The 41,532-nt window shown below is 55.7% G+C and carries 28 protein-coding genes; 13 read left to right on the top strand and 15 right to left on the bottom strand.

What is annotated here, in order from left to right:
* Window positions 1-395 precede the first annotated feature (395 nt).
* Window positions 396-1,628, top strand: a complete 1,233-nt coding sequence (locus tag B2R17_RS13780) for a DUF1559 domain-containing protein (protein WP_286764436.1) — start codon at window positions 396-398, stop codon at window positions 1,626-1,628.
* Window positions 1,629-1,713: 85 nt separating this feature from the next.
* Here B2R17_RS13780 and B2R17_RS13775 read toward each other — a convergent pair whose 3' ends face one another.
* The 7 genes from B2R17_RS13775 to B2R17_RS13745 all read right to left on the bottom strand — a co-directional run bounded on the left by B2R17_RS13775 (window position 1,714) and on the right by B2R17_RS13745 (window position 13,016).
* The gene (locus B2R17_RS13775; RefSeq protein WP_037226076.1) at window positions 1,714-1,908 is read right to left on the bottom strand and encodes a hypothetical protein; all 195 of its coding nucleotides are present in this window, start codon (window positions 1,906-1,908) and stop codon (window positions 1,714-1,716) included.
* Window positions 1,909-2,113: 205 nt separating this feature from the next.
* Complete coding sequence (locus B2R17_RS13770) at window positions 2,114-3,436, bottom strand: sulfatase family protein (protein ID WP_037249943.1); 1,323 nt, start codon at window positions 3,434-3,436, stop codon at window positions 2,114-2,116.
* Window positions 3,437-3,500: 64 nt separating this feature from the next.
* Window positions 3,501-4,895 (bottom strand): sulfatase family protein, encoded by a 1,395-nt coding sequence (locus tag B2R17_RS13765; protein WP_008664235.1) that lies wholly within the window; start codon window positions 4,893-4,895, stop codon window positions 3,501-3,503.
* A gap of 2 nt (window positions 4,896-4,897) precedes the next feature.
* Window positions 4,898-8,746, bottom strand: coding sequence for a family 16 glycoside hydrolase (locus B2R17_RS13760; protein ID WP_286764435.1), 3,849 nt, complete (start codon window positions 8,744-8,746; stop codon window positions 4,898-4,900).
* A 234-nt stretch (window positions 8,747-8,980) separates the two neighbouring features.
* Window positions 8,981-11,455 (bottom strand): family 78 glycoside hydrolase catalytic domain, encoded by a 2,475-nt coding sequence (locus B2R17_RS13755; protein WP_286764434.1) that lies wholly within the window; start codon window positions 11,453-11,455, stop codon window positions 8,981-8,983.
* Between the two features lie 45 nt (window positions 11,456-11,500).
* Complete coding sequence (locus B2R17_RS13750; protein WP_286764433.1) at window positions 11,501-11,767, bottom strand: hypothetical protein; 267 nt, start codon at window positions 11,765-11,767, stop codon at window positions 11,501-11,503.
* A 13-nt stretch (window positions 11,768-11,780) separates the two neighbouring features.
* Window positions 11,781-13,016, bottom strand: a complete 1,236-nt coding sequence (locus B2R17_RS13745; protein ID WP_286764432.1) for a DUF1559 domain-containing protein — start codon at window positions 13,014-13,016, stop codon at window positions 11,781-11,783.
* 643 nt (window positions 13,017-13,659) lie between these two features.
* On the opposite strand from B2R17_RS13745, the gene B2R17_RS13740 reads away from it, so the two are divergent.
* Window positions 13,660-14,205, top strand: coding sequence for a sigma-70 family RNA polymerase sigma factor (locus tag B2R17_RS13740; protein WP_286764431.1), 546 nt, complete (start codon window positions 13,660-13,662; stop codon window positions 14,203-14,205).
* Window positions 14,202-15,965, top strand: a complete 1,764-nt coding sequence (locus B2R17_RS13735; RefSeq protein ID WP_286764430.1) for a LamG domain-containing protein — start codon at window positions 14,202-14,204, stop codon at window positions 15,963-15,965. Before B2R17_RS13740 ends, B2R17_RS13735 begins: the two co-directional genes overlap by 4 nt.
* Before the next feature lie 84 nt (window positions 15,966-16,049).
* Here the strand turns inward: B2R17_RS13735 and B2R17_RS13730 are convergent, their stop codons facing one another.
* Both B2R17_RS13730 and B2R17_RS13725 read right to left on the bottom strand, forming a co-directional pair.
* On the bottom strand, window positions 16,050-16,940 hold the full coding sequence (locus tag B2R17_RS13730) for a dienelactone hydrolase family protein (protein WP_286764429.1): 891 nt from the start codon (window positions 16,938-16,940) through the stop codon (window positions 16,050-16,052).
* Window positions 16,941-17,166: 226 nt separating this feature from the next.
* The gene (locus B2R17_RS13725; RefSeq protein WP_286764428.1) at window positions 17,167-18,753 is read right to left on the bottom strand and encodes a PQQ-binding-like beta-propeller repeat protein; all 1,587 of its coding nucleotides are present in this window, start codon (window positions 18,751-18,753) and stop codon (window positions 17,167-17,169) included.
* A gap of 524 nt (window positions 18,754-19,277) precedes the next feature.
* Here B2R17_RS13725 and B2R17_RS13720 point away from each other — a divergent pair.
* Both B2R17_RS13720 and B2R17_RS13715 read left to right on the top strand, forming a co-directional pair.
* Window positions 19,278-22,301: an AsmA-like C-terminal region-containing protein gene (locus B2R17_RS13720; protein WP_339888031.1), complete on the top strand. Its 3,024-nt coding sequence runs from the start codon at window positions 19,278-19,280 to the stop codon at window positions 22,299-22,301.
* Between the two features lie 164 nt (window positions 22,302-22,465).
* The gene (locus tag B2R17_RS13715; RefSeq protein ID WP_008664249.1) at window positions 22,466-23,587 is read left to right on the top strand and encodes a polysaccharide biosynthesis/export family protein; all 1,122 of its coding nucleotides are present in this window, start codon (window positions 22,466-22,468) and stop codon (window positions 23,585-23,587) included.
* 32 nt (window positions 23,588-23,619) lie between these two features.
* Here B2R17_RS13715 and B2R17_RS13710 read toward each other — a convergent pair whose 3' ends face one another.
* The 4 genes from B2R17_RS13710 to tnpA form a co-directional block, all read right to left on the bottom strand.
* On the bottom strand, window positions 23,620-25,782 hold the full coding sequence (locus B2R17_RS13710) for a M56 family metallopeptidase (RefSeq protein WP_286764426.1): 2,163 nt from the start codon (window positions 25,780-25,782) through the stop codon (window positions 23,620-23,622).
* Window positions 25,775-26,167: a BlaI/MecI/CopY family transcriptional regulator gene (locus B2R17_RS13705; protein ID WP_286764425.1), complete on the bottom strand. Its 393-nt coding sequence runs from the start codon at window positions 26,165-26,167 to the stop codon at window positions 25,775-25,777. The genes B2R17_RS13710 and B2R17_RS13705 overlap by 8 nt, the downstream gene beginning before the upstream one ends.
* A gap of 266 nt (window positions 26,168-26,433) precedes the next feature.
* Window positions 26,434-26,580, bottom strand: coding sequence for a hypothetical protein (locus B2R17_RS13700; RefSeq protein ID WP_286764424.1), 147 nt, complete (start codon window positions 26,578-26,580; stop codon window positions 26,434-26,436).
* A 114-nt stretch (window positions 26,581-26,694) separates the two neighbouring features.
* Window positions 26,695-27,159 (bottom strand): IS200/IS605 family transposase, encoded by a 465-nt coding sequence (gene tnpA / locus B2R17_RS13695; RefSeq protein ID WP_008666656.1) that lies wholly within the window; start codon window positions 27,157-27,159, stop codon window positions 26,695-26,697.
* A gap of 813 nt (window positions 27,160-27,972) precedes the next feature.
* Between tnpA and B2R17_RS13690 the strand changes: the two genes are divergently transcribed.
* The 5 genes from B2R17_RS13690 (at window position 27,973) to B2R17_RS13670 (ending at window position 33,885) form a co-directional block, all read left to right on the top strand.
* A complete protein-coding gene (locus B2R17_RS13690; protein WP_286764423.1) occupies window positions 27,973-28,923 on the top strand; it encodes a hypothetical protein in 951 nt (316 codons plus the stop codon).
* Window positions 28,924-29,042: 119 nt separating this feature from the next.
* A complete protein-coding gene (locus B2R17_RS13685) occupies window positions 29,043-30,515 on the top strand; it encodes a sulfatase family protein (protein ID WP_286764422.1) in 1,473 nt (490 codons plus the stop codon).
* A gap of 55 nt (window positions 30,516-30,570) precedes the next feature.
* A complete protein-coding gene (locus B2R17_RS13680; RefSeq protein WP_008666650.1) occupies window positions 30,571-31,980 on the top strand; it encodes a sulfatase family protein in 1,410 nt (469 codons plus the stop codon).
* 52 nt (window positions 31,981-32,032) lie between these two features.
* Window positions 32,033-32,776, top strand: coding sequence for a 3-keto-disaccharide hydrolase (locus tag B2R17_RS13675; protein ID WP_051073349.1), 744 nt, complete (start codon window positions 32,033-32,035; stop codon window positions 32,774-32,776).
* A 215-nt stretch (window positions 32,777-32,991) separates the two neighbouring features.
* Window positions 32,992-33,885 carry a hypothetical protein gene (locus B2R17_RS13670; protein ID WP_286764421.1) on the top strand — a complete coding sequence of 298 codons (894 nt, stop codon included), beginning with the start codon at window positions 32,992-32,994 and terminating at the stop codon, window positions 33,883-33,885.
* A 198-nt stretch (window positions 33,886-34,083) separates the two neighbouring features.
* Here the strand turns inward: B2R17_RS13670 and B2R17_RS13665 are convergent, their stop codons facing one another.
* Window positions 34,084-35,325, bottom strand: a complete 1,242-nt coding sequence (locus tag B2R17_RS13665; protein WP_037251243.1) for a DUF1559 domain-containing protein — start codon at window positions 35,323-35,325, stop codon at window positions 34,084-34,086.
* Window positions 35,326-35,912: 587 nt separating this feature from the next.
* Window positions 35,913-37,157 carry an ACR3 family arsenite efflux transporter gene (arsB, locus tag B2R17_RS13660; RefSeq protein ID WP_008666637.1) on the bottom strand — a complete coding sequence of 415 codons (1,245 nt, stop codon included), beginning with the start codon at window positions 37,155-37,157 and terminating at the stop codon, window positions 35,913-35,915.
* A gap of 475 nt (window positions 37,158-37,632) precedes the next feature.
* Between arsB and B2R17_RS13655 the strand changes: the two genes are divergently transcribed.
* The 3 genes from B2R17_RS13655 (at window position 37,633) to B2R17_RS13645 (ending at window position 41,473) form a co-directional block, all read left to right on the top strand.
* Entirely contained in the window at window positions 37,633-38,157 is a 525-nt protein-coding gene (locus B2R17_RS13655) for a sigma-70 family RNA polymerase sigma factor (protein WP_099260728.1), read from the top strand.
* Window positions 38,157-39,758, top strand: a complete 1,602-nt coding sequence (locus B2R17_RS13650) for a LamG-like jellyroll fold domain-containing protein (RefSeq protein WP_286764420.1) — start codon at window positions 38,157-38,159, stop codon at window positions 39,756-39,758. The genes B2R17_RS13655 and B2R17_RS13650 overlap by 1 nt, the downstream gene beginning before the upstream one ends.
* Before the next feature lie 131 nt (window positions 39,759-39,889).
* The gene (locus B2R17_RS13645) at window positions 39,890-41,473 is read left to right on the top strand and encodes a sulfatase (RefSeq protein ID WP_286764419.1); all 1,584 of its coding nucleotides are present in this window, start codon (window positions 39,890-39,892) and stop codon (window positions 41,471-41,473) included.
* Window positions 41,474-41,532 lie beyond the last annotated feature (59 nt).

Below are 41,532 nucleotides of genomic sequence, written 5' to 3'. Positions count from 1 at the left end.
TTGAGGGAGAGGTCGAGCAGTTTTGAAGTGCCGTGCTCGCAAGGGTGAAATCACCCTCCTGAACGCAGTTGGGGAGGGTCGGAATGCGAGCGTTCAGCGAGAATTCCGGGGAGGGAGTGCGCCCCGTTTCCCATACCCGACCCTCAACCTCTCCCCAAACTTCGTTTCGGGAGAGGTGCGCTACGTGGAAATCTGCCGAAAAGCGGTATCAGCATGCTGCTCGGCTTCGCGGGAGCGTGATAGCATCAATGATTTCTGGAAAAACCATTCAATTCAGACGAATTTGCGCAAATTGTGTGAACATTCTCAGGAATGAATTCGGTGACGATTTCCTCGCTGTCTTTCGAGCGAGCATTGGCATCACCGTTTTCTTATCGCACTCTTGAGAATCTTCAATGGAATCCACTTCCCAACACCCGCACCGCGGGACTCGCTTGGGGTTCACGCTGGTTGAGCTCCTCGTTGTCATCGCCATCATCGGAGTTCTGGTCGGCTTGCTTCTGCCCGCTGTCCAAGCCGCCCGCGAAGCCGCTCGACGGATGAGCTGCAGCAACAACTTCAAGCAACTCGGTCTGGCCCTGCACAACTACCATTCCGCCTACAACAAACTGCCAATGCATGGCGGCGGAACCCACCCCACGGTTGCCACTCATCCTTGGGTCAACACAACGACCGGTAACAACATGCGACTGAGCATGCTGGTTGGATTGATGCCATTTGTCGAGCAACAGGGACTTTGGGAGTTGATTGCCAACCCGAACGACTTCGACAGCGACGGCACAATTGATTTCCCTGCCATGGGACCAACACCTGAAAACATCGACTACGTTCCGTGGGCAACCGACATCCCCACGCTGCGTTGCCCAAGCGATCCTGGCAAGGGGTTGCCATCATTGGGACGGACCAATTACGCCGCCAACCTGGGCGACTCAACCGACTACATGCGTGATGGATTCGTGTATGTGCGGAATAATTCACCGGTTCTGCCATACGCAGCCACCTCGGCCACTTCCCAGCGAACCAACGCCGCCCATCGTGGCATTTTCGTTGTTCACAAGTTGACTCAATTTCGTGATGTGCTCGACGGATTGTCCAACACCATTGCCATGGGCGAACTGACCACGGACTTGGGTGACAAAGACGCTCGAACCAGCCTGACTGCCGGTGGCACGTACAGCACCAACAACAACCACTGGACCATCGTCGTGACACCAAACTGGTGCGAACAACACCTTGATCCCGAACGGCCTCAATTCTGGCGTCCAGAAGCTCCTGTAGTCGGGGCCACGTCCGGACGCGGCTACCGATGGGCGAGCTTCAATCCAACATTCACGATGGTGCACACGGTTCGGCCGCCGAATTCGGAGATTTGTTCCGCCGGTGCCGTCAACCGCAACAACCTGATGTCGGTGTCCAGTCGTCACCAAGGTGGTGCTCATATCCTGATGGGTGATGGTGCGGTCAAGTTTGTTACCGATTCGATCGAAGCCGGAAATCAAACGAACCGCATGGTTTATCAGTGGGGAACCGCGGCGTTCAACAACGCTCCTGGATCCGAAAGCCCTTATGGCTTGTGGGGAGCCTTGGGAACTCGCGCGTCACGCGAAGTTGTTGACGGGGAATTCTAATTCGCCTCATCAGCACATAAGAGAAAACGCCCGGTCAGCAATTGCTGACCAGGCGTTTTTTGTATCACCGAGCTGGTTGCCCGACTCACTCTTTGGGTGGCTTCACGCCGTTCTTTTCCGAGCCAGCGTTCGCGGCTTCTTCTGCCGCGACCATTTCCTTGTACTCTTCGATGCTTTGTTCATCTGCGCTGTCTTTCACATTGACAGGCTGTGATCCGCCACACCCCAAGCAACTCATCATCAGTGCCAGGCAGCTGACTTTCTTTACACTCAACTTCATCGTATTACTCTGCGGAAAAGCGAATTATCAAACCAAAGGTTTCATAAAGAAAAGGGGATGATTGATCGCTTGAATCCTAGCATCACGATGCGATCCTGCGAACTCTTATTGCTGAAGTAGCGAAAGCGAAACGCAAAATTCTTGAGGCTCAAAACAATCAGGAATACGATGCACCATGAACCATCTGGAGCCGTGTTCGCGGAGATCATTTTCCGATGACGGGCGTGCTCTCGAGCCACTCGTCGATGATGTTTGACAGACGCTCGACTTTATCAGCGTCCTGTGCGGCGAGATCGTTTCTGTCATCTGGATCCTCCTGGAGATCGTAGAGTTCTTTGCCGCTTGGTCGGACGATCAACTTGTCCCATCCGTCGATGACGACACGAGCTTGCAAGCCGTTGTCGATGTCATCGAGTTGTTCAAGATCACTGTCGTGGTCGTAGACGTCCACGAAGATTCGGTTTCGCTGACGCAGTGCCTTGGGATCACGCAGGTCCAAACCGGACATTTCCTTGGGAGGCTCAATCCCGCAGGCTTTCAGAATGGTGGGAGCGACATCAATGTTGCTGGCAAGCGTCGATGAATCTCGCTGAGGTTTCACGGCCCCGGGATGCGTGATGATGATCGGCGTCCGAATCCCTGCTTCCACGGGCTCACGCTTGGAACGAATGCTCGTGTTCATCCGGTTGGGATTTTGCACCCAGCCGTTGTCGCAGGTGTAGACAAAAATCGTGTCTTCGTAGAGTCCCTTGTCTTTCAAGTACTGAATGATCTGCCCGCAACCTTCGTCCAACCATTCCACATTGGCCCAGTAACGAGCGGTTGGTTCATTGGGAGCGATGTCTTTGTACTTGTTGAACAAACGGTCGGGAGCGTTGTGCGGTGCGTGCGGCAGGAAGACTCCGTACCAGATGAAGAATGGTTTTTCGTCCTCCACGGCGGAATCGACGAAGTCGTACACCGGTTTCATCGTGGTTCGCCCGATCTGCAAACCCACATCGCCGTGACGTCCGCCTCGCGAAACGTCGCCGTGGGTCATGGCATCGGTGAAACCATGATCCAGCGGGTTTTCTTCCCACCACTTTCCCGTTTGCAAAGTTGCGTAGCCGTTGTCCTTGAGCGACCGGATGAACGAGGGCTGCTGGTGCAACGGTGCGGTCATTTGCTTCCGCAGTGATGCAAAGACCTGCTTGTTCGTTTTGCGGTTCAGGCCGGTCGGCATCACGGGATCGTTGCCGCGAATTCCGGTTTGATGCGGATACAAACCTGTCGCGAGACTTGCCAAGGAAGGCCGGCAAAGCGGCGCTGTGACATAACCTCGCTCATACACCAATCCAGACTTCGCCAATTGGTCGATGTTGGGTGTCTGGATATGCGGATGCCCCATGAACCCGTAATCGGTCCACGATTGGTCATCGCTCAACAAGAACACAACGTTGGGTTGTTTGGCCTGCGTTTGGTCAGCCGGCCAAGCTCCGGCGATCAAGACCAAACACGCGGCGATGAGGGAGATTCGGATACAGTTCATGCTTTCAAACTTCATTCTTTCAGGTGCAGTGATTTTCGATCGCGACTGAATCTGCCGCGAGGGTTTATGGTTTGCGAGGAACCCATGTTTCGGGAGCGTCCAGCATGAGCGGTTTGTGAAAGACCGTCAGTTCGTCGCCTTGAGTTCGCATCCAATCTTTCAGTTCCGCCAGCAGACGCGATCGAACGTTGGCCAATTTGGGATCGTCTGCCAAGTTCTTGGTTTCGTTCGGGTCGCCCGTAAGGTCGAACAGTTCAAACTCAGGTCGTCCGTGATGCCTTGCGACAACCTCCGCGGCATGAGGATCACTCTTGGCCGCCTCGGTCCATTCCTTGAAGTAGTCCCCTGATGTGGCACGCAGCAACAAATCGATGTGCGTCGTGAACGCAAACTCGGGGTGCGGGTTCCAGATCAATTTGTACTGGTCGGTGCGAATGCTGCGGCTCAGGTAGACGTTCATCATCTTGTCGCCGCTGTGCGTCGTGAAGATTCGCTCGCGATGACGTTTGGATGGATCCTGCAACACTCCGGCGAATGACTTCCCGTCGATTTCTTGGGGCACTTCGCCACCACCGACTTCGATCAAGGTTGGCAAGATGTCGACCCAACTGACCATCGCGTCAGTGCGTGAACCAGGTTCAATCATTCCTTCGCGAGAAACGATGAGCGGGATGCGAATGCCTTCGTCGTAGAGCGTCCATTTTCCGAAGGGGAACTGAGCCCCGTGGTCACTTGAAAAGAGAAACAAACGATCTTCGGCCAGGTGTTCGTCAACCAATTGCCGCAGTTCACCGAGGTAGGCGTCCAAGTCCTTGACCTCTTGCAGGTAGCGAGATCGCTGGACTCGAGTTTGTGGCGTGTCGTGCAGCTTCACCGGCAGCGACATGGATTCCGGATCCACGGTGGATTCACTGGGCCATGGAACGTGCGGGTTGGAAACTCCAACGAACAACGCCAGCGGTCGCGAATCGGTTCGGCTTTCGAGAAACGCCTGGACGTTCTTTCGCACCGCGGGAATGTCCTGTGCTCGGTCGTGTGTATCGAACTGATAGTCCGGTGCACTTCGCAAGTGAGCCACCTTTCCGAACGCCACCGTCTGGTAGCCCAATTCATTCAAGACGACCGGAAGTTTCAACACATCCTCGTGTGGGTACGAGTGGTTTTCCTCCGCGCCATTTCGTGCGGGCATCAACCCCGTCAACAACGCGGCCCGACTCGGGGCACACGATGGGCTGGCCACGAAGGCACGATCGAACGTCATGCCTTCCTGAGCCAAATGATCGATGGCGGGCGTTTCGATATTGGTGCCGCCATACAGTGCCAAGTCCGAGGCGGACAAATCGTCCGCCAGATAGACCACAATGTCGGGCTGGCGTTCGGTGTCCTTCGCCGTTGCAATTGCAGCGCCGAAGAAAACCGTGATCGCCAGTCCAGTCAAACAGTTCTTGAGTTTGTTCATCACTATCGCCCATACACCTTGGCTTTGGGGTCACCACCGGACAGCAAGTACGCGATCAAATCACGAACTTCCTCGGCGTTCAAAGAATTCAACATGTCCGTCGGCATCTGCGAAATCGGCGAGTCTTTGGCTGAGATGACTTCGTCCGGTTCCACGACGACTGGTTTCACCGTCTCGCCAGCCTTGCTGACGGGATGGATTTCGATTCGGTCCTCATTTTCGACCATCAACCCGGTCAGCACGCGACCGTCTTCCAGCAACACCACCTTGGATCCATATTGATCACTGATGACTTTGCTGGGTTCGATGATGGATTCGAGCAAGTAGTTGGCGTTGAATTTATTCTTCACCGTTGTCAGGTCGGGGCCGATGTCGCCCCCGAGTCCATCGAACCGGTGACAAGAGGCACACTGTGCGGCGTGGAATAGGTTGCGGCCGCTTTCATAGTTGGCCTGACGCAAGGCACCGCCGGTGTGCTTGCTCGCTTCTGCCAAAGTCCATTTTTTGCCTGGTCCCTTGGGAGCGGTGATCTCAAAGTCGGGGACAGGGTTGAAGTCTTCGCCGCTGATGTCGGAAAGTTCTTCCCGCTGCGCGTTACTGAGATGCCCCAACACTTCGTCTCGCAGGTTCGCGAGGAACTTGCCGTAGCTGTTGCCACCGCTGTATTTCGCGGCTTGGTTGATGAACTGGATGTACGCCCGAAGATTGTCCATCGTCCAACCATCACGCAGGTTTCGCAGCATGAACGCGTAGTTGATTTCGTGAGACGGCGGCTGGTTCTCCAGCATTTTGACGACTCGCGAACCGTAACGTTGGTTGCGTTGAAAATCAACGTTTTCTACCCAAGCCGGAGGCGTCGGTTTCGCGTCCGTCATCATGGCGATTGCTTTATCGATCACCGTGGGTGATTCCAGATAGACCAGCAAGCGAACCAGTTCGGTGTTCACGTCTTTGCTTTTGTTGGGAAGCAAGGCATCGAGCTCTTCAATGACCCGTTCACGTTCTTCCGCGGTTGGTTCACCAAGCCGAATGAAGGTCAACGCGTAGGCTCGCAGCAGTCCGAGCAGTTGCGGTTCGGGCAATTCGCTGGGTTTCATTTCCAACAACGCGTTCACCAAGTCAGACCGATGGGATTCATCCCCGCGGCGTGCCAGAGCGACGGCACTGGTGATCCTGGCTTGCGTGTTGGATTCATCGAAGACTTTGTCGGCCCATTGCTCGGTCGGTTGCGACTCGACAGCGATTCGTGCCGCGTAACGAAGCCAACGATCGTTGCTCGAAAGATGGGGCCATGCCTTGGCGACTGCATCCGCGTGCTCTTTCCCGTGGAAGGCTTCCAAGCTTCGGCGTTGTTGGCGAGCTTCTTCACCAGGGATCGGGGACGAAACGAGTTCGGTTGAGTCGTCGCCTTCGTACGTGATTCGGAACAGAGCTGACTGAGTGCCACGTCCACCAACGGTGAAGTACAACGCACCGTCCTTGCCCACGATGGCATCGGTCACAGGCAAAGGTGCTCCGTAACAAAACGCTTCTTGGTGAGCTTTCCAGCCAGCCCCATCGGGTTTCAAGTGAATCGCGTAGATCGTTCCGAAGGTCCAATCGAGTGCATAGATCGCATCTTGGTATTTGGCGGGAAACTTGGCTCCTTGGCCGCCGACCACACCGGTCGGGCTGCCGGGGCCGATGTTCAAAACGGCTGGCAAGCTATCCTCGTAGTACTCTGGCCATTTCCCTGAACCACTTCGCCATCCGTAGTCCGATCCGCTGACGGCGTGATTGATTCGCGTCGGGCGGTACCATGGCGAACCGAGGTCCCATTCCATATCAGCGTCATAGGTGAACAGGTCGCCGGCACGGTTCAGTGCGATGTCGTATTGGTTGCGATACCCCATCGAGATGACTTCATGTTTGTTCGTCTTTGGATCAAAACGGGTGATCCAACCGCCTGGTGCGAGTCGACCGCGAGCGTGTCCGTTGGCGTCCCATTCGCGTGGCAACAGCAGGTCTTCGTTCCAAGTCGGGACGCGTGATCCAGCGATGATGGACTCGTCCGGCAGATTTGTGTGGTTGCCCGCGGCGACATAAAGAGCGTCACCGTCCTCGGTTGGAATCACCGCGTGGTTCCCGTGTTCTCCGCCACCATGCGTGCCGAACAATTCTTCGGCGTGATCCAGCAAACCATCGCCGGTGGAATCCGTGACCCGATACATCGGGCTGCTTCCGCGATTGAAATACAACGCACCGTCGTGCCAGGTCATGCCTTGAGCTCCCGACACCTTCACGGGCATCTTCTCAACCTTGACGCCTGATTCGCCGGTTGCGTTGGAAGGGCTTTCATCGAGCGTGATTCGATACAAACCTGCTTCGCCTTGATCGCTGGCGTACAAGCGACCTTGATCGCCGGTCGTCAACGAGACCCAACTTCCTTGGCGGACCTTGGGAACTTGGTAAACGAGTTCGACTTTGAACCCATCGGCCACCGTGACTTCGTCGGCACTGAAAGAAGTGTCCCCAGATGCCTGGTCCGTTCCGACGCCCGGTTTTCCCCATGGCGATTTTCCAAAATTGCCCAGCGACTTGGCGGCAACGTTCCACCTGGAATCATCGTAAGCGGCGGTCTTCCAATCACCGGTGGCTGCGTTGGCCAGTTTCCAGTTCGGGCTCGAGACGACTTGATGAACGGTTCCATCCTTGGTTTCGACTTCGAGTTTGAAAACGAAAGCGGCCACACCACCACGGTTGCCGGCTTTCACTGCGATTTGGTTCTTGCCTGCTCGGACAAACTGACGAGCGTCCAGTTGTTTGATGGGATACTTCCAATCGGGACAATCGCCGACGGGTTTGCCATTGATCCAAACGGTCGCTTCGTTGTCGCAGGTGGCATACAAGCGGGCCGAGCGAATGGCTTCTTTGGATCCCTCTGGCATGAACTCGAACTGATGCCGCAGATAGAGCGGGTCGTTGGATGAGGGTTGATCCTGACGCCAAATCCATTTTGGTGTTGGTGACTTGGCAACCCAATCAAACGCGGTTGCGGCCGAAGGTTTCTTGGCGTTCTTGCCTTTGCTGGCAGCTCCACTTTGCACGTAAGAGTTCAACACGGACTTGGCGTTCGCGGCATCCAGCTTTTGAAGTTGAACGTCTTTGAACTCACAAGTCATCGACGGCCCGGCGTGCAACTGCAACGCTAGAATTCCGCTGCGGCGAGCTTCCGGGTGATTGTCGGTCAGGTCCATCGTCGTGACGCCGTTGACCTGGTGAATTTGCCGATCGCCCACCGCGATGATGGTCAGTTCATTCCATTCCCAATCGACCAGCTTTTGCGAACGGTCACCGACCTCGCCGACCACCTTGGGATTGCCATCCGCACCGACTTCGACCTTCTGGAATCGTTTTGCGACGATGCCACGCCATTTTTCCGCGTAGAGCATTCCAAAGAATTCGGGCGATTTGTGCAGGTCCGCTTGATAGCCTTTGACGACAAAGTCTTTAGGATCGATCAGTTCGCTGCGATATTGCACGCCGCTGTTGTTGCCGCGAAAACGGACTTTGGTTTTGAAGACAAAGTCGCCGACCTCTCCGCCCTGCCACACCAAGAATGTGTTGCCCTTGGTTGGATTCTCTTTCGTGGTTTCGCCATGAATGACTCCATCGCGAACGGACCAAAAGGAATTGTTCCCGGCCCATCCAGATAGGTCTTTCCCGTTGAACAAGTTTTCAAAGGAATCTTCCGCCTGGACGGAAAGAGAACAGACAAACGAAAGAACGAGACACGCGCGTGTCAAATATCCGATGTAGGTCACGGTGGCTTTGCAAAGAGGTGGGAGGAAACAAGTTGGGCGTCGTTCCAAGCTGGCCTTCGATAGGACCAGGGCTTGATGTCGATCAAACGCCGCTTTCGATCGCGTCACGCATGGAACAGCTTGCTCGAGCGGTTCACTCGGGCTGATGCAACGAGCATGTTGAATGCGTTGAAGATGCAGGCGGGGAGCCTGCGGAGGTGGGTTGTTGTGGTGGGACTTGGGACGGCAGTTAAACGTATAGACTGCCGTCCCAAGATGATCATAGATGCTCTGAGGACTCGTTCAATTGGCCTCGACTAAAATCGAGCCACTGAATTCGCCATCGAGACCCCATCGATTCTGTTTCTTAGTCACGGAAACAGGCGATCCGTTGACTGAAACCGATTGCATGTCGTCCAGTTCAGGTAAATCCAAGTTTGCGGTGATTCCCTCGGGCAACTCGACGGAAAGCTTAAAACCCGATTCGCGATTCCAGTCCACATGGATGGGGCCATGCTCGGTTGGCACTTTTCCGCGAGCGAATTTCAGGTCGCCCAAGCACGGACGCACGAGGACTTGCTCCCAACCTGGGCGGACAGGTTGGATGCCAAGCACGTGACGCGGCAAGAGGTTCGCTGGTGCGGCACCCCAAGCGTGATTCCAATCTTGGTTGGGTTTGTACTTAATCTCCCAAGCTTCCCAGGTGATGGTGGTTCCGCTGTTGACCATGTGTTTCCAACTGCGATCGCCATCGGCCAGCATCAACGCCAACGCCTTGTGCTCGCCGCCGTTTTGAAACAACGCGTCCATGAAGTACTGAGCCGCATACACGCTGCAGTCCATGCCTTTGGTTTTCAGCCATTCGACAACGCCGGCCTGTTTCTCGTCGGGCACCAAGCCAAACGCCAACGGAAAGAAGTTCGCATGAATGCTGCTGTGTTCCGTGCCAATTCCGTCGCGGTAGATGCCAGCCTCTTCATCGAACAGCGTCGCTTGGAAGGCTGATTGGGCCAAATCGGCGCGGCCCACGAAAGCATCCGCGTCCGCGGTCTTTCCCACCGCCATTGCCATCTCGGCCATTTGCTTCAGGGCCTCGATGTGAAAGGCGTTGACGACCGTGTTGATCTCGGTGAACACAAACCCGTCGCGTTCTTTTTGCGGCCAATCGACGATGTCGTGGCGACTGCGATCCAGTTCAGCACTGCGAACCAGTCCATCATAGGCGCTGCGATGCAAAAGCGTTTTTGACTTCAGTGATTCGTAGCGTTGTTGCAACCACTTTGTGTCTCCGGAGTTCATCCATTCCGCATGAGCCATGAAAACCATGTGCGGAGCCCATTCGGTCGGCCACGTGCCGTTTTCCATCAACCAGTCAAAGGTTCGAGCGGCCATGGTGACGTGATCGTCCGTGGCATAGTGGCTGAGCTGATTCAGATAGGCATCGGCTTCGTAGGGGATCCGTTCTCGGTCACCATCAACGTAAACGCCCGCGAAGGTGGTGGCTTTGATGCTGTACTTGCACAGATCCCAAATGCGATTGAGTGTTTCATCGGAACATTCAAACGAGCTCGCGTCATCGTTCCATGTCTTTGAATATGCGGCACGTCGACGAATTTGATCAAACGCGAAATCTGCTTCGAGCCCTTCGATCTCGATCCAGCGAAACGGCATCACGGACTGCCATGAGGATGGCGTCAGGACGGCGGGCGGATTCGCATTCATCCGTCCCGATTGTTGAATGTTGCGTTCGTCAACGGGCGTCGGCACGATCCAATTGCCTCGTTGCTGCCCTCGACGAACAGACGTCATTCCATACCGAACTGTTCCGGGTGGAGTTCGGTCGATGCGTCCTTCTTTGAGTTTCTCGCCAAAGTGCACGTTGACCGTCCCGCGTCCGTCGGAGGGAACAGGCATGACGATGTTCCCAAACGCGACCTTGCCGAAATCAATCAACGTGACTTTGTCGTAAATCCGTTTGACCGACACGGGTTCGTGCTCGGTCAGCGACACATGTTCGCTCGCCGGGATCAATGGCAACTCTTTGATGAACAGATTGCGGAAGCGATAGGTTTGACCCTTCTCGCCGTGGTGCTGAATGCCAATGAAACCGCTGGAATCCATCGCGTCTCGAAAGCGAACGGTCTGGACCCCGTTGAGTTCGATCGTGATGACATCATCGATGCAAGTGATGGTGTACCGATTCCAACCGTTGCGATTGAGTGCGTCACGGACACGCGGTTCGGCAAAGAAGTCTTTCGACTCCTCTTCGTGAGCAAGGAATTGCTTCGTCGAGCGGCCTTTTGTGCTTGGCCAAATCCAGCGGCATCTCGCTTCGTCAAACAGTCCGCCAGACCAACGTCTCTCCGAGCCATCGCATTCGGCCTGATACCCGTACACCTTCTTCTCCGCATCTTCGTCCACATGACAGCGAAACATCACGCCCGAATTGGATGGCCCTTCGGGTAAATGAATGTCAACGCTCAGCCGAAAATTGGAGTACTTTTTTTCTGTCACCAAGAAGAACTTCTTGTCCGCCGTCAGGTGAATTTCGCCATCCACCACGGAGGCTTCTCCGTGGGGATACGGATTCCGCCAACCGGACAGGTCCTGGCCGTTGAACAGAGGTGTGTAGCCACGACTGAGGAAGCTGTCGCGCGCCTCCTCGACACTGGCGTCAAACTGCGGTTTAGTGATGGTCGCCAACGTGTCGTCTGCTTGAGCAAGCGTATCGGCAACGAACAACAGAATGAATCCAACGACAATTCGACTGTACTTCACGGTGTAGAACTCAGGAGGGTGGGGATGAGGCGGGGAGTCAATCGGCTATTCGCCTTTGCCGATGTCACCGGCTTCAGTCGCTTCTTTCGCTTCCGCCGCGATCATCGCATTGTATTCGTCAATCTTGGACTGGTCCAAATCGGCCAGATCATTGGTGGGTTCGGAGGATCCGCATGCTGTGATGAGTCCCAATGGAAGCAGCAACATTGCCAAACGAAGTGTCTTGAACATCGATAAACAGACCTGATTTGGAAGACAAAAGTCGGAAAGGAAAAAGCCTCGCCACCAACGGTAGCGAGGCTTTCGAAACATGGACAACTTTGACTCAGAACTCTGAGTCGATGACTTCTTTGTTTGCACGAGTGCCCAAGGCTCCCCACAATCCGTAGGGGCTTTGAGCACCAGCAACCGTTGCGGGCGAACCGTGATAGGAGATCATGGCTTGGTTGCTGTTACCCGCTTCGATGCTATCAGTGACAAACTTCACCGCACCATCGCCCATCAGAACGTGTGCGCCACCTTGGTGACGGCTCGAGACGGTGACGTTCGAATCGTTACTGGTGTATCCGCCCGTGCACACGCCGGAGTTAGGCGGCAAAATCGTGTGGACTTGCGAATGCATGTGCACTGCGTCGTGCCAGCGATAACCGCGAGAGTTTGCAACGTTCACGGAAGATCCTGCAGCAGCGATCCAAAATTGAGGTCGCGCGGGATCATGGAATTGATCCATGTATCGAGGGTTGCGGCGACATTCGGCTCGGCCGTGTCCGCTGCGATCGTTGTAGGCGTTCGCGGTCGGGAACGATGTTCTCACATCTCGATCGCCGAGGTCGGTTGCCAATTCGCCACACATGATCGTGTTGCTGAGACCATCCAGGGTGTCGCGGAACTTCATTTGCCGGGTCATGACAAACATTCCGCGGTGGACTTTGCGTGACCGCTGCGACAAAGTCGAATTGTTTTCGGTGTAGGGAACCGTTGCGCCACGCGATTCGAGTGTGACGTTGATGGGCCCTTCGCGTGACATCACGGACGAGTCACCGGTGCAGGCACCGTAGTTGGTTCGGCCGAGCGATGGCAAACCGCTGCCTGGATCACTTGGGCAACGGAACGTTGGAATTGTTGTTCCCCAAGGTCCATAATCAATGCGTGCCACGCCTGGCCCCATCGCTTGCCATGGGTTCGCTCTCGTGGAGCCGTCCGCATTGAAACCGAGTGGGTTGCTGATTTGCTCCCACAATGATTGCTGTTCAATGAATGGAAGGACGCTGATCAGGAACGATCCGCGACGGTTGATGCTGTCGGTTCTGTTGTCGCCTGCATAGATCTGCTGGCCACCGACTCGGTCCGTGCCGGTGCCATGAATTGGCATACCGTTGTAAGCCGAGTGATAGTTGTGGATGCCCAACCCAATTTGCTTGAAGTTGTTGCTGCAGCTCATACGGCGAGCTGCTTCCCGGGCGGCTTGAACAGCCGGCAATAAAAGTCCTACCAGCACACCGATGATCGCAATGACCACCAGCAGCTCAACAAGTGTGAAGCCAGAATGCTTTCGTTTCATCTTGGACAATCCCAAATCGAATAAGAGAAGAAGAGTGAAACGAGCGTGTGGATGCTGAACGCGGTAAACGAAGGCGCCACGGTTCCGGCCACCACAAATCCGCTCGTATGCGACTATTCCCGTCCTTGCAGCCAGGCTTTGCGGCAAATCATCCTAAAAATGTGTTTTTATCGATCCATTGGCACTGAGTGATTGGGAGTCAGCTTCCGTCGCTGAGATGCCTTGTCGAATCTCGTCTCCCTGCACGGGCACGCCGCCTTTCGATCGTGCGACTTAACCGTTCAATGTGCTGCTTTGATTGCCGAGCCGTGTCTCACCACCGTCTGGTCCACATTTCGGCGAAGCTTTCGTTCTGCAATCCTCTAGCGAGCTCGATGCATGATGCAATGGCAACAAATTGATGGTTGCTTACCAGGAACCCACCGAGCGGAGCGGCTTGCAGGCGATCTATAGACAAGCCGCTCTGAGTATAAGATTTTGCGTCAAAAATCAAAAGATTGCCGGCAATTTGCGACGAAACCGGTTTCAACTCAGAATAGCGCACAAAAATTTCGCAAAACATGCTTCAGGTCGGGGGAAGAAGAACAGTGCCACCGGAAAGATTGGTGATACCTTCCACTCGATCGCAAACGGGAATGAATCCTTGGATTCGCAATCTCCTCCACCGAGCAACGAAGTCTCGCAAGAAGAGTTCGTTCGATTGCTCTCAATGCATACCAGCAAAATCATGTCGTTCATTCGCATCCTGACCATGAACCGCCAGGATGACGCGGAGGAGATCTTTCAACTGACTTGCATGATCTTGTGGCAAAAGTTCTCGCAATACGAACCTTCCGGCAACTTCTCCGCCTGGGCATCCCGCATGGCGTACTTCGAAACACTGAAGTACCGAGAATCGAAACGCCGCATCAAGCTTCTCAGCGACGAGGCCATCGAATCGTTGGCCGAAGCCGCCATGCCGATCTCGGCGGAGCTGACCGATCGCCGAACCGCGCTGTCCGAGTGCATTCGGAAACTGTCCAACCCCGATCGAGATTTGATTCGCCAGCGATATTTCGAAGGTTTGAGCGTCGCGGAGATCTCTGAGAAAGCAGGGCGATCCACCCACGCAATCTATCGAGAGCTGAGCAAGATACACGGCATGCTGTCACGCTGCGTGGACCGATCCGTCGAGGAGGCATGGACATGAATTCGCAAGACCAACAACTCGATGAGCTTCGCACGCTGATTTTGAAGTCCCAAAGCGAAGACTTGAGTGAAGCGGAAACGATCGAGCTGAATCGTCTGATTCATTTGCCTGGCGGTGCCGAGGAAGCCGCTCGCCTGGTCGATCAGCTCTGTGCGTTCACCGACGTCGGCTCATCCAATTTCTTGTCGCTTGAAGAAGAACAGTCGGGCGCACGCCAAGATTCTCACGACACCGCGCCGCCAGCTTTCAACACCGCTGCGTTCCCCGAGCCAGCCACCGAACGATCCAGACCCGTGGTCGCATCGCGGCCCAATCGGTCCCAAGCAGAAACGCATTCCCTGAATTGGACGCGAGCGTATTGGTTGGTGGGGTTGGCGGCGAGTCACTTGGTGATTGGTTCGTTCGCTTGGTCGCTCGCGAGACCGGCTCGCGAAGTCGCTCCCATTGCAATGCAAACGGCGCAAGTGAAACCGCCTCAGATTGTTTCGATGACCGCCTGCGTTTGGGGACATGGTGGAAACTCCGTTCCGACGTTGGGGAAACCCATTCATCAGGGCGAAGTCCTGAACTTGGTGGAGGGGGTCGCGGAACTCAAAACCGGCGACGGGACTCCCAACGAAGCCTTGGTGCGAATCGAAGGCCCCGCCAGCATCTTCATTCGTGACGATGGTCAACTCGGTCTCAATCACGGAACCTTGACGGCAAAATCATTGGGCTTTGGCAGTGAGCAGGTGTCGATCATTACGCCAATTGGATTGGTGTCCGTTGATGGGCAAAGTTACGTTGGCTTGGTTTCTCTGGGGGACTCGCATGAAGTCCATTTGTTCTCGGGACGAGCCTTCGTTCGGCCGCTGAGCACCTACGGATCCTCCGATGTTCGATTGGAAGAAGGCGACGCGGTCCGCCTTTCGACGGGAACAGAAATGGACTCGGGCGTGGTGCTGTTCGAAGCATCCATGGCCAGCTTCGCTTCGGCTCGATCCAACGCCTTTGATCCGCTCAGCCTGGACGAGAAGTACGTCAGTGCCGTTGTCGAATCGTCACCGGATATCTACTGGCGTTTCGAAGGCCTCGAAGGATCTTACCCGCAGCACGTCAAGAACGAAGGGAAACTGCCCGATTTGCACGCGTTGGTAGTCGGCAACCCTGGTTGGCGACAATACCGCGGCAATCGCGTCGCGGAGTTGGGACTCACCGATGCGGCCTCTGCCTTCACGACGGAAACATTGTGGCCATCCAAACCGCTGGACAACTACACGATTGAAGCCTGGGCCAAACCGCAACTGTATCACCACGGCGAAATGATCTGCTTGGTCGATCCAGTGGAGCGGCGAGAAGGACGTCATGATCAAGCTCTGTTGCTCGAAACATTCGCGAGAGAATGGTTCTATGCGTTGAAGGTGCTGGGGCCAAACCGCATTCGTTTCAATCACCGGACACCGCCTTCGGGAGTGGTGTTGGACGGGACGAATCTGGTCTCAGAGGATCCATACCAAGTTCGCGTGTGGCAGCACGTTGTGGCTCGCAAATCAGGCAACGAGTTGTCGCTTTGGATTGACGGGAATCTCGCGGCGCAGCAAGAAGACGAGGCTCCGCTTCCGGCCAACATGAAAATCTTGATCGGGCAAATTTACCCGACCAAGAACTATCGCCCCTATGTTGGCCAAATCGACGAAGTCGCGTTCTACGACCGAGCCCTGACGAAGCAAGAGATCCGAAAGCACATCCGAGCTTCCGGCCGACTCGTCGATTTTGATTGAAAACCTGATCGCATCGTCATGAGATAAAATTCATCGACGCATCGAACGACGATGATCTCGCGGCGTCCATTTTCAGGTTCAACACTAAGCCTTCAAATATCGATTGAACCAGGCAAGTGTTCTTTTCCACGCCAATTCAGCCGCGGCCTCGTCATAGCGTGGCGTGGTGTCGTTGTGGAAACCATGATTGGCTCCCGGATAAACGTGTGACTCATATGGCACTTCGTTCGCTTTCAACACTTCGTTAAAAGCTTCCGCACCGGCCATGATTCGGCGGTCAAGCTCCGCATTTTGAATCGACAGTGGAGTCTTGATCTTGGTCACATCCTCCGCATTCGGCTGACGACCATAAAACGGCACGCCAGCATCGAGAACGTCGGGCAATCGAACCGCCAGTTGGTTGACCATGCCTCCACCAAAGCAAAAGCCGACCGCGCCGACCTTCCCCGTCGAAAGCTCATGCGTGTCGATCCATTTGACCGCGGCAACGAAGTCTTCCGTCATTTCGTCTCCATCTCGCCGCCTCTGCATCGCGCGACCATCATCGTCATTGCCGGGGTAACCACCCAACGGTGACAAGGCATCGGGTGCCAACGCGAGAAAACCTTCGACCGCCAATCGTCTCGCGACATCAGCGATGTATGGATTCAATCCGCGGTTCTCGTGAATCACCACTACACTGGGAAACTTTTCACCCGTCGCGGGTCGATCCAGCAGGCCGCTGATTTGACCGCCGCCTTCAGGCGAATCGTATGTGACCGTCTCCGTCTTGATTCGCGGATCCGTCGCGGGGACTTGCTCAGCCCACGCGTAGTTTGGTGAGAGACTCTCTTCGAGTGCTTCAACCGTGACTCCTCCCACTGCAAACGCGGCGAGTCCCTTCAAGTAGCCACGTCGATCCAATCGGCCGTGAGCAAAGTCGTCGTACAGATCAAGAACACGTTGATCGAATTGGTTTGCAGTCTTGCGTTTCATCGAATTGATTCCTCGTTACGGGGCAAGTTCAAAACGTGTCTCGGATCCAACTTGGCTTGTGGCAATGCTGATCGCATTAGCCGTTTTGGCGTTAGCCACGGTTCCTTCCACAACAACCGTGGCCAGCGCCAAATCGGATCACCCATGGTAGCAACGTCCAGGGCTGACTTCTAGAAATCGGTCGCGTGGCAACGAGGCCACGCGACCGATAGAAACCTGCCTCGCACTAGTTGCTGCTCGTGGAATCCATCGGTGGACGCTGTGGCCGATCGGGACGGTTGTCTTCCTGTTGCCCGCCAAAGCCTCCGCGTCCGCCGTCTCGGCCACGGTCTCCACCGCGTCCGCGATCACCGCCACCGCCACGGTTGCCAAATCCACCACCTCCGAAACCGCCGCGTCCGAATCCACCACCTGGTCCGCCCCGGCCTCGATCACCGCGTTGCGCCATTTCATTTGAGTCCGGTGTATCAGCTGCGGGGACCGATTCGGATGACTCATCAAAGGGCCCGGCAACGACGCAGTAAAGATGTTTGTTCGATCGAACGAACAACTTGCCATCGCTGTACGCTGGCGATCCGCTGAACGATTCGGTCTCGGTCGTCGTGCGATTGACGGCGAGTTGTTTCAGTTCGTCTTGCACGTCAAAGACAAACATGTCGCCATTGCCTTTGATGTAGTAGAGCTTGCCATTGACGACGATGGGTGACGCGTAGTCCGAGCCTCCTCGTCCGCCGCCCGAACTGCCGCTTCCACCCGACAACCGAATGCGGTCGATCATCTCGCCGGATTCTTCATCGGTGCGAGTCAACACGTCGTTGGCAATCATGTAGACCGTTCCGTTGTAAGCCACCGGCGTCGCGAACCGCCCTGATTCCGAACCGTTCCAAGCCACATGGGAATCCGTCACGTCGCCGGTACCTCCTGCGCGGACCGCGATCGACCCGCTACCGCGACCTCCAAGGACGATCACAACGTCTTTGTCAACGACGGCGCTCGTGCTGGCTTGATCCGATTCGCCCGCCAAGGCGTACCAGCGAAGCTTGCCGTTGTCTGGGTTGATCCCCCAAACCTCGCCGGCAACTCCGACGACCAAGTCCACTCCGTTCTCCGTTTTCGCAAGTGCCGGCGTGCCCCACACGTTGTCGAGCCCCTTCGCTTCCTGACGCCAGATTTCTTTGCCGGTCGATTTGTCGAGTGCGACCAAGGCTTGGCTTTCCGACGAAGCCGTCACGATCACTTTGTCGTCCAACAAAATCGGACTCGACGCGGAACCCCAACGGTGCGGATCCGATTCGGTGCCCAGCGGAGTGTGCCACAATTGGTTGCCATCAAAATCAAATGCGAACGCGCCGGTCTTTCCAAAGAACACGTACACGTTTTCGCCATCGGACACGGGCGAGTGCGATGCGTAGCCGTGGGATGGAACCCCTGCACCCGTGTAGGGATCTTCTGGCTGAATCGCGTCAATCGATTTCTCCCACATCATTTCGCCTGATTTGGCGTCAACGCAAACGAGATGTCGTTTCAGATCATTGATGTCTCCAGGATTGGCTCGATCGAGCCCGTAACCGGAGTAGCACGTCACAAAGATGCGATCGCCAACCACGATCGGGCTGGAAACACCTGCTCCGGGAAGAGCCACCTTCCACTTCACGTTCTGTGTTGGGCTCCATTGAACCGGAACGGATTCGTCGCTTTTGACGACTCCCGATCCGTTCGGTCCTCGAAAGCGGCTCCAGTCTTCGGCATCGACAATGGAGTCGCACAACGCGAGCGACAAGAGAACGACCAAGTAACGTTGAAAACCGGTCATCAGTAGGAATCCTGGGAAAAGACTGCTGGAAAAGAAACCACGGGTGCTTCGTTGCATCGCGAACCCATCGGGCCACGACAGAAAGTTTAGGGAAGTCGGCGGCCGGTTGGTGAAGCGACGTTTGGATCGATACAAAACTGCTCCGGACCGCATCCAAACGGCGTCCATCAGCCACCGGTGATCCCGACTTGGGCCCAACGGTGCCGCTCGGACATTGAGTGGAACCCCGCAACATTGGCCAGGTTTCTACACTTCTCGGCCAGCAATGAATGAGAAATGCCTGTCCGGAAAGCACCGTTGGGCCCGTGATTTGCCATGTTGCAGGCGGAATGGACGGCATCCAATCGCGGCAGATGCTGGCGTCTGTGATCCGCTCGAATCCGCCAGATTCCGTTGGCATCGGGCGGCAAACTTTTTGTAGGCTGCGGTTCAAAATGGCATGAACTACGAAAGATGGAGCCAAAGTGTCCGGGAATCGCCTCGATCCGCCGCCCGCCATGTGCCGCCTCAGTTCGGCCGGACGATTGTGCACGTGCATCGTCATCGGCGTCGTCACGGTGTTTTCGTCGCTTGCCTTTGCCGCACAACTTTCGGCCCAGCAACCCGCCGCAATCCAGCAACCTGCAGTCCAGCCACCTGGACGTCGAGAAAACGCGGCCCCCGCGGAACGCTATTGGGAGAGCCAATGGGCGTTTCGTGAGATCGATGTTGCCAAACTGGCCGAGCGACTGAGATCCATTGGGATCGATCTCGGCATCCCGTTGGAAGGCAACGTGACGGTGCAGTTTGAAGTCGGAGTTCCTTGGACGTCCCTCACCGACGGAGCCGCGTACCAATTCGATGGAACACTGACCAGCTCTCGCTTGGTCGTCGACCGTTTCGAATTTCTTGATCTGCGAACCACGGTCCGCTATCGCGATGGTGTTGCCACGCTGAGTTCGTTGACTGGCTCAGCCGTCGAATCCGGCGAGGCTTCCAACGATCCAACGAAAGGCAACTTCACAGGAAGCGGTTCACTTGAACTGGTTCCTCAAGGCGATGCGTCCGCCAAGTTGAAGGTGGACGACATCTCGCTGGCCCCCATCACCAAACTGGTCGCCTCGTTGTTCCCATCCTACGAGCCAATGCTCCCGAAGGATGGTGAGCTATCCGGAGACGTCCAGTTTCGAGCTCCCATCCACCGTATCGATGACATCGCCAGCTACGACTTGGAGGGAACCTTTCAAGCCGACGCCCTGGAACTTGGTGGATTGCCGCCGGCGGATTTGAAGGTCGGCAAAGTGGTCATACGGAACGGTCGTCTGCGAGCCGACAAGATCGATCTGCAAACAACGCCGACGTCCAATCCTTCCGCCGTTCGAATGATTGGCCGAGCGGACCTTCCACTGACCGGCAACGGATCGTTCTCTTTTCAAGTCGCCGCGGACGACCTTCCGATCGGGCAAGTGTCCGAATGGATCGCCGCCTCTGAATCATCCGAACAGGAAGGACTCGTTCAAGGCAAACTTGATTTTCGAATCCAAGGGTCAGGCGAACTGAACGATCGAGCGGAACAACTGCAATGGAACATCGCTGGGTCACTGGCGTCTCCATCGATCCAAGTCGCGGGCGTGGACCTCGGCTCGTTCGAGCACGATGTTCGCTTCACGCCAACCAACTTCGCTCTCACTCCGCGGCGGCAAAGTTCTGAGCTCCCCGCACGTTTCAAGATCCACAGTGTCGAGTCAGAATATCAACTCACGGAGACCGCTTTTGATTTGACATCGTTGACCGCCACTCTGTTCGGCGGACAAATCTCCGGCCAAGCGACCGTGCCTCGCCGTGATCAAGAAGACCTCGTCGTGGATCTCAATTTTCGCGACATTCGACCTGAGCTACGACTTCCTGTTTCGAGCAGCATTGAACTGAAAATTGCATCGACGCTGTCAGGTGAGTTTGATTGGAAGGTTCCATTGAACCGGCTGTCCGATCCGGTTGCGCATCGCGGGTCGGCAAAGCTGATCGCCTCGTCCATCATGTTGGGCGAGGCTTCGATCGGTGATTTGAACGCGAACGTTTCGACCGACCAAGGTAAATTCCAGTTCGATTTGAACGGCGACCTCTTCGACGGAACCGTCCAAGGCAACTCCACCGCACAACTGGTTGCTTCGGATCAATGGAATGATTTGCCCGCACGGCTTCAAGCGTCACAACTGAAGTTCGATGGCGTGTCGTTGGACGCGTTGGTTGATTTGTTGGCACGTCAAAACATGGGGCTGACCGGCAAGGCAACCGGCAATGTCTCGGTCAACTTCGCATCACCAAGCGGTCTTGCTTCGACAAGCGGCCTCGGCCGAGTGATCCCAGACACAACGATCGAGCTCGAGCTGTCGCAGCTCAAGTATCGTGCTCAGCCGCTTTCAAGAAAACTGCGATTGGCTGGCCGAATCGAAAACGACGTGCTCCGGATTCAGTCGCTCAGAGGCGACTACGCGGACGGTTCGCTCAGCCTGCATGGGCTGGTTTATTTAGTCGATGGCGACCGAAGAATTCACCCACGATTCGACACGCGATTGGTGGCATCCCGCGTGGATTTGAACCGCGGCCTTTGGTTCCTCGGTGACACCGCGGATCAGTTTTTAGGACGAGCCTCGGGCAAGGCAACCGTCACCGGTCACACTGAATCCATTCGTGTTCGAGGCAATGTCGATGGACGAGACCTGGACATCTACGGCCTTCCCGCGGGCAATGCTCACAGTGCGTTGGTCGCGACCGCGAATTTCCAATCGTCCAAGTGGAGCGTCAACTTTCCCTCCGTGCGTTCCCGCGTTGGAGGAGGGCAATTGGAAGGTGGCCTGCTGCTTTCTTCAGGCCGCTCCGGCGGCGTCGATATAACGAGTCACTGGAAAACGCGGCGGATGGACTTCGTTCGATTGACGGATCAACTCGGTCGATCCAGTTCGCTGGCCAGCGGTGAAATTTCAGGCGAGATTTCGCTGCGTGGAAAGTCGATTCAATCCATCGATGATTTGTCCGGACGCTTTGATTTCAAGCTGGGTGACACTCGCGGTGCGGCCGTGCCTGGGTTGCTTGCTGCCTCGCGTTTTCTTGGACCGATCTCGCTGGCCAACCAATCGTTCGATGTGGGCGAAGCCACAGGCATCATTGGCCAAGGTGTCGTCGTGCTGGATGAGTTCTGGTTGGGGTCGGACAACGCACTCGTGCAAGCGGATGGCAAGGTTTACTTGCGCAGCGGGCGTTTGGATTTGAACGCATTGATTGCGACGGGTGACTACCGCGACATCGCGGCAAACTTTACCCAATTGGCACAACAGTACGCTCTTCGCTCGCTTCTTCCCGCGTCTGCGATCCTCAGCGTCTCGGAACTGCTTCGCGACCGAACGCTGGTTGTGGCCGTGATGGGATCCACTCAAAGTCCGATCGTGCGGCTGCGTCCCGTCGAAACATTCCGTGAAGAAACGGCCCGTTTCCTTCTCCGCGAAGGCCAACGATTGATCCTGGCGGGAATCACCGCCGGCGCCGTCGATGGCATAGACGGCGGATTCTAAGTCTGCTTGCATGCGAAAACGCTGACTGATCCGCGTAAGCGTTGAACCGCGGCGAGGTTTGCGGGTTGTGATGATCACCACGGTCTTTGTGAATCAGTCACGCCAGTTCTGTTCTTTGAGCCGATTGTTCGTAGGGAAAGGATTCCACGGCAAGAGGTAATAGGATGAGTTGTTCTGGTCATCAGATTCTGTTCACGCTTGGTTGCTTGCTCGCAATGACCAGCACCGGCTGCAGCACGCTGGGGCTGTCGCTGTATCCGTCCGGCGCGACGCTCACCAGCGAAGCAAAGGAGGTGCTCAACGCCTCTCGAATTCCCGGCGGAATCGCTCGCGAGAATGCCAAGCAAGTCTTGCCAGCGCGAGCCTTGCAGCCGGGTGACGCACTGTTGATCGAGCCCATCAATCTGGAACGCGATCTGCGATTGCCGGCCGACCAAGTCGTCTTGGCGGACGGAACATTGGACCTGGGGCCTTACGGACGCGTCATCGTCGCCGGCCGCGATCTCGAGCAGGCGGAATCGCTCATCGAGCAACAGATCGCTTACCAGATTCGTCAGCAGGAATCCGACTGCAAACAATTCGCCAACGAGCAAGCAGCCAGCGAAAAAGGTTCGGAATCGAACCGACCGGAACCGCTGCCCGAGGATTGCGACGCCATCGCAGTCAACGTTCGGCTTCTCGAACCAGTCGATCGCTTTTATGTGCTGGGTGAAGTCAACGCCCCAGGGGCATATCCGCTGTCTGGCTCTGAAACCGTGCTCGATGCAATCGTGTCAGCGGGCGGTTTGACATCCAGCGCCAATCCGTGCCAAATCCTGTTGGCTCGGCCAACCGATCCCTGTGAATGCCGCGTTACGTTGCCTGTTTGCTACCGCGAAATCGTTCAAATGGGAAACACGGCGACGAACTATCAGATCCAACCCGGTGATCGCGTTTTCGTCGCGTCGCGAAGCTGTTTGGATGAGCTGATGTTTTGGCGAGGCAGCCGTCCTTGCGAACGTTGTTCCGGATGCAACCGTGCATGCCGCAACCCTGAGTACGTCACCGCCAAACCCATGGCGCTGGTTCACGACGCCATGATTCCTCCCGGCAGTGTCGGCTGGATGCGATTGGCAAACGAACGCTCACAAGTGGGAGGTATCGTGGAGCCGGATAACATTCCGGCGGACCAAGACGCCGGCCTGAGCGACTACCTCAACACGCAAGACGCCCAAAGCAATCGCGGCGGCCCGACCAGCGATGCGGACGTCGACGGTGAACTCGAATTCGCTCCGCTCTCGCAGTAACCCGTCGCCATCCAAGCTGGTGGCTGAATGTGTCAGTTCCATTTAGATCGAAGTTCAGCCAGCAGCGTCCCGTCCAAATAAGAGACATAGCGTTCGGCTTTGTTGTATTCTGCGATCGCTCGCCAGAAATCAATCTCGCAATGCACGTATTTCTCTCGGCATTGAAGAACCGCATTCACCGGTGTGATTCCAACTTCAAACGCCGCTGCCCTCGCACTCGATTCATTGTAGATCGCCACACACTGTTCACGATTGGCTTCGTAGAGTTGGTACTGCTGATTCGTCTTCCTGATCGCCTCGCTCAACTTGCTTGTCAGCAGCCGCTCATCCTCCTTTAGTTTGGAATTCTCTCGAGCGATACGAAGCGCAGCATTCCGAATTCTTGCCAGTTCGCGTCTCGATGCGAACGGCACCTGCGAGTCTTCTCGATTGATGGTTGCTAATTTTGATCGATCACGAAGTTCTTTGAGTTGCTCGAGCGCATCACCGCCCTCAACTGGGGTGAGAAAGCGTTCAAGCACTTCGACGTCGACTTCTTTCGCTAGTTCTGCTTTCGCCGCTGCAACTTCCGCTTCCTGTTGCTCGATTCGCGTTCGACTCTCGCGTAGCTCGGGAATGGTTTCAATCATCTTTCGAGCACTGGTAGCAAATTCGTACTGGGTTGGTTGTCGCACTGGATCGTCAATCGGATGAATCACCGTGTCGTTCGAAGAAGCAGCACCCATCAATTCTCGGAGCATTTTCTCTCTTTCCAACAATCCAATTTTTTCAGGTCCCGGTTGTTTTGTTCCTGAAATGGATTCGTCGAGCTTCGTTTGAAGCTTTGTCGCCAACCCTTCTGCCTGTGCGAGCTCTTGAAGTGTGCAAGTCCCTTGCTTCACTCGTTGCCCGGTTACTTCCGCAATCTGCACCGCTTTTCCATGCCCTTTCAGGATGGAGGCTGAAACCTGATGGGCTGCGTACAAGTCCCAGTATGCGTTTTCGATGTCTCTTGCCAAATTTCGCACGAGGACCTCACGCGAAACGTCATCCAATTTGCTCAGGTCGGGGTTCCGCTCGAACCGATTCTGAATCGCGATCGAGATGCACTCATCGAGCTTGAGCTTCCAGCTTTCTTGTTTGAGATAGGGAACGCTCGTGCTCGCGTCGTCTGTCTCGACTGTCGATTCCAATACAGAGACCGCCTCGGGCAACGGAGCCACTGGCGGTTCATGAGCAACGGCAACGGAAGCCGGATGTTCGACCGTCATTGGTGCGAGCAGCAAGACGAAAACAATCGAAGCCACCAAAGAGCCGGACGCAAGTGAGGCCACCGGCGAGCAGCCCAACGATGGTTCCAAGTCGAGCGACAACCGGCGGATACGCCGGAGCAATTCGCCGTCTCGAGCCGCCAATGCAAACACCGAGTTGGGCATGCGTGAGGTCTCCAATTTCAACAGTGCTCGGCAGTAGTTCAAACGTTCTTCGCGTGATTCACTGATGCTGTCATCACAGCAAAACTCTCGGGAAACGCGGATCTCTCGCGACAACCACCAAACCGCCGGGTGGTAGAAGAAGACCGTCTCCATGAGGACCTGGATCGCATTGATCAAACAATCATGCCGTCGCACATGCAGCAACTCATGAACGATCAACAGATCCAATTCTTGAGGCGACAACGTTGTTAGCATTGAAACCGGCACCAACACGGTGGGCCGAAGCCATCCCGTTACCATCGGGCTCATGTGATTTGCAATCAACTTGAACTGCACGGCGCGTTGAAGACCGACTCGGTTCAATGCTCGGGCAATCGATTCAGCCAAATGATCTGGGATATCGCTCGTTGCTTCGCTCAACAGTTTTCTCTGCGACCACCAACCCAAGATTGGGCGTGTCGAAAAGATCGCGATCCCAACGAGCCAGCCGGGTACCAACACCTGCAGATGCCAGCTCGTCTCGAAATCCAACCGGATTGGTAGGTTGCGCATCAAGGTCAGGGGATCGGCTGAACGCGATAGCACGAACCACGTTGCCAACGGACACAGTCCCACAGCCAGCATTCCCAAGCACGCCAAACGATGACGACGTTTGGCTGAGAAGGGCAACAAAGAACGGACGGCGGCAATACCGATCGCGATCAATGCAAATTGCCAAACGCTGTTGAGCAACACCCATCCCAGTTGTGTTGCCCAAGTTGATTCCATCCAACTATTCATCGCTGCGGTTCTCCATTTCAGTGAGGATCTGACGGATCTCTTCGATGTCGCTTTGGCTTGCCTTGCTGTTCGAAAGTGCGTTGAGAACCAAGCTCGACACGGATCCTTCAAACACCTTGGTCGCCAAATCTTTTAGCAAGCCCTTGCCCGTTCGCTCGCGGCTCCAAGCCGCTCGATACAAATGGGGACGTTGTGTCTCGTCCCGCTTGACCAGGCCTTTGCCCAACATGACCGACAACATTTTCATGGTGGTCGAGTAGTTGGTGCCTCGTTCACGAGACAGGTGCTCGTGAATCACCCCCACACCGCAGGCACCGTGTTCCCACAGCACCCGCAAAATTTGCAGTTCGACATCGGTCGGGGAAGCACTGGAAGAGCGGACCATCTGAAATCCAAACGCGTCGTCTGATAGCGAAAGTTTTCGCTATCCTAAAGCGAAAGCTTTCGCTGAGTCAAGGGACGCTCTGGCCCGAAGTGCAAGAGGCTCCAGGTGATTTGCCTGCAACTGGACAGTGGCATCCTCGCCGCTCGGCTGGCAATTCGTCGCGAACCAGCATTCTGGTCGCTTTGACCTCGGTCGGAGTGGTTGGTTCCGGTCCATTGGAATTTGCTGTCGTGTTGGTCGCACGCGATGCTGCCGGCAAGAGTGCATCAGGGCGTTTGCTCGACCCAATGAAGCTTCTTTGCTAAGAGCACTTGTTCGCCATCCCACTGATACGCGACGAAGTTGCCTCCTTTGGCGACGCTGTAGTCCGTGCAGGCCACATTCGCGGCCAGTGGCAGGGGCGTGCCCGTCAAACAGTACGACCTGCCGTCCCTTCGGGACTTCTCGATCTCGTGTCGCCCGATCTCCATCGGCTCACGCCAATGGCTACATCCTGTCGCCACTTCGTGGCTGGGCCGGCGAACAGATCACGCGATGATTTCGCGTTCGAAAACATACCGTGGGTCGTATTCGATGCGGTGCCGCTTCAAGATCGAGAGGAACTCGTCTTCGAACGTTTTCTTGCGATGGTGTTCCGCCTGGTTCGCGATGTATTCGGCGACGGCAGGTGCTTGTGATTCGCTGACGGAAAACGCGGCGTACCCGGATTGCCATTCAAATTTTCGGTGGACGTCCGATCGCTCGTTGATCCATTTCGACGAATTGGATTTGATCGTGCGCAACACATCCGAGATGGCGATGGTGGGGCTCAATTTCGCGAGCATGTGAATGTGATCGTCGACGCCGCCAATCCTCAGCAACGTCCCTTTCTGGTCCCGGACAATCCCGCCCATGTACCCATGCAGTTCATCCTGCCATTCGGACCGAATCGCTGGCTTGCGATACTTCGTGCTGTAGATCAGATGGAACAAAAGATTCGTGAACGTCGACATGATCAACCTTCTTGTCTGACAGGGGGATCCACGGGCTGAGGCCGATGCCTCCATCCTATCGCCACGTCGTGGCTGGTGCGCGCTCGCCCAGTCCCACGGGACGACACGTTGTAGCCATCACGCCCAGTCCCAACGGGACGACATGCTGTAGCCACGAGCGTCAGTTCGTGGCCCCAAGGACCCCGTCCAACGCGCCAAGTCCCAACGGGGTGACAGGATGGTACGACCTGCCGTCCCTTCGGGACTTCTCGAGATCTCGTTTGTCTCGATATCCATTGGCTAACGCCAAGGGCTACAACCTGTCGCAACTTCGTGGCTATTGCGTGCTCGGGTAACACGTCGCCATGTCGCGCACGCCCTCAGTCCCAACGGGACGACATGCTGTAGCCACGAGCGTCAGCTCGTGGATCCGAGATCCCACCCAACACGCCAAGCCCCAGCGGGGTGACAGGATTGGACGACCTGCCGTCCCTTCGGGACTTCTCGATATCTCGTTTGTCTCGATCTCCATTGGCTCGCGCCAATGGCTACAACCTGTCGCCACTTCGTGGCTGTTGCGCGCTCGGGCATCCTGTCACCACTTCGTGGCTGGTGCCATCACGCCCAGTCCCAACGGGACGACAGGATGAAACGCTCCTCCGCGAGAAATTGCGAGCAACTCCACTTCGGACTTTCATCTGAGATAGACTGGTGGGCTTTCGATCGTGGCGTTGGAGAGACCGGAATGCGACGAGGGCGAACGGTCGTTCCCTTCGCCCGCCGCTGTTCTCTGATACGTCATCCCGCCAAGTCCCCTCCGCAGACGGAACCCACATGAGTCATCCCCATCGATTGATCGCACTCCTGTGCTGCGTACTCGGCTGCTCCGTCGCGGGCAACTCTGCCAAGGCTCAGGACGTCACCCACAGCTTCCTTGCCTGCGGGCAAAAGACATACATCATGGGAGCCGACGGCGAGGCAAGTTGGACCTATCCGTCCGCAACACGCGATGGCTACGTGCTCGACGATGGCACGATCATTCTGACAGTCAACAAATCCAAACGTCATCGCGGAGGAGCCGTCGTCCAAATCGCTCCTGACGGAAAAGAGACGTTGATTTGGAAAGGCACCCAAAGCGAAGTCAACAGCGCTCAGCCAACCGCCGACGGCACGTTTGTCATCACGGAAGCGGGCAACGACCCCAGATTGCTCGAAATCAGTGCCACCGGCGAGGTGATTCTAGAGTTCCCGCTGGCGTGCCAGAAGAAGAACCATCACATGCAGACTCGGATGGCTCGCAAGCTTGCCGACGGAACCTACCTCGCTCCTCACCTTTTGGACTTCGCCGTTTTCCACTATTCGCCAGAAGGAGAGGTCCTTAGCAAATTAGACACAACCGTCCCGGGTGACACCGATCACAAGATCCACACATGGCCATTCACTGCCATTCGACATGGCGATGGACAGACACTTGTTTGCTGCACCCATGGCAACCGAGTGATCGACTTCGACGCTGACGGAAACGTCATCTGGACGTTGACCAACGAAGACCTTCCCGGTGCATGGCTGCAAGACCCCTGCGGAGCCCAAGTGTTGCCAAATGGGAATATCGTCATCACCAGCTACGCGGGCGGCCGAGCTGACGTGGACGCACCCAAACTCATGGAAGTGACACGAGACAAGCAAGTCGTGTGGACCTACCGCGACGGCCAAAAGGTCGGCGTTCACCACTTCCAGCTTCTCACCACCAACGGGGAAAAAATCGCCGGCCCCATCCTCAAATAAGTGGCATAGGCTTCCAGCCTGTGATTGCCCGGAAGCCATCACCCGCAACCGAACGCTCAAATGTTCAACGTTGCCATTCCCGCTCTTTCCTGCTCACTCACCAAGCCGACCGGTCCTCCATGAAGCTCCAACTCCAAGCCCTGATTTGCGTGTGCCTGTTGCAGGGAATCGCGGCCGCCGGGCCGCCGAACTTTGTTGTGATCTTCACCGACGACCAAGGCTACCAGGACGTTGGTTGCTTCGGATCGCCTGACATTCGCACACCGCGGTTGGATGCGATGGCAAAGGAAGGCATGAAGTTCACCAGCTTCTACGCACAACCCATCTGCGGACCATCGCGAGCCGCCTTGATGACCGGTTGCTACCCGTTGCGGGTGGCGGAACGAGGGCACACCAAGCAGATTCATCCGATCCTGCACGAAGATGAAATCACAATCGCGGAAGTGCTGAAAACAAAAGGCTACGCCACGGCTTGCTTTGGCAAATGGGATCTCGCCAAACACACGCAGACCGACTTCTTCCCCGATTTGCTTCCGACCGGCCAGGGATTTGACTACTTCTACGGAACACCCACCAGCAATGACCGTGTGGCGAATCTGTACCGCAACAAAGAGCTGATCGAGCCTGATTCCGACATGGCGACGTTGACTCAGCGTTACACCGACGAAGCCATCTCGTTCATCGAACAGAACCAAGACCAACCATTCTTTGTCTACATCCCTCATACGATGCCGCACACGCGGTTGGATGCATCCAAAGCGTTCAAAGGCAAAAGCAAACGTGGCCTGTATGGCGATGTCATTGAAGAGATCGATTTCAACGTCGGCAGGATCCTGGACACACTCAGCGAATTGAAGCTCGCCGACAACACCTACGTTCTTTTCACCAGCGACAATGGTCCTTGGTTGGTCAAGAACAAAGGGCATGTGGACGGTCATCGCCCACGTGATCACGGCGGATCCGCTGGTCCGCTACGAAGCGGCAAGGTGTCCTCTTTCGAAGGTGGCGTGCGAGTCCCCGCGATTCTTTGGGGACCAGGCAAAGTGCCTGCGGGGACGGTTTGCGATTCGATTGCGACGACCATGGACGTGATGCCAACCTTGGCTGCTCTCGCCGGAGCCGATGTTCCATCCGATCGAGTGATCGACGGGGAAGACATCCGTCATCTCTTTCACGGTGAATTTGACCAAGCCGATCCTGACAAGGCGTTCTTCTATTACCTGCGAGTCCATCTGCAGGCCGTTCGGCAGGGCAAATGGAAGCTCCATTTGCCCCGCGAAAAAGAACCGATCGGAGTTGCCCCGTTCGGTCGCAATTCGCACATCGCTCCCAAGGACCGAATCGGTTTTGAGAGTCCCTTCCTGGTTGATTTGCAGAACGACTTGGGCGAAACAACGAACGTGGCGGCCGAAAATCCACAGGTCGTTGAAAGACTGCTGGGGCTAGCTGAATCGATGCGAGAAGACCTCGGCGACTTCGACCGAGTCGGAACAAACATGCGGTTCTTCGATCCGTTAGATGTTCGTCCGACGAAGCCGCCCGTGCCCGCACCATCCGCTCGCAAAGGCAAGTCGTCTCATTCGGGCAAATGAGTCCCCCAATACTGCCGGTCTCAAGCTGCACTCCCACATCATCCACGTCCCACACATGAAACCTCTCATCCACTCGCTGGCGATTGCCTGCATCGCCGTTGTCTTTCTGGCCAACGCAACGCTGCTTCACGCCGCCGGTCGCCCCAACATCATCCTGCTGCTGGCGGACGACCTTGGCTACGGAGACCTGTCGTGTTTTGGCAGCCCCGCCGTCAAGACACCTCATCTGGATCGGCTCGCGAGTGAAGGCTTGAAGTGCGATCGCTTCTACGCCGGTTCGGCTGTTTGTTCGCCGACGCGAGCCTCGGTGCTGACCGGTCGTTATCCGCTGCGATTTGGAATCACGAAACACTTCAATGACCGAAACGGATGGCTGCCCGAATCCGCGACGACGGTGGCCGAACTTTTGAGCGACGCTGGTTACAACACAGCGCACGTTGGCAAATGGCATCTCGGCGGACTGCACGTTGACGAAACAGGAAAACGCTTGACCAACCAGCCCGGCCCTCGCCAACACGGGTTCGATTTCTATCAAACGCAGATCGAGCAACAACCACTTCGCGGCAAAATGGGGCGTGACAAAACGCTCTTCCGGAAAGGCGGAACGGTCCTTCTTCGCAACGACCAACAAATCAGCGAAGACGATCCGTACTATCCCAAACACTTCACCGATGCCAACGGAGATTTCGCGGTCGAGATGATCGAGAAGCTCTCGAACGAAGACGCTCCCTTTTTCATCAACATGTGGTGGCTCGTTCCCCACAAACCTTATGAACCGGCTCCCGAGCCGCATTGGTCCGACACCGCTGCGGCCGGGATCAGCGACGATCAACACCGCTTCCGGTCGATGGTCCAGCACATGGACGCCAAAGTTGGCGAGATCCTTCAGAAGCTCGATGAACTGAAGATCGCCGACAACACGCTGGTCCTTTTCACCAGCGACAACGGCGCTGCTTTTGAAGGCTTCATTCACGACTTGAAAGGTGGCAAAACCGACCTGCATGACGGAGGCATTCGCGTGCCGATGATCGTGCGTTGGCCAGCCACCATTCCACCGGGCCAAACATCGCAGGCGTTTGGCCACACGAACGATCTATTGCCCTCCTTCTGCGACGCAGCCGGTGTCGACGTGCCCGGCGAATTGTCCTTGGATGGACTGAGTCTGTTGCCGCATTGGAAGGGAGGCCCCCCGCCGAGCGACGAAGAAAGAGGCACCGTGTTCTGGCAATTGGATCTCTACAAATCGCTTCAGCGTCACACTCCCAAACCCAAGCCATTCGCGACCGAAGTGGTGAGGCGTGGGAACTGGAAGCTGCTCGCATTCAAAGGCAAACCGGTCGAATTGTTTGACGTGGACACCGACCCCAACGAGAAACACAACGTGCTCGTCGAGCATCCCGATCTGGTCGCGTCACTGAGTGCAGAGCTGAGCCAATGGCTCAACGAGCCACGGACGACCAAGTGACTTGACCGAAGCGATCTCACCTCTCAAGGTTATGAAGATGATTTCAAGAAGCATGTTTGTTCGTTTGTTTCTGTTGAGCGGAATCCTTGCGACCGCAACTGGAACGGTGGTTTCCGCGGACAACACCTCGACATCGACACTCGGGCAGGAACCACCTGCCGGCGCCGTCGTGCTGTTCGACGGTTCAGGCTTCGATGCCTGGAAACCGTTCTCGTGGCAGTGGATCAATCCCAACGACGATCAACAGGAAGTGCAATGGAAAATGGTGGATGGCGACGCGATGGAGATCGCGTTTGAAATTGACGGCAAGCGACGCAAGCAGTTTCTTTGCACGAAGCAAACGTTCGGTGACTATCGTTTGCACCTAGAGTTTCAGTTGCCCGAGGAAGGCAGCGGGAACAGCGGAATCTTCTTCGGCCCGTTGTACGAGTTGCAAGTCCTCCACAGCGCCGACAAAGAACGCCCTGGCCTGGGTGACTGCGGCGCGATCTACCAAATCCGGGCCCCTGACGTGAACGCCGCACTTGGCCCTGGCGAGTGGCAAACGGTGGACCTGGAATACCAAGCCGCCGAGATCGGCAAGAACGGCTTCATGACGGAAAACGGTGCCGCGCGTGTCACCGTGCGGCTCAATGGAAAGTTGATTCACGATGACTTCAAACTGTCGCTGCGTCGCAACAAGTACGCCGCTTTCCCCGAGGAACCGACCTCGCCGATCGTGCTGCAGGAACATGGATCCAAAGTGAAATTCAGAAACATCTGGCTGGTCGAAAAACAGCTCCAAAATGCGAAGTAGAAACCTTCTGCGGCGGCGGTGGGCCGAACCGCTCCCCGTATTCAATCCGGGGCTATTTTCTCCGCAGCAAAAATCATTGCGACAATCGGTGTAACAAATCGAATTCGCGAACGCTTTGTCGGGCAGAGACAAGTTCTTAGCCATGCTCCTGCCAGACAAAGGACCAACCGATGTGCGCTGACGTGAAATCCCGCTTCTTTCGAATCGTTGCCGGAATGTTGCTTCTCTTGGCGATCGGCGGATCGTCGGACGCGTTTGGCAACAACTATCCCATGCTGAGCGAGGTGTTGCCGATAATGCCGGAAAGGGCTCGAGATATCGACCTCAATGAAAATTGGATGGCCAACACGGTTGTGCTCGTCGGGACGGGTGACGACGACAAAATACGCATCGTGGTTGATGACGAAAGAATTCGCTTTAGCGTCGATGGCCGTTCCGTCGGTCGGATCGACCTGGATGACCTACCCAATCGCCCCCAGGACGAAGACGAGGACTCGCCGTCTGAACCGGAGATCCCGCTCAATATCATTGTTTCTGGTGGTTCCGGCAATGACAACATCTCGCTCGAGGTCGAGCCTTCTGACGATCCCGCAGCCGACATCCGAAATCGAGCAATCTTCCTGCTCTACGGTGATGAGGGCGACGACACACTGACCAGCGTCAATGCCGATCAAGTGATCTTCGTCGGAGGTTTAGGGACAGATCTGTTGATGGGCGATGGAAGAAGCTCCACTTACGCTGGCTGCGACATGCTCTCTACAAATTTTGAGACGTTGGAATTGATCTGCATGCCGGACATGTCGATGGACATCCTCGTCCCCGGTCATCCCGACAGCACAGCGCTTCGCAACTACTACCAACAATTCGAACCGGTGACCTACGTCAGTCCACGAGTGACGAGCGTTGAACTAACGCCGAAGAAACTACCGAACGTGCCGGTGATCGCCAGTCGAGAAAAGCAGAACTCGACAATCATAGACCCCACGCCCATCGAGTTTGACTCGATCCTCATCGATCAAGATCGCGTCATCAACAAGATTGGATGCATCGTCCAGGATGTCACCTTCACCGATGACGGAATAAACATGGTCTTCACTGACGTGGAATAGATCGAGCCATCCCGGATCCAAACGCCATGGATTTCGAATGATTCCGGGCATCCACGACGTGGCGAATGTCCGGCTAACACACTGCGTCTACTTCACCTCACATCAACGCGATCCAAACAGGTTGAGTGCAAACAAGAAACCTCGCCCAAAATGATCAGGCGAGGTTTCAAACCGATTTCACTCAACGTCAACGAGACATCAGAATTCTTCGCTGACAACTTCTTTTGAATCGCGAGTACCGAGAGATCCCCAAACCCCGTATGGGCTCGGTGATCCAGGCCGCAGCCCAGGCAAGTCGCGGCAGACAGTGTTCTGCTCCAAGTTGCCGGTATCGATGCTCTCGGTGATGAACTTCACCGCACCATCGCCCATCAACACGTGAGCACCGCCTGCGTGGCGACTGCCTGCCGATGAGATCACACCCGAGTGATTCCCGTCGCCACCGTCGTGCACGCAGTTGGCACTGTTGGGTGCCAAGATGGTGTGGAACGCGGTGTAGTAAGGACGCGAGTCAGCCCAACGTGCATGTTTGGCTTGCGAAAGGTTATCACTCACGTTCGCGGTCGGGTCATAAAACTGCGGGCGTGACGGATCAATGTGGGCACCCGTTGCACAACGCGCTGGGATCAAGATCGTTTCGTTTGGCCCCAACATCGTTGTGATGTTGCGAACGAAGTCCGCACTGACCTCTCGTTTGCCACCCGACGTGACGACTTCACCCGCTGCGATGGTGTTGGACAGTCCATCGAGAACGTCGCGGAACTGGACCTTGTTGCGGTTCCAGAAAAACCCACGCTGGGCAGCACGTGCACGAGTCACGGCCCAGTCTTCGTCGCGGTTGTTCAGGTTGCCAAAGAAACCAAAGTCATTGACGCCACCGTTGTTGCCTCGGTCGACCGCGTCGCCAACAGAGCAGGCGTAGTTCGTACGCGCTAACTGGCCGGGACCGTTTGCTTGTCCGCTGTCACTTGGGCAACGGTAGGCAGGGATTTGAGTGACCCAAGGAACATAGGTCGTCTGCCAGGGACAAGGTCCCATCGCAGGCCATGCGCCATTGACGCTACCGGGCAATGCTTGCCCCGCCGTCACCAACGTGCTCGGGTTTGAAATCTGCTCCCACAAACCTTGCTGCTCGATGTAGGGCAAAACCGGAACCAGCCAGCTGAGAAAGAGCCGGTTACTTTGGTTGGTGCCGTCGGTCATGCTGATTTCTTGCTTCGTTCCGGTGCCAGACTGTGGCACCTGATTGAACGCGCTGTGGTAGTTGTGAATCGCAAGTCCGATTTGTTTGAAATTATTGCTGCACGACATTCGTCGTGCGGCCTCGCGGGCGGCTTGAACGGCTGGCAACAACAGGCCGACGAGAACACCAATGATCGCGATCACAACCAACAGCTCCACCAGAGTGAAACCTGGTCGCGCACGATGAGTTCTTTGCATGTAAGACTCTCCTAAGGAAAAAGATGAAAAGGGGGTCAAAAAACGACGCCCAAAATGAAGATTAGCGATGACCGGTCATCCTGAGGAGTAGAAATCTCCAAAGATGATACAAATCGCAAATCGCCTCAAACACCGCTATTTGTTGACCGATCCACTCCGGCTGGCCCGACCCCGCACGATCCTCAGGCGAGCGAACTACCAAAACCCAAATCGCCGCTCCGCCCTATTAGCCGCCACGCGTTAGCGTCCGGTTTCCCGCTTACACACTTCCAACTCGCTCGACCAACAACGCACTGCGTACACCTTCACACCAGCCGGCCCAAGCGAGTGACCAACAACCACTCAATGCTTGGCCGCGACGGTTGCGTCGAGGGCAATCTTTGCCATGCAAAGCTGATAGCAACTTTCAAATTCTGAACACTCCCGACAATCATCCCATTGCTTGACATCCGTCTCGATGTTCGGTCTTGAACGCATCATGCCCGCCGGATTGTCGATGCGAACCGTAAAGACTTTTCCGACACGTTCTCCAACACCGATCTGATCTGGAAACATTTTTCCAAAGCATGCTTTGTGATTCATCGCATTCAGTGGATTGGCTCCCCATCCGGTGTGACTGGGATTGCTTCGAGCGCGGCACCCGACGTTTCGGAAACAAACCAACCACGTGTCTTGAGACAGAACTTGACCAAGGCCAACATCAACGGAACCTCGATCAACACGCCCACAACGGTCGCAAGAGCAGCACCCGACGACAATCCGTACAACATGGTTGATGTTGCAATGGCCACCTCAAAGTGATTCGACGCACCGATCATCGCCGTCGGTGCGGCTGATTCGTAGGTGAAGCCCAACGCTTTGCTGATCACGTATCCAAGCGCAAAGATGACCAATGTTTGAATCGTCAACGGAATCGCGATCCAAAGAATCGTGAGTGGGTTTTCGACAATCGTCTCACCTTTGAACGAAAACAAAAGCACTAACGTTGCCAACAGTGCGGTGATCGTGACGGGTGTCAGGTAATGCAAGAACTTCTCGCGAAACCAAACCTCGCCCTTCGCCGCTATCACCCACTTGCGTGACAGATAACCAGCGATCAACGGCAAGGCAACGTAAACACCAATCGATAGAAGCAAGGCTTGCCATGGAACCGGAAGCTGACCAACCCCAAGCAGCAACCCGCCCAAGACACCGTAAAGAACGAGCATCGTGAGCGAGTTGATCGCAACCATCACGAGCGTGTGTCCATCGTTACCCTTCGCCAAAAATCCCCAAACCAAAACCATCGCTGTGCAAGGTGCGATGCCAAGCAAGATGCATCCTGCCAAATAGCTCCGCCAAAGTGGAACCTGCAACATCTTCACGCCATCCACCAACACCACCTCACCGGCACCATGGGTTGCTCCCACTTCGAGATTGCTACCCAAGGGAGCTTTCACATAGTCGACGGCGTCCGGACCAATGAACCCAAGAAACAATGTTCCCAAGAAAAAGCTGGCGATCGCGTACATCGTAAACGGCTTGATTGCCCAGTTGATAAACAATGTCAAACCAACGGGGCGAATCGACTTGCCGGCTTTGACCACTTCGCCGAAGTCGATCTTGACCATGATCGGGTACATCATGAAAAACAGGCATATCGCGATCGGGATCGAAATCACCGGAGCCTCGTTCACGTAGATCGCCATTCCGTCGAGCGACTTGGCGATACCGGGAGCAACCTTTCCCAACGCGATCCCCGCGACGATGCAAAGCCCCACCCAAACGGTGAGATAGCGTTCAAAGAAACCAATGCCCTTTTCATCTGAGAGGCAAGTTTGTTGTTCGCTCACGTTTCCGCTCCTTATTCAATTTCGTCTATCGGCGATAGACGTTCGTCGAGTGTAAAAAAATGCCTTCGCGGCAATGCGACAAGCGTTGGGTAAACGCTGGCCTCGATCGGTGGGAACGGTGCCAAACCGCGCAAACCCGAAGTGAGCTCTCTCGCTACCTGGAAACACTATCGTCCATTCACGATAAACGATATCGACAGATCTGCATACAGCCGATCAACAAAAACCAATTGGGTCATGGAAAACATCGACATCCACGATTCCAACATCAGCCACCCAATCATCCCAATGGCTGAACGATTTGGGTCTTCAGCGAGATCAGGTAGTTCGTGTCGGCGAGGAATCACGAACGACGAGATTGATCGTAGCTACAAGGAATCAACTAAAATCGGGCGTTCTCCTGGATTCTTGTTAACGATTCCTGTTCGCGTTCGGCATACGGTGAACAGACAGTTGTTCCGCGTCGGCCGTGCACATGAACGAAGATCAGAAACGGGCAAATTTCACTCGATGCTGGCTTGATGCTGAGCCAGCCGTTTCGGCGTATGTGTTTGCATCGATCAGTGGGTTCCATGATGCGGAAGACGTTGTTCAGCGGATCGCTCAGGAACTGGCGCGTCGGTTTGATGAGTATGACTCGGGCCGGACCTTCGTCGGATGGGCGCTGTGGATCGCCAAGTCTCGGGTGATTGATTTTTACCGAGTTCAAGGTCGCTCGCGGGTCGTTTTCTCGGACGAGGTGCTCGGCCAACTTGCGGACACAATCGCTCAGCAGGCGGATGGTCGTAGCCAACGTCGCGAAGCACTGGAGTCCTGTCTGGATGAACTCCCGCCTCGTTCGCGTCAGCTGCTCGATTTGCGATACGTCGGAGAACGTTCCGCCGCCGAGATCGCTCGCGAAATCGGATCGACCAGCGGCTCGGTTCGAGTCCTGCTTACGCGTGTGCGTACGGCACTTGCCAGTTGCATCGAACGACGCACCGCTTTGGAGAATCAGTGATGCCAGTCGACGATGAACTGATCGATCGCATGCTTTCGGGCGAGCCATCCGACGAAGAAGCCACAGCGTTTGAGCAGTGGCTGAAGAACCCCGCCAATCTTCAGCGGTTTGCACTTCGTGCCGAGCTTCATTCAGACTTGCGGCAATCGCTGCGACGCCGACAGATCCAAACAAATGCGTTGGGAGCCAGCAACGCTGCCTCGGAGATCATTCCCGGTTCGACAAAACAAAATCATCAGCAGTCTTTGATTCGATCACCAAAGAGAGTGCTGGCGATAGCGGCCGGGTTGGTGACAGCGGCGTGCCTGCTGATCGCCTTCATACGGCCCCACCGCGACGACCAATCGACCAGCGAGGATCGCGTCGCGGCATCCGTCGTCCGCAACGTGGGTGGATTGCTTACGAAAGGCGATCAGCAATGGGACGATCCGCAACTGCCTATGGGCGACTATGAGTTGCGAAAAGGATTGTTGAATCTGCGGTTCGGCGGCGGAGTCATGGTGTATATGGAGGCTCCTGCCCGCTTCGATGCGGTGAGCGACCGGCGTGTTGTGCTTCACAGCGGGCGTTTGTCAGCCACCGTTCCACCGCAAGGCATCGGGTTCACCGTGGAAACTCCCGAAGCGGAAGTCATTGATTTCGGCACCGAGTTCTCCATTGATGTTGAGGGCGGTGCGAGCGAGGTGCATGTGTTTGATGGCCTCGTGCGTGTGAATCCGGGGGCATCGAATCAACGTGACGCTTCCAAGTCGGTTGATCTTCACGCGTCGGAGGCCGTTCGGATTTCTGGTGAGGCGTCTGACTTGATTGGTATCTCCGTCGAAACCAACCGATTCATTCGCAACTTCGATGAACCGAGGCTGAACTACGCCCGCGCGATCAAGCGGTTGTCGCCCGTGGCTTATTACCGAATGCCAATTCGCGACCGCGGTTTGGTGTCGGAACCGCCCGAATACTCCGGCGTCGTTTTAACAGGGGACGGCAAACGCCCCGCACATGCCAACGGTGTCTTCGCCGGCGGTTCCTTGCGAGTCGGAGTCGACTCCATTGGTCGCGGCGGGCGCGTCGATTCGCCGCCCGCATTCAACACGGGACACTTCTCGCTAACCGCGTTCGTGTATCTGGAAGCGCCCGCCCATAGCGCAATGGTTGCCACCAACCGGGATGGAGACCGCGGCAACTTCAGTCTCTCTCTCAATAGGAACGGAACGCTGCAAACCACCATCGTGATGGACGAGGCCATGACTCCGGCAACAACCACGGTGGTGGACAAGGCAACGAGTCCCCTCACAACAGGACTCGTGACCACGCCCACCACAGGTAACTCAGCCCTACCGCAAAAAACCTGGCGGCACATTGTTGTGACTGCTGACGGTGAGCAATTGCAGATCTACGAAGACGGGAGGCTCGTTGCTTCCACAGCGTGCACCGAAATGGCATCCAGCGACTCCGAGAAGGTCTGGTTCGGAACGGACGCCAAAGCGACACAAGTTTGGGACGGCAGGATCGATGAAGTGGCTTTGTTCAACCGAGCGCTCAACGGAGCCGAAATTTCGACACTCTATCGCACGGCTCAAGAGGAGATTGCGAGATCAAGATGACGTCCAAGTACCCGCGATTCTTGCGGTGTTTGCAACCGTGCAAAAAAGGACGTGATGGACGGTGCACCGAGTCCTTCATTCGGGAACTCGTTGCCTCGTCCACCACCAAAACCTCAACTCAAATGACACTTATGAACATACCGACGTATTTCCTCTTCGGCATCGTTTTCGTCGCAAGTCTTGCCGGCCATTTGTCTGCAGACGATGCACGCCCCAATGTCGTATTTCTAGCGGTCGACGACATGAACGACTTTGTCGGATGTCTCGACTCACGCCCCAATGCTATCACACCCAACATCGATCGGCTTGCCGCTCGTGGCGTGTGCTTTACCAACGCACACACCGCTGGCGTGTTTTGTGCACCCAGTCGAGCAGCCATCTTTTCCGGCCAATACGCATCGACGACCGGATGCTACGAGACTCCGAATTACTTTGTGCATCATCCGGAGATTGAATCGCTGCAAATGAGCTTTGCCAAAGCGGGCTACTCGACGCTGGGCGCTGGCAAGCTCTTTCATCATCCGGCTGGAGCAATTGACCAGCGAGGTTGGACAAAGTTCTTCCTGCGAAATCAATTTCAACGGGAAGGCGGTTGGGCACTGGAATCATGGAGCAGCGACACGCCGGTTCCACAGCCCTTTCCGGCCAGCATCTACAACCAAGGCAAAGAGATCACCGGCGGGTTGTTCTTGGAATGGGGTGCAATTCCGAATGATGAAGAAGAGGAGATGGCCGACACAATGCGTGCGAACTGGGCCGTCGATCAACTAGAGCAAAAACACGACCAGCCGTTCTTTCTGGCCTGCGGCTTCTATGCTCCTCATTATCCCAATTACTGTCCGCAGAAGTATTTTGAGTTGTACGATCGAGATGCCATCGAGACTCCGGCGTTCAAGGAAGATGACCTGGACGATCTTCCAAAGAAGATTGTCAAACAACGTCAGAACCGCAGGAAGCAACACTACGACAAATTGGTTGCCATGGGTGCTTGGAAAGACGCCCTGCACGGTTACCTCGCGTGCACCAGCTACGCTGATGCGATGGTCGGTCGCATTCTAAACGCACTCGAAGCAAGCCCCTATGCCGACAACACCATTGTCGTGCTGTGGAGCGACCACGGTTACCACCTTGGCGAAAAAGGCCAGTGGGGCAAACACACTTTGTGGGAACGAACCTCCAACGTGCCGTTTGTGTGGGCAGGGCCCGGTGTCGCTGAAGGGGTTCGGACTGACGTGACGGTCAGCCTGATTGACATCTATCCGACGCTGGTTGAGCAATGCGACTTGCCCGCACCGCAGCAGAACTTGGAAGGAGTTTCGTTGGCATCGACGTTGAAACATCCCGCCGACGCAATAGACCGAACGGTATATCTGCCCTACATCAACCCAGGTGAATACACCGTGATCAATCGCGACTGGCGTTTCATCCACTACGACGACCAGAACCAAGAACTGTACAACGTCCAAGAGGATCCGCACGAGTGGAACAACCTCGCGTCCGATCCGAAGTACACGGACGTCATCACCACGCTGAAGCATTCAGCACCGACGGAGTTCGCCGATCCAGAACCCAAACTCAACGTGCGGCGTGATCTCGTTGTCGAAGGCGAAACGTTCCGTTGGGAGAAAGGCAAAGGCAACTATGTTCCCCATCCGAAGTACTTGCCTTACACCGATCCCGCAATGAAACAAAAGCAATCGAGAAAGGGGCGTTAAAGTGTCAATCTCAGCAAGACAATTTCCAATGAACAATAAGAACCTATCCGAGAACCCCG

Source organism: Rhodopirellula sp. UBA1907 (genome assembly GCF_002337565.1).
In the GTDB taxonomy this organism is placed as follows: domain Bacteria; phylum Planctomycetota; class Planctomycetia; order Pirellulales; family Pirellulaceae; genus Rhodopirellula; species Rhodopirellula europaea.
This window is presented reverse-complemented; position numbering and strand designations above follow the sequence as displayed.

Coding starts and splice junctions, on each gene's coding strand:
- B2R17_RS13780 (WP_286764436.1), top strand. CDS start 396: ATGGAATCCACTTCCCAACACCCGCACCGCGGGACTCGCTTGGGGTTC.
- B2R17_RS13775 (WP_037226076.1), bottom strand. CDS start 1,908: ATGAAGTTGAGTGTAAAGAAAGTCAGCTGCCTGGCACTGATGATGAGT.
- B2R17_RS13770 (WP_037249943.1), bottom strand. CDS start 3,436: ATGAACTGTATCCGAATCTCCCTCATCGCCGCGTGTTTGGTCTTGATC.
- B2R17_RS13765 (WP_008664235.1), bottom strand. CDS start 4,895: ATGAACAAACTCAAGAACTGTTTGACTGGACTGGCGATCACGGTTTTC.
- B2R17_RS13750 (WP_286764433.1), bottom strand. CDS start 11,767: ATGTTTCGAAAGCCTCGCTACCGTTGGTGGCGAGGCTTTTTCCTTTCC.
- B2R17_RS13745 (WP_286764432.1), bottom strand. CDS start 13,016: ATGAAACGAAAGCATTCTGGCTTCACACTTGTTGAGCTGCTGGTGGTC.
- B2R17_RS13735 (WP_286764430.1), top strand. CDS start 14,202: ATGAATTCGCAAGACCAACAACTCGATGAGCTTCGCACGCTGATTTTG.
- B2R17_RS13730 (WP_286764429.1), bottom strand. CDS start 16,940: ATGAAACGCAAGACTGCAAACCAATTCGATCAACGTGTTCTTGATCTG.
- B2R17_RS13725 (WP_286764428.1), bottom strand. CDS start 18,753: ATGACCGGTTTTCAACGTTACTTGGTCGTTCTCTTGTCGCTCGCGTTG.
- B2R17_RS13715 (WP_008664249.1), top strand. CDS start 22,466: ATGAGTTGTTCTGGTCATCAGATTCTGTTCACGCTTGGTTGCTTGCTC.
- B2R17_RS13710 (WP_286764426.1), bottom strand. CDS start 25,782: ATGAATAGTTGGATGGAATCAACTTGGGCAACACAACTGGGATGGGTG.
- B2R17_RS13705 (WP_286764425.1), bottom strand. CDS start 26,167: ATGGTCCGCTCTTCCAGTGCTTCCCCGACCGATGTCGAACTGCAAATT.
- tnpA (WP_008666656.1), bottom strand. CDS start 27,159: ATGTCGACGTTCACGAATCTTTTGTTCCATCTGATCTACAGCACGAAG.
- B2R17_RS13690 (WP_286764423.1), top strand. CDS start 27,973: ATGAGTCATCCCCATCGATTGATCGCACTCCTGTGCTGCGTACTCGGC.
- B2R17_RS13685 (WP_286764422.1), top strand. CDS start 29,043: ATGAAGCTCCAACTCCAAGCCCTGATTTGCGTGTGCCTGTTGCAGGGA.
- B2R17_RS13680 (WP_008666650.1), top strand. CDS start 30,571: ATGAAACCTCTCATCCACTCGCTGGCGATTGCCTGCATCGCCGTTGTC.
- B2R17_RS13675 (WP_051073349.1), top strand. CDS start 32,033: ATGTTTGTTCGTTTGTTTCTGTTGAGCGGAATCCTTGCGACCGCAACT.
- B2R17_RS13670 (WP_286764421.1), top strand. CDS start 32,992: ATGTTGCTTCTCTTGGCGATCGGCGGATCGTCGGACGCGTTTGGCAAC.
- B2R17_RS13665 (WP_037251243.1), bottom strand. CDS start 35,325: ATGCAAAGAACTCATCGTGCGCGACCAGGTTTCACTCTGGTGGAGCTG.
- B2R17_RS13655 (WP_099260728.1), top strand. CDS start 37,633: ATGAACGAAGATCAGAAACGGGCAAATTTCACTCGATGCTGGCTTGAT.
- B2R17_RS13650 (WP_286764420.1), top strand. CDS start 38,157: ATGCCAGTCGACGATGAACTGATCGATCGCATGCTTTCGGGCGAGCCA.
- B2R17_RS13645 (WP_286764419.1), top strand. CDS start 39,890: ATGAACATACCGACGTATTTCCTCTTCGGCATCGTTTTCGTCGCAAGT.